A 57671-nucleotide genomic window follows, 5' to 3' on the forward strand; every position below is an offset into this window, starting at 1 on the left:
TTCCTATCAAAGTCCTTACGAGAAAGGATGGATAGTTTTATCCGATGATGGAGGGAAATCTCGACTCAATATGATACGCTTGAGGAATGACGAGTATGTCACAGACCAGAAATTGTACACGACGCTTTATGGTGAAGATTTGGGTACACAACCTTATCGCTTATTCTTGAATACAAAGGGAATGTCTTGGAATGAAAACAAGGAATTGCGTGTGCTACAATATGGTCCGGAGGGTTCGGTTTCCTTGAATCCGAAGAATTTGGAGAAAACAAAAACACTTGCATCGGAATTCGCTTCCGGCGAGGAACCCGATGGCTTGAAACCTGTTACTATGGGATTCTCGGCTAATGCTGCTGTTGTTGTAGGTGACAAAGGGGATATGTACACCCGAACTTATAATAATGATAAACTGAATTATAGTATGTTTGTGGATATACCAATGAAGTATAACAATCGGATATTGGATATTCAATATGTTTTGACTGATCATCCGATCCAGACTATGTATAATATTATTATATATGATCGGGCAACCCAACGTTTTATGACGATTTATGCGGCAGCTTATTATTACGCGGGTACGCCCAGTGTATTGAATCCTCCGGTTGTATTGCCTCCTAATATTCCTACACCGAACAAGCTGACAGGCTACGAGAATTTATATTCCCAGTTGTTCAACACCAGTTATTATGAAACGGGAGTGTTCGCTTTATTGAAAAACGAGGAGGGGAAAATTTTTGCTTACTCTTTTTCTTATGACACTGGCGATGATGTATGCACGGCTTTATCCATGAGTGAATTTACCGCAAGTGACAAGGTAAATGAAAATACAAAATTTCATCGTTTGAGATCCAGACCTTATTTATTTATTGCTACGGGTTCAGCCTTGTATTATTATGATTTGAACACGAATATAGCATATCCTTACAAAACTGATTTTTCCGGGAATATCACTTGTATCGAATCGGATTATATAAATAAAGACTCTGCGGTGGGTATAGGTTTGGATAATGGCGAGTTTTATTTGTTGGATGTGTCGGAAGATGTATTTATGAGCGGACAAATTCCGGAACCGATATATCATACGAAGGTGGCGGGGAAAGTCGTGGATTGTTTGTGTAAGTAGAATTTTATAAAAAATGAGATAGGTGTTATCAGGACAGGGAAGACAACCTGTCCTGATATTAGAGAACACGTGTTTTTTTACATATATGTAATTGTTTCAAGATCACTGCTATGAGATTTAAAATCATTTTTGTTTTGCTGGCAATGTTATGTATTGCCACTACAGTGGATGCTCGTAAAAAAGATAAGAAAAAAGCGAGTCAGGAGGTGAAGTTAGAGAAGAAAGACTCTAAATATGAAGAATTATTTAAAGATAAAGCTTGTGAATCGGTAAAAGGAATGCTTACGATTCATAAAATGGATGGAAAGGTATATTTCGAATTACCATTGAGTTTGTTGGGGCGTGAGATGCTGCTTGGCTCGACGGTAAGTGAGATTACGGATAATCGTTTTTCTATCGTGGGAGAAAAGCCGTATGACCCTCTACATGTAGTGTTCACGAAGGCAGATTCGATGGTTAGCCTGCGTTTGGTTACGTCTGATTTTGTTTCCCGGGATGAAAATATAATCGAGAGGATTCGGGAAAGCAAAGTTCCTGCTATTTTGAGAAATTTCGAAGTAAAAGCCTATACTCCGGATAGTACGGCAATTGTGATAGACGTTACAAGTTTTTTCTTGGATGATATCGATAATATGGGACCTTTTAATCCATATAGTCCTATCACCGGGTATGGTAGAGCTTGGATAGAGAAAGAATTTAAAGCCGGAGATTCTCGAATTGCAACAATCAAGGCTTTTTCTGATAATATTAGTGTGCAGTCTTCTATGGTGTATACCGTGAATGTCAGGGATGAGCGATATTATTATGTCTATAAGCAACCTTTCACGGCACTGATGAATCGTAGTTTGATTTTGTTGCCGGATGAACCGATGAAACCTAGACTGGCGGATCCTAGAATCAATATATTCGTGACAATGAAAACTTTATTCCGTAACGAGGGGAATGGGGTAAAAAGAATTTATTATGCCAATCGTTGGCGGTTGGAACCTAAAGACGAGGAAAAATTTCGTAATGGTGAATTAGTCGAGCCTCGTAAACCTATTATCTTCTACATAGATAATGCGTTTCCGGCAAGTTGGAAACCTTACATTAAAGAAGGAATTGAAAAATGGAATCTGGCTTTTGAAAAAATAGGTTTCAAGAATGCTATTGTTACGAGAGATTTTCCCACGGATGATCTGGAGTTTGATCCTGATAATCTGAAATATTCTTGTGTTCGTTATTCTCCTTCTCAAGTAGCGAACGCTATGGGACCTTCTTGGACAGATCCGAGGAGTGGAGAAATATTAAATGCTTCTGTCTATTTATATCATAACCTCATACAGTTGGTGCAAGACTGGCGTTTTTTACAAACTTCTCCGGCAGATCCGGAGGTGAGGAAGATGAAATTGGGGGATGATATGCTAGGAGAATGTATTCGTTACGTGGTGAGTCATGAAGTCGGTCATTGTTTGTCTTTAATGCATAATATGGCTGGTTCTTCAGCTATCCCGACAGATTCTTTACGTTCCCCGGCTTTCACCCAAAAGTATGGAACAACGTATTCTATTATGGATTATGCGCGCAATAATTATATCGCCCAACCGGGAGATAAAGAACGAGGGGTACGCTTGACTCCTCCGGAATTGGGAATCTATGATTATTTTTCAATTAAATGGCTGTATACTCCTTTTTTAGATATGCGGACTCCGGAAGAAGAAGTACCGGTCTTGTCGGCTTGGATCAGTGAAAAGTCCGGAGATCCTATTTATCGGTATGGAAAACAGCAGCTTGATGTGCACATTGATCCCAGTTCCATGGAAGAGGACTTGGGAGATAATGCCGTGAAATCGGCAGAATACGGGGTGAGAAATTTGAAATACGTGTTGGAGCATCTCAATGAATGGGTAGGAAAGAAAGACTTTGATTACTCTTTCCGGGCAAGAATGTATAATGAGGTTTTATACCAATACTTGCGGTACGTGAATCACGTGTTAAGTAATATCGGGGGTATCTATTTGAATGAACGCTATGCAAGTGACAAACGCCCGAGTTACCAGCCTGTACCCAAAGAGAGGCAAAAACAAGCATTGCACTTCTTGTTGCAGGAGATGAAAGATCTTTCATGGCTGAATGGCGAGCAGTTTAAAGAGGGGTTTGCGTTATCGGGGAATATGTCGAATTTAATTGAAAATGAATTGTTTGAATCATTGATGAACTGTCCTTTTGCTTTAAATCTATGTGCCGAAAAAACAAAAAGTAATCCTTACACGGAAGAAGAATTTATGGAAGATTTTTCTCGTTTCGTCTGGGAATCAACCCGAAAAGGAAAAACATTAACAGAAACCGAAAAATCGTGGCAGATTAAATTCTTGACTCATGTGTTTGGAAATGCAGGTGTACAGAAGGGACTGAACGAAGAATCAATGGGTGCTTTAGCTTTTACCGCGAATCAATGTCAGGTTGCTATACCGGAGGTAATCAAGGAAAGAAGTCGTTCGTATTTCGGAATATTGCCTCCCTCTATTCTAGGGCGTTTCACGAATCAAGTGGAGCAGGTTGTTCCGATTTGTACAGATAATATGACACCCCGGGAAAAAGCCGGATTCGGTTTCTTTGTAGCGGCGCAACAGAAAGGTAAGCCTATGGAGCATTTTTATTTCTCTTTATTGAAAGACATACAACGTTTATTGAAAGAAAAGGCGAACACTGGGTCTTCAGATACTCGTGAGCACTATCGTTTACTCTTGTATAAGATTGAAAAAGCGTTGAAATAGTAAGTCCTGAAAATGTGAAATGAGATATGAAAAAGATTCTATATTTTAATATACTTGTTTTCTTGTTGTGCGGATGGGGTATGCCTGTTGCCGCGAAACAAAAGAAAGAAGAAGACCGACAAAAAACGGAAATAAAGACCCCTTATCAGAAGTTTTTTGAAGGTAAGAAAAAAGTGACCAAAGAAGGATGGATGAAAGTACACCGGATAAATGGAAAAGTGTACGTGGAGTTCCCCTCTGTTTATTTAGGAAAAGATATGTTGTTTGCTTCTTCCATTGAAAATACCAGTGATAATGGAGAAGGTGTTGTCGGGCAATTTGCCGGTGCGGGAATTGTTTTCCGGTTTATCAAGCAGGATTCAGTGATACAGGCAAATATGATTAGAAATCTTCCCTTTGACACGGGTGATAATCGGGACTTGACAGATTTGCTGCAAAAATCAAATTGTGGTGGTGTGTACACAAGTTTTAAAATAGAAGCGATAAACCCGACAGATTCATCCTATTTAATAGATATGACACCTCTCTTTCTGGAAAGTTCTTACAATACCAATCCGTTTTCCGGTTTTTCTGGAAATTCATTGTTCGGTTTTGTATCCAGAATTCATAATTACAGGGCGGAACGTTCGTTTTTGAAAGATATTGATGCTAAGGCATGGAACATAAATGTAAAATGTGAATTGAGTTATAATGTCGACCGTTTAATATTCGGTGCGTTTTTGAAAGATAAAGATGTACCCGTAACGGTAACAGTGAACAAGATGCTGACCCTGTTGCCGGAAAATATGATGCGTCCTCGTTTGGCAGATCCCAGAATAGGTGTGTTACCCGAAAGGAAAATGAATTTTTCGGATTCGAAGGACGGGGCAAAGCAAATTTACCTTGCCAAGCGTTGGAGAATAGAACCAGTGAGTGAAAGCGATTATAAACAGGGGAAGATAGTGGAACCCCGTCAGCCGATTGTCTTTTACTTGGACTCTCTGATGCCTGAATTTTGGAAACCTTATGTCAGGGCTGGTGTTGAGGCTTGGAATCAGGCTTTTGAAAGAATCGGGTTTAAAAATGTTGTTCGAGTGAAGGATTTTCCCGTGAAGGATACGACTTTTGATGCTAATGACATTCGGTTTTCCACGATACGTTTTTCCCCGTCAGTATTATGGATGACGAATATACAGACTTCATTACATGAAGATCCGAGAAGCGGGGAAATTTTGAATGCGTCGATCTATATACACCAGAATTTGATTTATGCGATGATAAAAAATCGTATGGTGGCAACCATGACGGCGGATTCCTCCGTGAGGCATGTCTGTTTGCCTGATTCGGAAGTCGGTAATATGATGAAGATGCATGTGATGCAAGCTGTTGGAAAATGTTTGGGGTTGGCGGAGAACTTGGGTGCATCCTACGCGTATCCGGTGGATTCATTGCGTTCGGCTTCGTTTACAAAGGAATACGGGTTGAGTCCTTCGATAATGGATGATCTGGTTTATAATTATATCGCTCAGCCGGAAGATGTGCAAAAAGGCGTTCTTTTGGAGCCTAAAGGTTTAGGAGTATATGATTTTTTTGCCATAAAATGGCTGTATGAGCCTATCTACGGGGTACAAGATTTCCAAGAGGAACTCACGACACTTGACCGATGGATTAAAGAGAGCCAACAACAACCTTACTGTCGATTCGGTAGCAAGCAGATAGGATATCCTGTTTATGATCCTTCCGTGGCGCGAGGAGATTTGGGGGATGATCAAGTAAAAGCGTTGGGGTATTTGCTGAAGAATGCGAAAATAGCTGTTCAACACTTGAATGAATGGTATGCGGAAAATGACGAGAACTTACAGATGCGGGCAGAACTGTCCCAGTATCTGGACGGTCTGCTAACAGGTAGAATACAGGATGTGGCTAATATTATCGGTGGTATTTATCTCCGGGATGTGAGAAATGGTGATGATAAGCCTTCTTACGAAGTTATTCCTCGCGAGAAACAGCGTGCCGCGGTAAAATGTTTACTTCAATTGACAAATGAATTCTCTTGGCTTGACGATAATATATTGATGAATGAATTAGAAATTCAAGACAGTCGGGGAGATTTAATGCGACAGTTGGTCGTGTCCAGTTTGTTTGCTCGAATTAAACCGGTTGCCTTGTGTACGGAAAAATCTAAAGAGGCTTATTCGATTCGGGAATATATCTGTGATCTTTATCAATGGGTCTGGGGAAAAACTTTAAAGAACCAAAAACTGACTAGGAATGAAATGGATGTGCAAAGAGCTTTTTTGACAAGCGTTATACAAACTTCTGCGGTAGATGCTTCCGTATCATCTTTCGAACCAGTCGGTCAGGTTGCGTTAGTTACTCCTGAAAGAAATAATTTAGCCGCACGTTACTGTAAGACTGTTTTGGAACAAATGGTTCGTGACAGGGCAAAAATGCAGCAAAGTGGTTTCAGTCCGATACCCATGATTCAACAGAATAATTATCCTGTTGCCCATATTTATTACAAAATGTTGTTGGATATTCAACAGTTATTGAAAACGAGAATACAATCTAGTTCCGGGGCTACTCGTCAACACTATGATTATTTGTTGTTTAAGATAAGACGGGCTTTGGAATTGAAATAATCTATGTAAACTGTATCAGTGTTTATTCGATTTTAAATAAAAATCCCATTACTTCCCGAAAAAGTAATGGGATTTATTAAGTTGTATTTACTTATTCTATATCCTTAATAATATGTATCGCATTCAATGCCAGAGGAAAACCGATATATGGCAGGCATTGAATCATGGCAGCGATGAGGGTTTCCTTGTTGTTTCCCGCTTTAAGGTTGCCTTGCGCGTGCGATTCGATTTGCCGTTCTGCACCGAGGGTTGCCAAGATGCAGAGGGATAATAATTCACGAGTTTTAATATCCAGCCCGCTCCGGGTGTAAAAGTCGCCGAAACACATTTCCGTGAGGAGGCGGGGAAGAGTGTCATTCATTCCGGCGGGGAGAGTTTTCAACGCTTCTTTCATTTTTTCGCCGTAGAGCGCGTGTTGGATTTCTTTCCCTTTCTCGAATCGTTCTTCCTCTTTCACGGTTTCTTGGGATTCCAACGGTAGGGCGATACCACGTTCTTTGAATACCTCGTTGATCGTGCCAAGTGCGTTCAGTGTTTTCGGGAAACCGATAAACGGGGCGCACAAGTAAACTAATTCCCGCAATTCAACGGGAGTAACTCCCGCGTTCAAGGCTGCCCCGGCGTGGGCTTTCAGTTGTGGCAACGTCTGCATCGCGGTTAATGTAATGCAGGTGATCATCTCACGTGTTTTCATATCCAGATTACCGGTGCGGAAAATATCCCCGAAGATGAACTTCTGGAGAATATCCATCATTTCCGGATCCGAACCTTGTCCGGTTAATGCTTCTCCGCCGAACAAGGTGGTATAATTCTTTTTGCATAACTCGATTCTATCCGTATCTTTTCCATTTTTAGGCGTTTGTTGCGCGAAAGTAGAAACCGCTTCCGAGTATTCCTCGTCAGTCACTTCGCCCATCCATTCCGTGTTGTTCTCGCTGACTCTGGGCGTAATTCCGATATGCGTGAAGCGGCTGTCCGGGGCGGCTCCATGCCAGTGAATCGTGTTGGCGGGGATATTCACCACGTCGCCGGGTTGTAAGCGTCGTGCCGGTTTACCTTTTTCTTGGTAGTAACCGATGCCTTCCGTGCAAAGCAAAATCTGACCTATCGTGTGCGAGTGCCAGTAATTGCGTGTTCCCGGGGCAAAAGTGACATTGTACACGTTACACTCGTACTCCGGTTGACCGGATAGGTATTGCAACCAAGCTTCCCCGGTGAAATTTGCCGTAACGGGTGTGCCTAAACCCAGCACCGGCTCCGTTTTCTTTGTAGATGCTTCCATCGTTAATTTGTTTTGATTATTATTTTTACTGTAAGTGCCATTCTTGCATGAATTTGTAAATGTCATGACCATGCAAATCATTATTAAAACGAAATTCTTTCTCATGTGTATTTTGTTTTAGGTTAAGATTTCAGTTTAATTCTATCCGGTTTCTTTATTACAAAGATATTTCACCTCGTGCGACAGGATGGTATATGGATTACGGATGTTTGTACCCATTTTACAGGTCGGGAATAAATTCATGAAGAAAATTTTTAACTTTGTATCAGACATATAATAGTAGAACCCATGGACGAGATATTGAATATTGAAACAATAGACCAGTACAATAAGCTGTACAATCAGGAAACGTTGCACCCTCTCGTGAGTGTTGTCGATCTTTCGAAATCAAAAGAGAGAAGGTATTGCCGGATGAATTTTGGTCTTTACGCTCTCTTCTTGAAGGAAGTCAAGTGCGGGGATATGCGTTACGGGCGTAATTATTACGATTACCAAGAAGGGACGGTAGTTTGTATCGCCCCGGGACAGGTGGTCGGTTTCGAGGACACGGGCGAAGTCTATCAGCCGAAGGGGCGGGGATTGGTGTTTCATCCCGATTTGATTCGGGGTACGTCATTGGCGCGGGATATCAAGAATTACTCTTTTTTCTCTTACGAGTCGAACGAGGCTTTGCACCTTTCGGAGCGGGAGAGGGGAATCGTGCTCGACTGTCTGAATAAGATATTGATGGAATTGGAGCACTCGATTGATAAGCATAGTAAACGGCTTATTGTCACGAATATCGAGTTATTGCTTGATTACTGTACCCGTTTCTACGAGCGGCAGTTTATCACTCGCGAGAGCGTGAACAAGGATACGCTCACGAGGTTCGAGAATCTGATAAACGAGTATTTCCAAAATCAGGTACAGACGGAAGGATTGCCTTCCGTGAAATATTTTGCAGATAAAATATGCTTGTCACCCAATTACTTCGGGGATTTGATTAAAAAGGAAACGGGGAAATCGGCACAGGAATATATCCAGTTGAAATTGATAGGTGTCGCCAAAGAAAAAGTGCTTAACCCGGCTAAAACGATTAGCCAGATCGCTTACGAACTGGGATTCCAGTACCCGCAGCATTTCGTGCGTGTTTTCAAAAAGCGGGTGGGGTGTACCCCATCGGAGTATCGGTTGCAAGGTTCGTGATGTTTTTTTTCAATGTATTATGGAGAATAAAGGCTATCGAAAACAACCTTCGCGAAATTAACTTATCCAAAGGCGAAGGGAAGTTACCAGATTCCATAACACGTGTAGAGCGATAACATGACCGAATCCTAGCTGAATTCTTGTGTGCCCGAAGATTAAGGCTCCGGCGAAGATAGCCAAGAAGAACGTTATAGGCATGTTATAGATATGGTATATCGTGAAAAGAGTTGCCGATAGGTAGAAAATAACGGTAGGGTGGGTATTCCATTTGTAAAAGAAATGGAAGTTTGTGGTGATAGATATGCATAAATATCGATTACTGGGTGTGGTTTCCGGTAATTATAGTTTATTGTATAAAATAATATAAAAGACATACTTCAATAGGGTATATTACTGTAATATTATAGTTATTTTCTAGGTATTCGCTCCTATTCACTTCCCATTCCACTCCCATTTAAAGTCTATTTTAATAAAATATTTATTGTATTTTATTTGCATTTAGATGGATTTTATTATATATTTGTCCTATCGGATATTTGTTATAGATAACGGTGAATGATAGGATTTTCTTATGATTTGACCGATAAGTAGGTATGTATGGTGTAAGTAAAACAAGGAAGGTATGGCTACATTAAATGATTCTTTATTGAGTGGGGCGTCAGGGAAACTTGATGGCTACGTGATTTATCGGGTGGGGAAGAAGACGTATATGCGGAAATTGGCGGAGAATGTGTCTAACCCTCGTACGGACGGGCAGACGATGCAGCGGGCGAAGTTGCCGGGGGCACAGACGATGTATCGTGCGATGCGGGATGGTATGTTGAAAGATGTGCTTGATGTTGCCGCTCGCGAGGAAGAGCGGCGTTCCGGTTATCATTGGTTTTTGCACGCTAATATGAACGTGTTCGGGAAAGAGCATTATATTGATTACTCGAGATTGGAATTGACGGCAGGGAGTTTGCAATTGCCTTTCGAGATGAAAATGATCGAGGGGGACGAAACGTACGCTTTGTTTAGTTGGATAGATAATTCCGGTTCGGTGACGGCACAGGCGACAGATCGGTTGCTGGTAGCCGCGATCTTTGACGATGAACCGTATAGTCCGGTGGTGTTGGAGATGGATAGGTCGTGCAGGGGTGACGGTGCGGGAGTCGTGAATTTGCCCGAGGGTACGTGGAAAACGGTACATTTATATTGTTTTTTCGCTTCGGAAACGGAGAGGCGTTATTCCCCGTGCCGGTATTTTAGTATTAGTAAATCTTAAAAAGAAACGGTTATGGCTATATTCGATTCGACTATTTTTCGAGATTTGTCAGGGTCCGTGGGAAACGTGACCGCGTATAAATTGGGTGACAAGCAGGTGGCAAGGGCAAAGACTTTCGTCGTGCGGGATGCGAAGTCTTTGGCTCAGTTAAAGCAGCGTTTGCGGATGAAAGAGGTTGCCCGGCTTAGGCGGGGGATTGTGGGGGTGTTGCCCTTGGGGTTTTGTACTTCGTCAAGGAAGGTGTGTTTGAATGGTTTCTTGAAAGAGAATATCAAAAAAGTGGAGGTTGATGATGATTTGAATGTGACGTTCGATTTGTTGTCCCTTTCGCTTTCTGCCGGGGAGTTGGCGTTGCCGTCGATACAGGCGGAGGTTGACGGGGATATGCGGCGGGTGATGTTTCATTGGGAGAAGCAACCGTTGATGCCTTATATGTTCAAGGATGACCGTTTGTACGGGGTGGTATATGAAAGTGGCTTGCGGAGGTGTAGGAAGGTGGAGTTGGGGACGAGGGGTGTGAGTGGGGATATGGCGTGGGAGTTGCCGAGAGATTGGGACGCGGGGAAGTTGGTGGTGTACGGTTTTGCCGTGAGTGCCGACGGGAAGAAGGCGTCGGGGACGTTGGGCGTGTGCCGGAGTTGAACAGGATGTGGTGGCTCGTAAAGATGTCGTAAGATGGATGATTTTCAAGATAGTGATGTGTTGGTGAAGTCCTTGCGGAGTGGTGAGGAAAGGGCATTCGTGTATCTTTTTGATAATTATTATGACGGTTTGGTGAATTATGCCGGGCGTATCGTGAAGGAGGTGGAGTTGGCAAATGATTTGGTGCAGAGCACGTTTTGTAAACTTTACGAGGATAGGAAGGTGTTGGATGTGCGATTGTCGATTAAGTCGTATTTGTATAAGTCCGTGTATAATAGTTGTTTGAATGCGATTAAACATCAAAAGGTTGTCCGTAATTATATCGACCGTGAGATGTTGGATTTTTATTTCGAGGAGGTTGTTCAGCGACCGGAGGTAGAGCTGGAATTGCTGGAACAGGATATAAGAAAGGTGCTTGAAGAGGCTGTAGAACGGTTGCCTGAGCGTTGCCGGGAGGTATTTGTCTTGAGTAAAATGGAGGAATTGTCTAATAAGGAGATCGCGGAGAAGTTGAATGTTTCCGTGAAAACGGTTGAAGCACAGATGACTAAAGCTTTGTCCCGTTTGCGGAAGGATTTGGAATGGTTACTTTGTGTTATTTTTGTTACAAATTTTTGATTCGGGCGTAGGGGTTATCCTTTTCAGAGTTGTCATATAGGTATAAAGGAAAATACTATGGCAAACGAGATGGATGAATTGATATGGCGAGTGCTTGACGGGAAGGCTTCTCCCGGGGAGATTCACCGTGTGGCGGAGTGGGTGAAGGAGTCCGGCAATAGGGTGTATTTCCGACAGTTGCGGAAGGTCTGGAATCTGGTGAATGGTCCGAGTGTTACCCCGGAACGGAAACGGGTGGAGTTGGAGCGTTTTCGGAATTTCATGCGTCAACAGCCCGTGAGAAAAGAGAGGCGTTTGGTTTGGAAAGAGGGGTGGTACAAGTATGCTGCCGTTATAGTTATTCCTGTTTTGATAGCTGTTTATTTGTCGTGGTACGAGTTTGCGCGGGAGGATACGCGGGTGCTTTTGAACGAGGAACCGGTGTATCCGGGTACCCGTCAAGCGATATTGACTATCGCGGGCGGGGATACGATAGCCTTGCCTCCGAATCGGGATGTGGATATTCAATTGGCTGGTCAAGTGCGTGTTGTTGGTTCGGGAGAGAGTATCGCTTACGAGTTGGGCGAGGGGGAGTGCGCGAGTGAGGAGCGGTATAATACGTTGACGACTCCGGTCGGGGGTGAGTATCAAGTGGTGTTGTCCGACGGGTCCCGAGTGTGGTTGAACGCGTTGACACGACTGCGTTACCCGGAGATATTCAAGGAGGATTGTCGTGAGGTGCATTTGAGCGGGGAAGCTTATTTCGAGGTGGCGCATGATCCGGAGCGTCCGTTCGTGGTGGTGGCGAATGGGGTGGAGGTGACGGTTTACGGCACGCGGTTTAACGTGAATAATTACGGGACGGACGTGGTACGAACCGTGTTGGTTGACGGTAAGGTGGGAATACGGGTTATGGAGTCGGGCAAAGAGGTGGTGTTGAGCCCGAATGATATGGCGGAGTTTTTCGAGGTGTCGCGGTCTGTAAAAGTGAGGAAGGTTGACCCGTACGTGTACACGGCGTGGAAGGAGGGTAAATTCGTGTTTGAGGATGAGCCTATCGAGGAGATTATGAAGCGTTTGAGTAACTGGTATGGCGTAAAAGTTCTTTATGCTGACGAACGGGTGAAGAAGCAGACGTTCACGGGGGTGATTACCCGTTACACGGAGGTGAGTAACGTGTTGCATTTGATCGGGGAAACGGCTGTCGTGCGCTTTCAGTTGAATGGAAATGTCGTGACCGTGGGTACGTGATAAAAATAAAACCGGTAGTTATTGGGCTAACTACCGGTAGTAGATTGATGCGTTTGCATCAAAATGTCAAACTAATTGCAAAGTTATGAAAAAATTTGAAGAATCGGGAATTTATGTCGCGAGAGGGTGTGTATTGCTGTTATTTTTGTTGTTTACGACGGGAGTTATGGCGCAACACCAGAAGGTGACGATCGACGTGAGAGATGTCGGCGTACAGGAAGTGTTTAAATCCATTAACAAGCAGACGGGGTTGGATTTCGTGTACGGGGCGTTGCAGTTGAAGGAGCTTGGTACGGTGACACTTCAGATGAGGGATGTGACGGTGGAGGAGTTGATGGCGAAGTTGTTTGCCGGGACACAGTTCGAGTACAAGTTTGAAATGAAGTCGATTGTTATCAAGAAAAAGGAGAAGAGGGATGAGGTGAGGAACCGGAGTTTGAGCGGAAGCGTGAAGGACGAGAATGGAAAACCGTTGCCGGGCGTGACGGTGGCGGTGAAGGGGATTAGTTTGGGTACTGCCACGGATAAGGATGGGAAGTATAAGTTGTTTTTCCCGTGGGTGGAGAAGCCGGTTATCGTGTTTTCTTTTATCGGTATGGAAACTTTGGAGGTCAAGTACGCGGGCAATGACACGATCAATGTGGTGATGAAGGAGTGTGTCGCTGAGTTGGAGGAGGTGTTGGTGCAAACGGGTTACCAGTCGATTGACCCGAGAAAGAACACCAGCGCTGTTACCACGATTAAGGCCGCAGATATTATTACTCCGGGGTTGCAGACGATAGACCAGATGCTGGAGGGGTACGTGCCGGGGATGGTTTTTATGCAGAACACGGGACAGATTGGTGCCGCACCGCGTTTGCGCGTCAGGGGGACTTCCACCGTGTTGGGGTCGCAGGAGCCGTTGTGGGTGATTGACGGGATCGTGCAAGAGAATCCGGTGAACGTGGATCCCTCGCAGATTAATGATTTGGATTTCGTGAATCTGTTGGGGAATGCCATATCCGGCTTGAATCCGGAGGACATCGAGCAAATCGACGTGCTGAAGGATGCTTCGGCAACGGCTATATACGGTGCCCGCGCGGGGAATGGCGTGATCGTGATCACGACGAAGAAGGGGAAGGCGGGTCCGCCCTCGGTGTCTTATTCGTTTTCCGGCACGTATACCCGTCGCCCTTATTACACGGACCGTGCTGTGAACGTGATGAATAGCGAGGAACGGATTGATTTCTCGCGTGAGTTGATTGCCAAGCAGACGGTTTACCCGACAATTAAGACTTGGATCGGGTACGAGGAAGCGATCAGGAAGTATTACAGGGGGGAGATTTCTTTCGAGAAGTTCCAGCAAGACGTGGGGTATTACGAGCGAGTGAACACGGATTGGTTCGATCTGTTGATGCAGAATTCATTCTCGCATAAGCACACGCTGAGTTTGTCGGGCGGAACGGACAAGACGAAGTATTACGCTTCCGTGGGGTATAGCGATATGAAGGGTGCCGAGCGGAGGGAGAAGAATAAGTTGTACTCGGTCAGCTTGAAGGTGGATGTGAATTACAATCGTTTCGATTTGCATTTTGATATGAAAGGGAACGTGGGAGAGAAGAGATACACGCCTTCGGATGTGGGTGTCACGGAATACGCTTATAATACCACGAGGGCTCTTCCTGCCTACACGGAATCGGGAGATTACTGGTATTACGTGCGGGAGGGAAGCGATAATACGGGGTATTATCAATTGTTTAATATCTTGAAGGAGGTGGAAAACAGCACGCAGGATATTGATTCTCACGGGATGACTTTTACCGGAACGTTGGGGTACCGTATCATGGACCCGTTGAAGTTTGCCTTGACGCTTTCTTATTCGGTGAATAACACGGAACAGGATATTTGGCACGGGGAGGATACTTATTATTGCAGGAAGTTGAGGTCGAATATGCCGGATGGCTCGGAGAATCTTAATTATAATAGATTGCCCGTGGGTGGGGAATTGCAGGAGAAGAACACGAGAAGGAATGCCTATACTTTGAGGGGACAGTTGAATTTTAACAAGTATTTGGATGTTGCCCGGAATCACATGATCGTGGCGGCTGTAGGTGGGGAAATGTCTTCTAACAAGTACAAGGGGCTGGAGCAGACTTATCGCGGTTTTTTGAAGGAACGCGGGTTGCAGATGGCGGAGATTGATTTGAAAAAGTACGTGAAGTACGCGGAGTGGTTGCAAACGGCAGAGGCGAAGGGGATTCGTACGGATCAGTTGACGAATATGATTTCGGGGTATTTCACATTATCGTATAGTTACAAGGATTACTATACGTTGAATTTTAATACCCGCGTGGATGCCTCGAACAAGTTTGGTTCCCGCGCGAATGATAAGTTTTTGCCGATATGGTCGGTTTCCGGGAGGCTTAATTTGAAGGAGGCGTTTATGGAGCGTGCCAATTGGGTGAACACGTTGGCTTTGAGGGCTTCGTTCGGTTATCAGGGAAATATGCTGGATTCGGAAACGGTGGAAACTGTAATAAAGCGGGGAACGCATGACAAGTATTTTAACGAGTACGCTTCTACGATTTACAAGTATCCCAATCCTTTGTTGAAGTGGGAGAAAATTTCCAGCGTGAATACGACTTTGGATTTTGCTTTTTTGAAAAATAAGATCCGGGGTTCTGTTTCTTATTATTACAAGAAGACGAGGGATGCTTTTTTGAGCAAGAAGGTTTCGGAGGTTAACGGAATAGATGCTTACGTGGTGAACAAGGGTACGTTGACGAATCGGGGGATGGAGCTCGCGTTGAATTTTATCCCGGTGAACACGTTTGGCGGTGGTTCGAAAAACGGTTTTCGCTGGAGTTTTGATCCTCAGTTCGGTCAGGTGATTAATAAGTTGCTTAACAAAGCTATAAATAACGGCAAGAAGCAGAGTTTGCGCGACGAGGATAATATTACTTACACGGATTATTTGAATGGAAGGGTAGAAGTTGCCGGTCGACCGTTGAATAGTTTCTTCTCTTACCGTTTCGCGGGTTTGGACCCGGCGGATGGCCGCCCGATGTTCAGTGGCACAGAGGTTAATTACACGGTGAATGGAGAGGAAGTGCTGGGAGAAGATGGCGAGGTGATCACGAACAAGAGTCGTTACGCTGAGATGACGAAGGAGCAGGTGTTCCTGGAAGTGATGGATTATTCCGGTTGCCGTGTGCCGAAGTTGCAGGGAGGTGTACGTAATACATTTTCTTATAGAGGGTTTGCGTTGGCGTTGAATTTGAGTTATAGTATAGGTTCTAAGGTGCGTTTGTTGAGAATGTATCCGAATATTGCCAAGGAGAACGGAACGTTGGCTCCACAGCCGATGGAGAACGTTCGCCGGGAGTTTTTAAGGCGTTGGAAGAGCCCGGGGGATGAGGCGTACACGAATGTGCCGGGGATTATATCGGATGATGAGTTCGTGAAGTCTTTGTCTAACGGTTGGTGGCGTAAAGAAACGTATTCGTTCGGGACGAATATCTGGCAAATGTATGATTACTCGGATATTCGTGTCGTGAGCGGGAATTATCTTAAAATACAATCGGTGTCGTTGCGTTATAATGTGCCGACGAGATGGTGTAACCGGTTGTTTTTGAAAAGTGCTTACGTGAGTTTGTCGGGTACAAACCTGTACACTTGGGGGGCTAAGGCGTTGAAAGGGCAGGATCCTTCCACGCAAACGGGTAGTTCGACGAAAATTGCGCAGTCCGTGCGTCCCACGTATTCGTTTAGTTTGAATGTAACTTTTTAATCGAGTATGGTTATGAGAAAGATGATTTATGTTTTGTGGCTGTGTTGCTTGGGTGGTCTTTTTTCCGCTTGTAGCGGTTTTTTGGAAGAGTACTCGCAGGATTTGACTTATATACAGACCGTGGATGATTTGAACGAGCTTTTGGTGGGAAGCGGTTATATTTCAAACACGTCGGATTTTTTGCCTATGTTGCACGTGATGGATGATGACACGGAGTACGTGAGAAAACCCACGACGCCGGGATATTGGGGGTTCCATTATTGGTTGGCTAATCCTTTCGTGTCGGGTGCCGGGGTGGAGCAGAAGGACGGGGTGTGGTCGACGTTTTATAAATATCTGGCGGCGATTAACGTGGTGATGACTAAAGCGGAGGATTTCGCGTCGGAAGGCGAGGCGTATAGAAAAGTGAAGGGTGAAGCTTATTTCTTGAGGGGGATGGATTATTTTTATCTGGTGAATTTGTACGCGAAGCCGTATTCCGCCAAGACGGCGGCGAGTGAACCCGGAGTACCGTTGAAGTTGACGGAGTATGTCGAGGATAAGCATTACGTGCGGGCTTCGCTGGCTGAGGTGTACGCTTCGATTGTTTCCGATTTGAAGAGTGCTGCCGTTTATCTGGAGGGAACGACGCAAACGACGAAGAGAAGGGCAAATGTGGACGCGGCACGTGCTATGTTGAGCCGGGTGTACCTGTACATGGCGGGAGAGGAGAATTGGGAGAATTGTGTGGCGATGTGCGATTCCGTTTTGAAGAGTAAACGGTACGATTTGTATGATATTAACGAGCATGAGCTCAAGAAGGATTTTATTTTTCTGGATTCCCCGGAAACGATATTCACGCAGGGAAAGTGTAGTGCCCGAAACCCGATATTCATGGGACAATCTCAAGTAGCTACTTATATGCTGACACAGGATTTGCTGGGGAGGTATGATGCGGATGTCGATTTGAGGTATTCTCATTGGTTTAATAACGTGAGGAATATCGGGTGGATTTGGATGAAGTATTCGCCTTTAACGCCGGTTGTTTCGACGATGGTTTCGAGCGAGTTTTTGCTTCGGTTGCCGGAGGTGTATTTGAATAAAGCGGAGGCATTGATTATGTTGGGACGCACGGAGGAGGCGGTAGAGGTGTTGAGGGCGTTGAGAGAAAAACGTTTGGTGGAGGGGACAATGGATGTTATTCCCTCGAATCAGAAGGATTTGGTGGATTTCGTGCGGCTGGAACGCCGTTTGGAGTTGTGTGGGGAGGGGCACCGTTGGTTTGATTTGCGGCGTTACGCTGTTCACCCGACTTTCCCGGAAGAGAAGGAGATTATACACGAGTATGTGAATCAATCGGCACGTATCGGTTATTACAGGTTGGCTCCTTATTCCGAGAATAGCGGGAATTGGGTATGGCCGATACCGGAGTACGCAATTACTTTTAATGACGGTACGTTGGTCGCTAACGAGAGGGATGGTGCGCCTTTGGTTGAATATTAAAAAAGAGAGAGATGAAAAAGATTTTATTTGTATGGATGCTGTGTTGCGGGCTGATGGCTTGTAACCGGGATGATAAGGATACTCATGTTTCTTATAAGGATATGGAGTGGTACGTGGTGGAGGATAGCGACGACGAGTTAGACCATTTGATTTACGAGGTTTATAAATCTACGGGGATTCCTCTTTTTTACAAGGACACGATTCGGAGCCGTACGGAGGTGAATGAATGGGGGGGAGAGTACACGCTTTACCAGATATTGAACCCGAATTACATGATAGAGGGTATGTCTAAATTGTGGACATTCACGAAGTCGACGGACCGGGAAAAATTGAAGAAGGGGGTGGAGTTGTTTCGGGATGAGGTGTATCCCAAGCTCCCGAAAGGATATCGCTCGGCGTGTTATCTTTTGGTGGATCAGTTGCGTCAAAAGGAGTTTTATACGGATGTCGTGGGGGCTCGTAAGGGGATGAATACGACGGTTATCGGTCGGGTGGCAGAAGTGGACGAAATGTCCGAGGAGGAGCGGGAGCGTTTGGCTTGGGAGGTTGTCGCGGAGGAAGTGTATGATAGTATCCAGTTGAATTATTCCAAGGAGGTGGATGCGTTTTTTCAAGTGAGTTTCGTGCTGTGCAAGAAAAAAGACGTGTATTCGGATATTATCACGAAGTTCAAGAGTAATATTCCGAATTATAATGCCGGATCGAATGGGGCGGCGACAGACCCGAGGGAGGCCGGTTTCTTGCGCTGGTGGCAGAGTAAAAGGTATACACCGGAGTATAAGGATGATGTGTGCAGTTATCTGATAGAGGTGTTGATGGGTGATGACGAGGGGTTTGCAGAAAGGAACGCGGGGTTTAAAGGATGTCTCGAGAAATATGATATTATAAAAAATATCGCCGTGGAGATGGGGCTTAGGAGGTAAGTTTAGTCTATAAAGTCTGTAAGGTCCATAAGGTCAAAAGTCCATGGACCCCTGCGGGGCGCTTTGCTTACGGCAGTGTTGCTGCCGATAAACTCTGTCCGAAAGACTCCAGTGACTTTACAGACTTTATGGACCTTATGGACTTTACGGACTAAAGGTGTGTTTTGACACACTGTATAATAATATGTTGTATGTAAATGAATTGTATGAAAAATCCAATTGTAAGAGTGGAACATTTATCTCATCGTTACACGGTGCAGTGGGCGATAGAAGATATTAATTTTGAGATTGAAGCGGGAGGAATCGTGGGATTGTTGGGATCTAACGGTGCGGGTAAGTCAACGACCATGAATATTATTTGCGGGGTGTTGAATCAGACTCGCGGGGAGGTGTTTATTGATGGGGTTAATTTGAGAGAACATCCCGTGGAAGCAAAAAGGAATATCGGTTTTTTACCCCAAAAGCCGCCGATTTATCCGGATTTGAATGTCGAGGAGTATTTACGGTTTTGTGCGGACTTGAGGTTTGTCGCTAAAAAAGATATTCAGTCGGCGGTGAACCGGGCAATGGCACGTTGCGGTATCACGCATTTTAAGGATCGTTTGATACGGAATTTATCCGGGGGATACCAGCAACGCGTGGGAATAGCCCAAGCTATCGTGCATGACCCTAAGTTCGTGATATTGGATGAACCGACTAATGGTTTGGACCCGAATCAGATCGTGGAGGTTCGTAATTTGATTCGAGAGATAGCCTCGGATCGTACGGTTTTGCTTTCCACTCATATTTTGTCGGAAGTGCAGGCTACATGTCGGGATATAAAGATGATCGAGTGCGGGCGTGTTGTTTTCTCCGGTACGGTGGATGATTTTGACAATTATATCAAACCTAACACGTTGTTGGCATGTTTTGAACGCCCTCCGCTGGAAGATGAATTGTTGGCCGTGGAGGGAATCACCAAGGTGAAAAAAGTGAACGAGAAGAATTATCGCCTGTGGTTTGACGGTGGACGGGATGTGTCAAAGGATGTGGTGAAGTGCAGTGTGAAGAATGGTTGGGAGTTGGAAGAGATTCGTTTCGAGAAGAGTTCTTTGGATGCCGTGTTCGCAAAATTGTCAAATAAAGAGATTCGTGAATTATAAAACGTGGAATGATGAAAACAATATATAAGATAGCGAAATTAGAGTTAGCTAACCTTTTTTATTCTCCGATCGCGTGGTTTATATTGATAATATTCATGTTGCAGATGGGTATTAATTTCGGGGAGATGATGGGGTCGTTGGGACGGTTCCAAGAGTTGGGACGGAATTTAATGAATTTGACGGCGAGGGTGTATTACGGGGGAATGGGTGGTTTGTTGCGCGGGGTGTCAAGTTCTTTGTATCTTTATATTCCTTTGTTGACGATGGGGTTGTTGAGTCAGGAGTTTAGCCGGGGATCGGTGAAATTACTTTTCTCTGCCCCGATTACCAGTTGGCAGATTGTGCTTGGAAAGTATGTCGGTATTATGATATACGGGTTCTGTTTGATGCTCGTTATCGGGGTGTATGTTGCTATCGGTTGGGTGACGATTGAAAATTTTGACTGGCGACCGGTGCTGATCGGGATGTTGGGGTTGTATTTTTTGCTGGGAGCTTATGCGGCTATCGGGCTTTTCATGTCTTCGTTGACTTCGTACCAGATTGTTGCCGCTTTGGGGACTTTTGTCGTGTTCGCGTTGTTGAATTTGGTCGGAAGGGTCGGGCAAGATATTGAATTCGTGCGGGATATCACGTACTGGCTTTCTTTGGGAGGGAGAGTGAACACGTTTTTGCAGGGCATGGTTTGTAGCGAGGACGTGTTGTATTTTGTTATCGTGATCGCGATGTTTCTTTCATTCTGTTTTTTGAAGATCCAGCTGGGGCGTGCCCGTTATTCCGGTTTGTCCAAGATGATGCGTTACGGGGGAGTGTTCGCGGTGGCGATGCTTGCCGGTTACGTGACTTCTCGTCCGGTGTTGAAAGTGTATTATGACGGGACTTACACGAAGGCGAATACTATTTCCGAGGCTAGTCAGGATATCGTGAAACGACTGGACGGGGGAATGACGATCACGACTTACGTGAATCTCTTGGATAATGTTTATTCTTTTTCCCGAAAGGGTGTTTTGAGTGATATGGCTTTCTTCGAGAAATACGTGCGCTTTAAGCCGGATATTAAGATGAAGTATGTTTTTTATTATGATGAGGTGGATAATCCGAAATTGGAGCAGATGTATCCCGGTTTGAGTGCCGAGGAGAAAGCGAAAAAGGTGGTGAAGGCTGCCAATTTGAATTTGGATGATTATTTGTCCCCGGAGCAGATCCGTGAGCGTGTGGATCTCTCGGGGGAAGGGAATCATTTTGTTCGTATATTGGAAAGGGATAACGGTCAGACCGCCCGCTTGAGGATATTTACCGATATGCAGAAGCATCCTTCGGAAACGGAGGTTTCTGCAACGTTGAAACGTATGGTTATGAAGTTGCCTAAGGTCGGTTTTTTGAAAGGGCATGGGGAACGTTCTATCACGAGAAATAAGAATCGGGATTATTCTTTGTTCGCTTATGGCAGATATTTCAGGCATTCGTTGTTAAATCAAGGGTTTGATGTGGTGGAGTCCGAATTGGAACCGGAAAAGGATAATTTGCAGGATATTGATATTCTGGTGATAGCAGATCCGTTGGAAGCGTTTGAGGATTGGGAACTAGGGCAGTTGTCTGATTATATTGACTGGGGAAATAATTTGATTATAGCCGGAGAACCGAAGAACGATGAGTATTTAGCTCCTGTGTTGGAAAAGTTCGGGATTCGGTATGTTCCGGGGACATTGGTGCAACCGATGGAAGAGTTTCCTGCCGATTTGCTGGTGGTTCGTTCGACGTTGGCGGGAGCGAGATTAAGCAGGGTGAGTGCCGGTTGGCGGCGTTCGATTTTTACCATGCCGGGGGCTATGGGAATTGATTCGGTGGCAGACAAGGGATTCAGGATGATTCCTTTGTTGGTATCTCGGGATTCCGGTTGTTGGAATGAGGTGGAAACGACGGATTTCGTGAATGGAACCGTGAAGTTGAATCCCGCGGCAGGAGAGAGGGAAGCCCGGATGGTAACGGCGATGGCTCTTGAAAGGGAATGTAACGGGCGAAATCAACGGGTGTTGGTGCTGGGGGATGCCGATTGCATTAGTATGGGCGAGCTTTCTGCAGTCCGGAGAGGTATACGGGCTTCGAATTTTTCGTTGATTCAAGGGGCATTTTGTTGGTTGTCCGATGAGGAATTGCCGGTAGATATACGACACCCGAACCCGATTGACAATAAAATCTTTTTGGGAATATCTTCGGGAACATGGGTGAAAGTGTTCGTGAAATGGATTCTTCCTTCTGTTTTGTTGTTGTTAGGGATGATTTTGCTTTTGCGCAGGCAAAGGAAATAGAAAGAGTGTTATTTATAGGAAGAGCACGTCAATTTTTTTTGACGTGCTCTTTTTGAGCTTTTCTTATGTTTTCTATTGGCAAAAATGGAGTAGGAGATTATGTCCGATCCGTTGTAGTTTGAGCATTTGTTTTTTCCGGGGAGTTTGTAGCGGGTGTTGTCGCCGCTTCGGCTTGGGCTTGTTCGTCACCCGGGAGGACAAGGTTGATCTTGTACTGGTTTTTACCGTTGTAGATTTTTAAGGCTTCCGGCTTTATCGTTTCCACCCGGAGGTTTGCCTCGGGTATTCCTTGGGTGATAAGGTAAGTGGCGGCTTTTTGATTCCTTAGGCGGATGAAGCGGTCTACTTGGTCTTGCAGGGTTTGTTCGGGAACGAGGGACAGGGCTTTGTCGGTCACGGAATTATTTTGGTGTTCCGGGGCGACTATACCGGACAGGTAGGTATTCAAGTTTTGATCTTTGGTTTCTATTTCGCCGATTTTGGCGTAGTCGATTGCCAGAAGGGTGGAATCGCTTTTTTCCGGGTGTTGTGACAGGTAATATTTCTTTTTGGCGTTGAATAGAGCCAGTTCTTCCCGTGCTTGCGGGAGGTTGATTTGCTGTTCCAATACCAGCGTCATGGCGGGTTTGTCCTTGATGATTTTTGCCAGATCGTTGAACGTGGTGAATTGTTCCGATGTAAATTCCCATTGACTGGGGTCGAGAGGGATGGATTGCAATTTATCCGGGGATAATCCTAATGAATTTGCCATGAAGGTGACCGGGGAGACGGCTATTTTCACGAGCAGGTTGGTAAGCGTCTTGAAAATCAGTTTCCGGTAGGAGAATTCCGGGGAGGTGATGTTGCCTTTTACCGGGAGTTCCATGTTGATTTTGTCGTTTTTATCCTTGATTAGATAAAGGGCAGTCTTCATCGGGATGTTGTATTCCGCTTTCAGGTCTTTGCGTTTGTTTTCCAGCTCGAACCGGAAAGCATCCAGTGTATTTCTTCCTTCAAGCATATTGTCGGTAATCACGTTCACGCTGGTGAAAGCGAGATTTCCCTTCCGTATCGGGTAGGCGAAGTAGGCGAGACAATAGGGAGCAAAGCCGCGCAGGTCTACGTTTTTGATGCTTAATGTCAGCATGAGGTTACTGATGTCGTCGAGTTTCCCTTTCCAGTTGAGGAACGCGCTTCCGCCTTGCCCCATGTTCATCTTCATTAGAATATGGTTCGTGCCGGAAAGAGTCACGGAGTCTGCCTGCACAGAGATGTGTGTCATGGGAAAAGAGAACGGTTGTGCCAGCGTGTGGTCGTTAAACGTGAAGGAACATTCGGCGATGTCGAGTTTGTTTAATTTCAACCGCATGGGTGTTTCCGCCACGGAATCCGTCGTGACCGTGCTTCGTGTCGTGTCGGCGGGGGAGGCTTTCATGAGGTCGGAGAGGTTGTTGTGATCTTTGTACAAGTCAAATGAGGTGGTGAGGCCTCTCATGGTGAGGGTGTTGAAATAGAATGTGTTTGTCGAGGGATTGATTTCCTGTATGTCTATCCCGATGGTGTCAAGAGTGAGCACGTTCTTCTGGTGCATGTCCGCGAGAGATAGTTTCTTTAATCCGGTTTGTCCCTTGACCGAGAGATCGAGCACGTGATTCACGTTGCCCGTTATATCCATGTCGGCAGATAGTAACCCGCCGAGCTTACTGATATTCAAGTAATCGGTCAAGTAGGCTTGCAGGTTGTCTATGGCAAGGTCTTGGAGATTCAAATGGATGAGGTAATCGCCGTTTGTCAAGTTGTATTCGGTTTGAGTTTGCAGGCTACCGCCGTTGCTGAAATTCAGGTTGATGCCCACGTTCGTGTTCTCCCCGCTGAAGTAAACCCCGGGAATGTGGAGGTTCATATCTTCCATGTCCCAGACGGATTGGCGTATTTTGTCCTCGTAGTATACGCGACCTTGCCGGAGATTGATGTTGCTTATGGCTATTGTCATGGGGGAGGAGTTTGTTGTATCCTTGGAGGATGCCGTTTCCGTGGTGTCGGATGAGGCTAGTGCCAGCAGGTCGTTGAAGTTGAATACGTCCCCTTTTTGCCATACCATGACCCGCGGGTGCACGAGCGTGATTTCGTTTACCCGTAATTCGTTAGCGAGTAACCTGTATAAAGACAGGTCTACCACGAGGGTGTCGAATGACACGAACGCCGTGGTGTCGTCCGGTTCGTAAAGGGTGAAATCGGAGATCCGGTTGTACCCCGTGAAAAGATTTGAATAGAGCTCGTTGATTTGGATTTTCCTGCCGACGAGTTCTTTCCCGTGTTTGTTAATGTAGTTTTTGGCTATCGGCGGTGCGATAATTGCACAGATTATAACTAAAAATATAATAACTATCAATGTGATACCTAGTATTTTAATAAACTTCTTCATGATTTTTTCTAAAATAAAACAGTCAATATATATAAGAACAAAATTAGTGTAAAAAGGCGGAACTTCGCTGTTTTAATTTACGTATTTAACAGTGTTTACGTTACCATTTTCTCTAAATAAATGAAAATTGGTCTGAAAGTTATAGATTTTTATTTAAGAGGGGTGTTTGGTTTCGTTTTGTAAGTAAAATAATTAATTCATGTTAAATATTAAGTTAAAATCGAGTTTTGAGTCACCCTTTTTGCCCTTTTAGGTGTTATAAGGGTGTAAGTTGAAATTAATGTATCAAGCAGTATGTTGAAAATTGTATTAATCGTAGGAGTATTATTATTCAATCTTGTTGGAGTGGAAGCTCACGAGAAGGAGATGGATTCATTGGATAATTTAGTGAAGAGGTTCGAAGCGAATCCTGCGGACCCACAGACCACCATCAAGTTGTTGAAGGAGTTGAAGAGTCAAGGCAAACCGAGTGGTGATGTCGTGAACAAGTATTTTCAGACGCAGCAGGAAGCTGATTATCTGAAAGATTACAACTGGTCGATTATCCGTGATTTTGTGGATGACGTGAATGCACCACAAATTAAATACGTGTTTAACAATCAATCCAAGTTTATACAGCGTTTTTCTAAAGACGATGTGTTCCAGAAATTGGATAATGTGTTCGTGGGACACTTGGAGCGGTATTATAACTCGAACCGGACGGAGTATAACAAGTACTTGGATTTCTTGAGAAATACGGGGTACGAGCATTACGACGTGGTTTCGGATTATTTTTACATCAAGCAGTTGCGTGCGGAACGGAAGTCTGAGGACTATTTCTACAAGGCTCGTAAGTTGTTCCGTTATTTCCCGGAAAACCGGAAAATGATCAAGGAGATCACCGATGGTGCGTTGGAGATCATGAATGATGTTTCCCGTTTGAAGGTAATCCAATTGTGGGCAGGCAAGACCGTGGAATCCAAAAAAGATTTTGATGCGCTTTATAATTATGTGCTGATTTCTAACAAATGTGGTTTCGGTGACGTGGCCAAGAAATATGCCCAGATCGCGACTTCTGTTGCAGAGCAGTCATCTAACCAGATGTTGTTGGAGAAAGCAAAGAAATTGAATCAGTTGATTAACTAGGTATAAATTGAATCGAATAGTAGGCGGGGGGTGTTTTGACACCCCCCGCCTGCTATTTCAGAAAAAAATGTTATCTTTGTATGAAATCAAAAAGGGATGCTTATGAAAAAAATACTACTATTAGCAGTTTACTTGCTGACGTTGGGGAGTTTGACGGGATTGAAAGCACAAGCAAAAGAGACGTTGGTGAAAGTAGGGGATGATGTTCCGGAGTTCGTGGTTGAGATGTTTGACGGGAAGAAAATCGATATCAAGGATTTGAAAGGGAAGATCGTGTTGATTAATTTTTGGGCGACTTGGTGTCCGCCTTGTCAGGAAGAGTTGAAGCGGGTTCAGAAAGAAATTATAGACAAGTTTAAAGGGAAGGATTTCGTGTTTTTAGCGATTTCACGGGAGGAAACGAAGGAACAGGTAGCTAAATTCCGGGAGAAGAACGGGTATACTTTTCCCATGGGATTAGATCCGGAACGTAAGATTTTCGAGAAGTTTGCCACGGCATCAATCCCGCGCAGTTTTCTTGTTGACAAGAAGGGAAAGATTGTGGCTATCGAGATCGGTTACTCGGAGAAGTCTTTTAATGAGTTAATCAAGAAGATCGAAAAGTTACTGGAAAAGGAATAACGAACAAGAAAGAGGATTTTTGAGGGTGTGTTTCAACACACCCTCTCGTCTATAAAGTCTGAAAGTTCACAAGGTCGTAAGGTCAAATGTGTAGAAATTGATAATCACGAGAGTAATAGGTATTCGGAAAAATATAATATCTTTGTGTTGCAAGATATGAATAAAGGATCGTTTATTAATTGTGTTGCCCCTAAGATGGGAGGAATGTGTATAATTCTTATATCTAAGTAATTACATTTTTTGAAATATAATAATGCATTCATAATACACTAATTTTATGGGTGTTTTTAAACGATCGTTTATTTATATATAATGTTGGGTGATAAGAAAATAAATATACGTCAAAAAGAGGTGTTTGATAAATGCTTTCGTGTTTATTATCAAACACTTTGTTATTTTGCGTATAATTATTTAAAGGGGCAAGAAGAGGCGGAAGATGTTGTACAAGAAGTTTTTATTAAATTGCTTGATGCAACAGAAAGCTTTGATAATGAGGAACACTTGAAACATTACCTTTATAAAGCGGTTCGGAATGCCTGTTTGAATCAAATAAAACTCTCGGGAATTCGGTCTGAAATCTTGAATAATATACAAAAAAATACTCCTCAAGATGAAAATGATTTTTTTGTCCATGTCGTTCGAGCAGAGGTCTATGGGGAAATTATGGCTGCTGTTAATGAATTACCGAACGAGTGTGGACGTGTTTTCAAGTTGGCATACGTGGATGGTTTTAGTAACGAGGAAGTCGCCGAGCAATTGTCTATCAGCGTGAACACGGTAAAATCCCAGAAGAATAAGGCAAAGATTCAATTGCGGGAGAAATTGAAAGGGTTGTATCCGGTATTGTTGTTTTTTTTTGAATATATAGATTTTTTTTTTTCTTGGGTTATTTTCTTGAAAAATAGTTGTTTATAAAAAAAGATTACTTTTTCAAGAAAAAAAATGAGTTTTGCGTAATCCTTTTTTTCGAGTTATTTGTATTAGGGCAAATTTGAAGAAAGAGATGAAGAATCCATTTAAGTTTGCAAAGGAATTATTACGGTATAGCCGGGGAGAACTTTCAGGGCGAGAGAAGGAAGAGGTGGGGAATGTGTTGAAGGAAACGGAGAGATTGGATGAATTGGTGCGGGAGTTGGGGGATAAGGAACGTATCGGGGAGGAGTTGAGAGTAATTCGGACTTTTGACACGGAAAAAGCGTTGCGAGAAATAAATCGGAAGCGTGGAAAAGGACGGCGTTTATTTATACCGTGGGTGGCAGCGGCTTCTGTCGTGGTTGTTGCCGGAATGACAGCCTTGTTTTTGTTGAATCGTGTTCCGGAGAAGGCAGCGAGCGTACCTGTTGTGGCAAGAGTGGAACCCGGGAAAGCGAAGGTTACTTTTGAAATGGCTTCCGGGGCTAGATTTGTGTTGGATACATTGACCTCGACGATTCGTAATGATAGGGCTAACGTGGCTTTTGAAAACAGTGACGGTACTCTTCGGGTTGAAGAGCAGGTCGATACCGTGGGTGATAATCTTCTCGAGGTTGGAAGGAATAAGATATTAGTTCCTTATGGTGGTACTTATTCATTAATTCTGGCAGATGGAACGAAGGTATATTTGAATTCGGGGACGGAGTTGGAGTTCCCCTCTCGTTTTAGTAAAGAAAAACGGCAGGTAATTTTGAAAGGTGAGGCTTATTTTGAAGTGGCCAGAAATGAGAATAAACCTTTCATAGTGCAGGTAAACGAGATGGCGGTAAAGGTGTTGGGCACATCTTTTAACGTGAAGTCTTACGTTGACGAGCCGGGTGTATACACGACGTTGGTAGAGGGTAGTGTTGCTATTGTTCGCGATGGGCAACCGGACAAAGTGATCGTTCCGGGCGAACAGGCTTACTATAACAAGGGCGTTGGAACATTGAGTGTTAACCCGGTAGACGTGGCTGAATTTATTGCTTGGAAGGATGGTTTCTTCTTGTTTAAGGATCTGCCTTTAGAGGAAATCCTGCGTATCGTGTCTAGGTGGTATGACGTGGAGGTGTTTTACGTGAATCAGGGAGCGAGAAGCGTGGTGTACAGTGGTAAATTGCCGATGTATTCTTCTATCGAAGACGTGCTGAGGAAGTTCGAAATCTCGGGAGAGGTTCGGTTTGACTTAAAAGGAAGAGTTTTAATGGTTTATGACAAATAACAAACGGGATTGGGCAATCCCGTTTGCGATTACTCACTCGTTGGGCAACGAGTAGAATAAATGTTTAATTTAAATGTGATACAAATCTATGAAAAAAAATTGGGACTTGTTGCCAATAATATGGCAATACAGGAAAACTAAATTCTTTTTGTGTATGAGAATCTTGATGATTTTATTGCTGATCGGGTCTTTGCACCTCTCGGCAAACAGCTTTTCGCAGACAAGGGTGTCTTTAAACATGAAAGACGCTACGGTGCAGGAGGTCTTTTCCAACTTGGAGAAGATGACGGATTACACGTTCCTGTACAAGTTGGATTTGGTAGGCAAGTGTGGAAAAGTGAACGTGGAAGCCACGAATAAAGATTTCAGTCAATTACTGGAGGATTTATTGAGTCCGCTTGGTTTATCTTTCAAGATTGATGATCGAGTGGTGGTGATTACTGCTGCTAGGGTGAAGGATGAGAAGAAAGATGAAAAGAAAATGATCACAATCAAGGGACGTTTGTTCATGGCGGATAGTACCACGGTGCCGGGGGCGACGGTTATCTTGAAAGGTACGTCTACTGGTGTAATCACGGATATGGCGGGTGAATTTACTATTACCATCCCGGAAATGGAGGCTCCCGTGTTGGTGTTCTCGTTTATGGGGTTAAAAACGAAAGAGGTGAAGTACACCGGACAGAAGATTATGATGGTGTTGATGGAAGAGGACTCGAAGGCGATGGATGAGGTGGTGGTTATGGGATACCAAAGTGTGAATCGCCGGGATATGGTGGGTGCGTATACGACGGTGAGGGCATCGGATATTATGATGCCTTCCTATAATACGATTGACCAGATGTTACAAGGACGGGTTGCCGGTATGGTGGTTATGAATACCAGTTCCCGTGTAGGAACAAGCCCCAAAATCAAGATTCGGGGAACGACTACGTTGGTCGGGAATCAATCGCCGTTGTGGGTAGTAGATGGGATTATTCAAGAGGATCCGTTGGAAATAAATACAACAGATTTGTTTACGCAGGATTTTAAGGATATTATTGGTAACCAAATTTCTTGGTTGAATCCAATGGATATAGAAACGATTACCGTGCTGAAAGATGCTTCGGCTACAGCTGTTTATGGTTCAAAGGCTTCCAATGGTGTTATTGTTATCACAACAAAGAAAGGTAAGGTTGACCGAATGACTATAAACTATGCGGGAAATATGTCGATAAACACGAAACCGAATTACGGAATGTTTAATTACATGAACTCCAAAGAGCGTATTATTTTTGCTCAAGAGGTGTTTAATGCCGGTACTTCTTATGTTCAAGAGCCTATAAAGCAGCCTTATACTTATGAAGGTACCATGAGAATGTACTTGGATGGTGACATCAGTTATGATGATTTCATGCAGAAGAAACATTATTTTGAAACGGTAAATACGGATTGGTTCGATTTGTTGACACAAACAGCTGTGAGTCATAATCATAACTTGAGTGTTTCAGGGGGGACAGAAAAAATGACGTATAATATTTCTTTAGGATATAATGATTCTGAAGGACAAGAAATTGGTAACTCAAGCGAAAGAATGACAGGACGTGTTGGAGTGGGTGTGAATTTACGTAAGAATATACGTATAGACGCAAGTATCAATGGAAGTACTACTACAAATAAGGGATTTGGAAAAGATGTAAATCCAATGTCGTATGCGACAACTATGAATAGGGCTATTCCGGCGTACGATGAAAATGGAGAACCTGTTTTTTATCAAGTTGCTGGAGGGTATGAATATAATAGTAGAGTAAAATCTTTAGCTTATAATTTTATAAACGAACGGGATAATAGTGGTTCGCGTATTGAGGAAACGCATTTGTCTGCTAGTTTAAATTTTAGTTGGGATATTCTTGATTGGTTGAAGTATGAATTTACAGGAGGATATACTCGTGCGCAAAATAATAATGAAACATGGAGTTTAGAAAAAACTTATTATATCGCATCGAAATTTAGAGGATATGATTACGGTACAGTAGAGCCCGGGAGTGCGGAATTTAAGGCTGCAATGCTACCTTTTGGTGGTGTGTTAGCTACTATAGACGGTTTATCTTCTTCGTATAATATACAAAATAAACTATTGGTATCTAAAACTTTTAATGAAGATCATAGATTGAATGTAATGTTAGGAATGGAACTTCGTTCGTCCTCGGTTAAAAGTAATGCCAATAGAGTGTTTGGTTATGTACCGGATCGTGGTGAAAAATTAGTAAAACCGACACCGCCCGATGTTTTTGAGGGAATAGGCAAATCTTACGAAGATTGGGGTATATTGAAGGATTTGTTTTCGGGAGATTGGAATAGAGTGAAAAATACGGATAATTTCCTTTCTTATTTTGCAACAATTGCTTATTCTTTGAAGAATAGATATGTTTTTAATTTTTCTATTCGTAATGATGAGTCTAATCGATTTGGACAAGATGCGAACAAACGTTTTGATCCGACTTATTCGTTTGGTGCCTCTTGGAGAGTTGTGGATGAACCTTGGATGGAAAGTATTGTAGGTTTTGTAAATTCACTGAATTTGCGAGTGACTTACGGTATTCAAGGAAATGCGGCGACTCGGTTAGGACCGGATTTGGTGCTTTACCAAAAAGGTGTTGCTGATGTATATAATCAATATTATTCTACAATCAGTAGATTGCCGAATCCCAATTTATCATGGGAAAGAACGAAATCTTGGAATTTTGGATTGGATATGCAATTGATTGATATGTTTAATGTTGCATTGGATTATTACACGAGAAGTTCGAACGCAATTGTTTCTCAAGATATTCCGTTTGAATACGGTAGAACTTCGATGGATATAAATGGAGGAAAGATTCGTAATAGCGGGGTGGAGTTTACAGTTAGTTTTAGTCCGATACAAACGAAAGATTGGGCTTTAAGTATTTCCTTGAATTCCTCAAAGAATTGGAATAAGGCTGGTAATCAACAATATACATCTGCAAGAGGAGAGTATCTGAGTGGAGCTTCTGGTAAAATTTTGAAAAAAGGATATTCTGTTACCGGTTTTTGGTCTTATTCTTTTGCAGGTTTAAGTGCTGAAGATGGGCATCCGTTATTTAATTATCTGGATGTTCCGGAAGAGGAGCGGAATTCTAAAGTGGATCCAACGACATTCTTGGTATATTCCGGGGATAAAGAGCCTTCATTTACCGGAGGGTTGAGTCTAGGATTACGTTGGAAAGATTTTTCTTTGTCGACGAACTTTTCTCTATTACTTGGGGCTAAAAAACGTTTACCTTCACCTTATACAGGTTTCCCTAATGGAGGATTGAATGTACCGAAAGAATTGGATAATCTGAGTAAAGATTTGAATGATAGGTGGAAAAAGCCGGGTGACGAGAAAAAAACAATTATTCCAGGAGTTGTTATTCCCGGACAGAATTATTCGCAAGTTTTGCCGGATAATGGTTCAGATTATTGGATTTCCATGTGGGAGCAATCGGATGTAATGGTGGTGGATGCTTCATTCTTGCGTTGTAATCAATTGTCTTTATCTTGGAATGTGAATCGGGAATGGTGTAAAAAAATGGGGTTGAAAACTCTTAGTGTGAATGCCGGAGTATCTAATTTGTTTGTTATTGCCAGCAAGAAGTTTAATGGTTTTGATCCGGAATTAGGTAATAGTGTACAACCGAAGAATTATTCATTGGGGGTTAATATTGGATTTTAATTAGAAAGAAGATGAAAAAGATATTAATAGTATTATTTGCAGGCGTATTGGCGGCATGTTCAGATTTCTTGGAACCGAAGTCGCAAAGTGAGTATATCCCCAAGGAGGCAACGGCTTTAAATGAAATGTTATTGGGAGAAGCGTATCCCATGTCATCTGGTAATGGAAAGGAACTTTTGGATATTATTTCCATATTGGATGATGATGTGATGTGTACGAATACTCCGGGAGTTATTGATGCTACTGTGACAGAATCGAACTCGAATGATTTTCTTGTTGTACGTGCTTTCTTTTCCTGGCAATCGAATATACATGATGTATTGAGGGATTATAGTGCGAGCAAAACGAATCACTGGGCGAATTATTACTCGTATATTTTGGGTGCGAATGCAGCATTGGATTATGTGGACGGGGTGTCCGGCACGGAAGATGAGAAAAATCTAGTGAAAGCACAAGCGTTAGCTTTGCGTGGTTTTTATTATTTTTATTTGGTAAATATTTGGGGGGAGTCTTATAATCAAAATAAAACTGGTTTAGGTGTTCCTTTGAAATTAACGAGTGGAATGGAGGAGCGGGATATTCCGAGAAATTCAGTGGAAGAGGTGTATGAACAAATATTGAAGGATTTGAATGAAGCAGAAAGGTTGTATGGTGAATTGCCAGAAAATTTACGATTTAAAAAAGATTATAGAACTAACCTTCCCATGGTTCAATTATTGAAGTCTCGGGTATATTTGTACATGGAGGATTGGAAAAACGCTGCGCTCTATGCTAAAAAAGTAATAGAAGATTGGAATTTTGCATTGACAGATTTGAATGGTTTGTCAGAAGGTTCGTATTATAACTTTATATCAATGGATTGTCCCGAAGCAGTATGGGTGTTTGGATCAATAAGTAAATATATGACTTATTTAAATACTAGTGTATACATAGAAGATCCAATGGATGAAGAGGAACATATTTCCATCGATTTTTTCAATGCATCTGATAAATTATTAAGTTTGTATGTAGAGGGTGATTTGAGAAAAACAAATTATGTATTGCGAGAGAGATATAAGGATTCGTATGGTAATCAATACGAAGGTAATTATTTGGCAGTAGGGAAGTTTGCAATTAATCCGGATCATAATGTAGCTAGTACTCTTGGATTTGGCCACGCATTTAGATTGCCGGAGGCTTATTTGAATTTGGCGGAGGCTGCGGCAATGGATAAAGATGATGAAACGGCATTGTGGGCATTGAACGAGTTACGGAGAAAGCGTTTTACAGAAGAAAAATATGTTCCAATTTTTGGAGTTAGTGGAGAAGCATTAGTTGAAAAAATTCGGTTGGAAAGACGTTTGGAATTATGTTTCGAGGGACATCGTTGGTTTGATTTGAAACGTTATGGTACGACTCCTATTGAACACCAATGGAAAATGGAGGGAGAATTAGTTCAGACATATTTGTTGCCGGTGAATGATCCATTTTATGCATTTCCTATCTCGCAGGATGTGTTAGAGCAGAATAAGAACTTGGAACAAAATAAATTGTCTAATCCTAGATAGTTGTTAAATATAAAAAGATAGATTATGAAATGGATATATACATTGTGTAGTATCATGATTATGGGGTTATTTACCTCTTGTTATGATGAAAAAAGTTTAACACCTACAGAAGATGGGGAAGGGATGAGTCGATATGAATTTCCACAGGGGACAAATGCTTGGGATGACGATATCGTAGAAATTTGGGAAAAATTTAACGTGTATTTGATATACAAGGATTTCACGCATGCTGATTTTAATCGTTCTTGGACAGGAGGTGGTTTAGGAATTGAATATTATGGGGAGGATTTGACGGATGAACAAGCAGAACGGGCAACTCGTTTTATGAAAGAGCATGTATTTGCATATTTGAACGAGAAGGTTATATCTAGGGTATTGCCCATGTATTGGTATATGGCTTATGATGTCCATGTTCTTAATATTATCCTTCCGGGAATTTTGGAATTTAAAAATCCTCAACCAGAATATAACGATGGTTTGGATTTTTGGGTAATTTGTCTGGAAGGTGAAGATCCGGAAGATTCAGGTATGATGGCGGGTGGTGATAAAATAGATTTTCCTGTAACCAAAAGGGATTTTTATCTAAGAAGAGGAGGAGTACTAGAGCATATATTATTGACTTCTTTTGATAAAGGTAATATTGAAATTCCTGCAAGTTTTGAAACGGGTTTTGATTATAAAATGGAAGTTAAAAGTGCTGATTGGGAAGTGGATGATGAAAATTATTATTTAACTCGAGGATTTCCCGGATATCCGGGATCTGGTACTATTGGAGATGGTTTTAAACCTTTAGTATATATAAAAGACATGAGTAATATCACCAATTTTCAGACGTATATTCGGTTCTGTTTGTATTATTCTGTCGCAGAATTGGATGAAAAATATCCTCGTTCTAAATATCCGCTTTTGAGAGAGAAGCGAGATTTCGTGGCTAATTACTTTAAGACAACATACGGAGTTGATTTTGATGCCATCATAGAGGGACCTGAAATTGGGGAATAATTTGAAAAATAAATCGGGAGGAATTTTCCTCCCGATAAAAAACGAATGGTATGTTTAAAATCGGATATATACTTGTTATTTCGTTATTGTTGAGTGTTACAACTTTTGCCCAATCAGGATTGAAGATTTCCGGAAAGGTGAGGTTGTTGAAATCGACAGAAATAGAATTGAGGACGATTGAGGGAGAAAGGTTGTTGGCGGTTTCGGCAAAGAATGGGGAGGAGTTTGTTATGGGACATTTGGAGATAGTGCCGGATGTTTACCTGATTTGTTTCGGGGAAACAAGTCAGCCGATTTATTTGACGAATACCGAGGTGACGATAAAAGGATTTTACGATTGTCAGAATGTGGGGAATAGTTCGTTGGATTTCACGGGGATTGACAAGTATTATGAATTGTTGAAGTGGTTGCCGAAGGAGCAGTTCGCGCAAGATAAGACGATAGATGTGGGTGTGAAAGGGAAGTTGGAGGGGAATATGTATAGTGCCTTGGCGTATATTGCGAATATGTCGACTTATGAGCCGAATAAGTTGTTGTTGGACTGTATGGCGGGGAGGGCGCTGGAAACGGCTTCCGGGAAGTGGTTGAAGCATCGGGCGGATAGTTTGTATCATTATTCGATAGGTGCCCCGGCGTACGATTTCACATTTCAGGATGCTAACGGAAAAAAGGTGAGGTTGAGTGATTTTCGCGGAAAGTTTGTTCTCGTGGATTTTTGGGCTTCATGGTGCGGACCGTGTCGTGGGGAGATGAAGAAATTGGTACCGATATACAACGAGTTGAAGGGGGATGATTTGGAATTTATCAGTATATCGTTGGACTCGAAAGAGAAGAATTGGAGAAAGGCATTGGAAGAGGAGAAATTGCCTTGGGTGACGTTGTGGGATGAAGAAGGTTTTGTTATAGGTAACAAGCCGAACATGATTCAACGGGCGTATGGTTTTTATAGTATTCCGTTCATTGTTTTGATTGACAAGGAAGGACGTTTGCTGGCAAAGGATTTGAGGGGAGAGCGGGTGAAAGAGGAGATTCTGAAGGCCAGAAGGGGGTGGTAATTTTAGATTTATGATTAGAGGTTTTGATTTTGGATTAACGATTGGTGAGAACGAGTCGTATTGATATTGTATTGTAAAAAAGTAAAACTGTAAGAGATGAAAAAGTATTTTCTGTTATTAATGGCAAGTGCATGTATCAGTGTTGCTGATGCACAGTTGGTGAAACAGAATGATCAGGGTGAAAAGAAGCAGGCTGATCTGGATTGGTATAATTGTTCGTTTGAAAAGGACGGGGTGTACGGTGCGGAAATAAACAAGGCGTACGATTTTTTGAAAGGGAAAAAGATTAAAAAAAGACCGGTGGTTGCTTTGATTGGGACGGGAATGGATGTGGAACATGAAGATTTGAAGCAGGCGATTTGGTTTAACCCGAAAGAAAAGGCTAATGGAAAGGATAACGATAAAAACGGTTTGGTTGGGGATATCAACGGTTGGAATTTCTTGGGCGGTAAAGACGGTCAAGTGATGGAGAGTACGATGCGGGAAGGTGATCGGGAGTTTTTACGGTTGAAAGATAAGTATGCTGATTATATATTCGACGGGAAGGATTATTACAAGGTTATTAATGAGAAGATGACGAAGGTGGCTGCCCCGGAAAATATAGAAGAATATAATTATTTCCGTAATAAGGTGTTACCGGAATCTCCGATGGCGGGTAGTTATGCCGGGTGGCAATTGACTTATTTGATAAGGGATTATGCCGCTAAGTTTGACCGGATGATGAAAGAGCGTTTTCCGGGAAAAGAGTTGACCCAAGAAGAATTCGGGATTTGTTATGACCCGAAAGCACCTCGCGATTCTTTGTCTGAAGTGGCGTTTATGATGTGTGCTTATGCTTTTAGTGTTTATCAGTCAGATAAATGGGAAGATGTTTATAAAGGGATAAAAAGTGGTGCCCAAATAGAATTGTCTGGAAAAGAATACAGGGAGAAAGTAGAACGTTTCGGGTCGGATGGGCGTGCTGAAATCATAGGAGATAATTATCTGGATATAAATGATAATAAATACGGGAATAATGTATTGTTGACGACAGATGCAGCGCTCGGTACTATGGTTGCCGGTATTGTTGCTGGGAAGAGAGATAATGGTTTGGGGGGAAACGGTATTATGGATAAGGCTGAGATTATGGCGTTGCGAGTTATGGCAGAGGGAGAACCTTATTTGAAAGATATCGCATTGGCCATTCGTTATGCCGTGGACCACAACGCTGATGTTATCATGTTGCCGGTTCAGAACACGCTTTACCCGGAGGAACAGAAAAAATGGGTTTGTGATGCTTTGGAATACGCGGAGAGTAAAGGTGTTTTCGTTGTTTCTCAAGTGTGGGATGCGGCGCAGGATTTGGCAGAGGAAACTTATTTCCCGAATCGTTGGATGACGGGTAAAAAGGAATTGACGAATTTGATGATAGTTGCTTCTTCTGATAAAGCGGGGAATCCGTCCATGAATTCGAATTATGGAGCCAAAGAGGTGGATTTGTTTGCCCCGGGTAGAGATATTTATTCTACCTACACGGGAGATACTTATCAAACTGGAAACGCTATCGGGTTTGCTGCCGCAACCACGGTGGGGGTCGCTGCTTTGATGAAAGCGTATTACCCGGAGTTGACCGGAACGCAGATTCGAAATATCTTGTTAGAGTCCGTAACATCCAGAAAAGACGCAGAGGTTGAAAAGGCTATTGTCGTGAATGGGCAACATACACAAGATTTATTCTTGTTTGGAGATTTGTGCCTTTCCGGTGGGATTATTAATGCTTATCAGGCAGTAGTGGCTGCTGATAAGGTGTCTAAATAATGAGTTATGAGAATAGGAATTAAGATTATTCTCGGATTGTTGTTGTGTTTGATTGTTGTGCCGCTTTCGGCACAACAAGTCAAAAGCGTGATACCGTACCGGATGGTGGGGGGAAAGATGATTGTGGATATGAGTGTGAATGGCAAGGTGCGTTCGTTTATATTCGATACGGGGGGACAGATGGCTTTGACCGGGGAGCTTTGTGAAGAGTTGAATATTCCGGTGGTGGATTCGGTGAAGGTGACGGATGTAAACGGAAAAGAGGTGGGACTTCCCCGGGTGCTAGTGTCTAGCCTGTTGACCCCGGATGAGCGAATTAATTTCTCCGGAGTTCCGGCAATGAAGTTATCAACACCTTCTCCTTTCGAATGCTTCCATGCGGACGGATTGATTGGGAGTGATTTGCTTAAGAATCTGATTGTCGAGATTGATGGTAAAACTAAAACGATAACGGTAACTTCTGCCGAGAAAGCATCGACCGTTTCTTTGCGTAAAATGCTTCCGTTTTCGGGGAAAGGATATATGCCGATTATCACGTTGCAAGCCGGGGCGGGAAATAGTTTGGTTGCCTTATTTGACACGGGGTGTCCTAGTTTTTTGTCCTTGAAGGACACGGACTACGAGGAGCTGAGTGCTAAAAGTGCTTTTGAGGTGAAGAGTAAAGGAGTCGGGGGAGGCTCTATAGGTGTCGGGGGGATGACAGAGTCAAAGGTTGCGTATCGAGTGGAGTTGCCGCTTTTGTCGGTGGGAGCGACTAAATTCAAGAATGTGACGGCGGAGACTTCAACGCCGCCTTACACGTTGTTGGGGGTGAAGTTGTTGGAATACGGTAAGGTGACGATTGATTATTCTCGTAAACGCTGGTATTTTGAGCCTTACGAGCAAGAGTTTGACATGGCAAGTAAGCATTATAACGTGAATTTGCAAGTGAAGGATGGAGATTTAGTGGTTGCTACGGTATGGACGGCTATGAAAGGTGTAGTAGAACCCGGTGATAAAGTGCTAAAGATAAATGGCAAACCCACGGGGAAATATGATTTTTGCGAGAGTATTATCATGGGAATACCGGAATTGAAAGCGAAGAAAAAGACGAAATTGACAATTCTCACGAAGGAGGGGGAGAAGGTGATAGTGTATCAAAAAGAATGAGGGGATTGGCTATTTATGATTTACGATTTATGATTTTGGATTTATGATTATGAGGAAATTGGCGATGATAGCCGGGATGTGTCTGTTGGGGATGACTACATGGGCACAATCGACGAAACGGGTGTGTGACACGATACATTACGAGTTTGTGCAGGATAAGATTATTATTCCGGTGACGGTGAACGGGGTGACAGTGAAATATATCGTGGACACGGGAGGGCAGACCGGGACGGATTGGGAGAACGTGCAGAAGATGGAAGGTGTTGCCACGGGAGCCTCGAATCCTATTTCTGATTTGAACGGGATGAAACAATTGTATCAGGTGGCGGAAGTGAAAGACGTGCAGTTGAGCCCGAATTATAAGTTGTCAAAGATGAAAACCATGGTTTTCCCCGTGGGCGGATTGTTTCAGGCGTTGGGGGTAGCCGGAATCCTTGGAGGAGATGCGTTTGCCCAATCGGTGGTGACGTTTGATGCGAGGGAGCAAATTATGGTGATTAATTACCCGTATCGTCCCGAGCGTTTGAAGATTACAGACGGGGTGGAGATGTTCGGGGGGACGACTCACCACTCTATCGTGAAAATGGAGTTGGGGGGAGTAGAAAAAGAAGTGTTGTTTGACACGGGTGCGGGAGGCTTTTTGTTGTTGAATGATGCTGTTTTTAAAGAGATTGAGGAGAATGGAAATGGGGAAAGAGTGGCACGAGGTTGCGGAATTAATGGAATAGGATTGGAAGGATTGTGCGACCCGGTGGAGATAGAGAAAGTCAACGTGAAAGAAATGGTTGTTTTAGGGAAGAAATTCACGAATGTCGGGAGCGTGATTTCAGGGCGTAACTCTATCCTTGTTGGGGTTGATTTGTTGAAATACGGGAAAGTGGTGATTGATTATATGCGGAATCGCTTGTATTTTTTCCCTTTTGATTCAGGAGCTTCGGATATGGGCGGTGCGCCTAAAACATGGAACGTGGGTATTTTGCCCGCTAATGAGCGTTTCGAGATTACCACGATATGGGATAGCATGAAAGACGTGGTGGCTTTGGGTGAGCAAGTGATTGATATTAACGGTACGGATATCACGGGATTCCCGATGAGTCAGGCGGTGATTGATGATTTGATGAATGCTATCGTGGAGGATACAGCCTATATTATTGTGTTGCGGGACGGAAAGAAGGAAAAGATAGAGATTAGGAGGGAGTGATTTTATTTATGATTTTGGATTTACGATTTATGATTATGAGAAAGTTAATGATGATATTGGGGTTGAGTTTGTTGAGTATAATGACATGGGCTCAATCGAAGAATACGTCCGTGGAGGTAAAGGATTACCGGGAGGTGGACGGAAAGATTATTTTGGAAATGGTGGTGAACGGGGTGATGGCTGATTTCGTTTTGGATTTGGCGGGGCATAATGCAATATTGCCGGAATACGTGGAAAAGTTGAATATTGATGCGAACGTGAAGGGAGATTTCCGTTACGATACATTTCAATACAAACGGGTTCCGGTGGAGAAATCGGTAAATATAGAAACAATTTCCTTTGGGAATAGCGTGTTCGGTAACGGGGTTGCGGCATTTGTGTTGAAAGATGAACCATATTTGCGAAAATTAGGTGTCGCTGGTATTGTCGGGGGAACGTTATTTCGGAATGTCGTGTTGACGATAGATTCGAGAAGAAAGAAAATTACGATGAGTAATCCTTATCGTCCTGCTTATATGAAATTGGACCATCGTTCTAATATAGAAGTGGTCACGGGTTCAGGGATAGTTTGTCCCGTGGAATTGGATGGGGTATCTTACTCTTTGTTGCTGGATACGTGGAATGATGGAATGATTGTTTTGAACTCGGCTGACTTTGCCGGATTCAGCGGGAAGGACGGGAATGGAATGAAGAAAAGCGTCGGGTATGCCGGTATTGACGTGGCAGCCTCGAGTAAGATTGCCGGGAAATGTCGTTTCGTGAAAAGCGATTTCACGGATGTGGCTGTTGTCGAGAACGAGTCTTTGCCTCGGTCGGTACTGGGAAACGGTATCTTGAAGCGAGGGTTGGTTTCCATTGATTACGGGAAACAGAAAGTGTATTTCCAACCGTTTGATTTGGCAGAGGTGAAAGATGAAGTGACGGGAAGCAATGAAGTAAAGGTGGAAGCCGGTAAATTGAACCCGATAACACGGGAGTATTTTTTGGAGCATGTTTACGATTACCGGAAGAGCAAGGAGTTTGTGTTCAAGGGGGATAAACCTGTCGTGATTGATTTCTGGGCAACTTGGTGCGGACCGTGTATGCGCTTGATTCCGGAGTTGGAAAAAATGGCGGAAAAGTATAAAGACCAAGTGATATTCCTGAAGGTGAATGCCGATAAAGAGAAGGAGTTGTGCGGTATGTTTAATGTTGTGGCGTTGCCTACTTTGTTCTTTATTCCTGTCGGGGGAAAACCGATTATAGACGTAGGGGCGACTCCGGAAAAGTACGTGGAGATTATTGAGAACCAGTTGTTGAAGAAGTAGAATTAATTGATAGATTATGAGATTAATAGGAATTGTATTCTTGTTGTTCGTGTCTTTGAGCGGGATGGCACAGCAGGCCGAAACGTTGAAAGAATACGTGACGAAGAGATGGGAAGATTTCAAGGTGCCGGAAAAAGAGGTTGCTAAAGCGATTCTGGCTGAACGGGAACAAATAGCAAGATATATAAAAGCGAATGGCGCTTCGAGGGAGGCAGTACAGGAGAACGGGGCTCAAGCTATTCGTCGGGTGGCTGATTTGTATGACGAGGGGAAAGATGCCCGGTTAAAGGCTTCTGTGATTAAAAAAGTATTGAAAGGCGTTGACTTGTCATCCAAGGAATTCGTGAAATGTTCCGGTTTAGAGTTTGTCGTCGAGGATTATTACGGCTTGAAGGCAGTCATGGAAGGTGCCCCGGCAGAAGAGGCTTGGGGAAGTATGTGGTTTAATACCACGGTGGAAACGATAGGGAATGACTATGATTACCGGAGGTATCGTCAGATACTTGAATTGAATAACCCGGAGTTGTCATTGGCTTATTTGTCTTGTCTGAGGTCTGTTTTCAGGTATAACGGGTACACGAAGGGATTGGACGAGCTCCGTCCGTTGTTCGAGAAGAATATGCCGGAAGGGGATTTGAAGGATGAAATCAATAAATTGTACGAGGGGTACGAGCATCTGAAAGAGGGAAACGTTGCTCCGGCATTTACGCTGAAGGACTTTAAAGGGAAAGAGCATTCTTTATCGGATTATAAAGGGAAGGTGTTAGTCATTGACGTGTGGGCTACGTGGTGCGGGGGATGTATTGCCAAGTTGCCGACATATATGGCTATGAGTCAGAAGTATAAAGAACGGGATGATATTGAATTTATCACGATATCGATAGATGACAAAGGGGCTTTCAATAGTTGGAAGTATGCCTTACCTCGTTTGAAGTTAATGGGAGTAACTAATTTATTGGCATCCAAGGGTGAGTGTACTTTCCAGAAAGATTATAACATAACAGGTATTCCCCGTTATTTTCTGATTGATAAGGAAGGGAAAATCGTATCGGTTTATGCCCCGACACCCGGAAAGGCTTTTGAAGCATTGATTGATAAGACATTGGAAAAATACGTAAGAGAGTAGTGTATGAAAATAACTGTTTGGTGCGTGCTTTTGTGTATGCTGGCAACCGGGCAACGGGTAAATGCCCAGAGTAAGGTGACGGAACAACAAAAAAGTGAATACGCGAAAGGAAATCAGGACCCGAAGTTTTTAAAGGGGTATATTGATGCCTTGAAGGCTGACGGGCGGACAGACGAGTTGAATGATGCTGTCGACCGTTATCTGATGGTGCTCCCGTTGAATGAACGTTATTCGGGGGAAAACTTGCATTATTTTATAGAGGATATAAATAGTTTGAACGCGAAGTCTTTCACGGGTATTATTGAACATTGGAAAGATATTCCTCTGGCAGCGAATCAGGTGGAAGAGGTCGTGAAGAAGATTAATGACGTGTGTAAGACGACATTTTTTCAGACCTTTTTTCAAGAAGGGGACGCCAAGGGAATGCCGACCGTGGATTGTTCCTCGTTGCTGGCAGCTTTGAAAGGGTCGAAAATCCCGGTGCCGGAAACCCGTCGCCGATTGATAGAGATGTGGCAGAATTGGCGGGAGAAAAAGGTTGATAGTATGATTCGTGCTTTTGAACAATTTGTTACCGCATATGCGAACGAGGATAAGGAGGGGGCTTTGCAACTTGACCTGATGTTGGACGGTGTTGTTTTAGGGAATATGTTGAATTATATTTTGGAAGAATGTAATTTTGAGCAATGTTCGAGGATGTTTGAAGTTATGGAGCATGCCATCGAGAAAAACGGGCGTACCGGACTCTGGGATTTGATAGGAAAGTCAAGAGATAATTTTGAGGGGAAGAAGATGATGTTGGAACTGGGAGAGGAATGATTACGAGGATATATTAAATGAACAAGATATGAGATACTTCATTGCTTTTTTAGTGGTTTGTTGTGTAGGATGTACACGAGCATCACGTTACGCTTTTACCCTGAAAGGTGATCTGGACGGGATGAAATACGGGAAGGCTTTTTTGATAGCCCCCGGGGATAGTGCAAAGATTCTGTATACGGCAGAGATTGACGGCGGGAAGTTTGAAATCAAGGGTGAGTTGGACGAACCGGGGGCGTATATATTGAAGGTGAATCGTAGGCAGTTCTATTTTTTCATGGATGGAAAGAATATGGAGGTGACAGGCGATTATTCAAAGTTGGGGAATCGTAGCGTGAAAGGCTCTCCTGCCAATGACTTGAACGAGGAATACGATAAGATTGCTCAAGAACAATTCTATACCGTGAGAAACGCACTGATAAGCGAGTACAAGGAGGCTTTGGACGCGGGGGAACAAAAGTTGGCGGACGAGAAGATGACGGAAGCGTTGAAAGCGGAAGAAATTCAATATCGTTTGACGAAAGAGTTTGTCAAGAAATACCCGGACAATATGTTTTCCGCTTATATTGCGGATAATGTAAAAGGGGAGAGCCATGAGAAGGGGAAGGCGTTGTACGACTTGCTTTCGGAAAGGAATAAATCGTCCTATTACGGGCGTTTGTTGAAGAAACACACGGATGAATTGGCGGTTTCGGCTTTGGGGGTTCCTTGTCCTAACTTCACGGCAACGGATGAGTCCGGAAATAAGGTATCTTTGGATTCCCAGAAAGGGAATATTCTGATATTGGATTTTTGGGCATCTTGGTGCGGACCGTGTCGGCAGGAGATGAAAAACCTGCGGGAGCAGTACGCTGAATTTAAAGACCAAGGGGTGCGTATCATGAGTATTTCTTTGGATGATTCCGTGGAGAAATGGAAGAAAGCTTGTGATGAGGAGCAGATACCGTGGATTAGCGTGAGGGATGACAACGGGTGGTCGAAGTCGGAGATACGGAAATTGTTCGGGATACAGGCCATTCCTTTTATCGTGTTGTTGGATAAAGACGGGAATATCGTGGCAAAGAATATCCGTCGGAACAGTTTACGGGAGAAGATTGTCGAATTGTTGCAAAAATAGTAGGTTATGAAGGCAAGAAATATTTTACTGGTTTGTATCATCTTGTGTAGTGCTTTTGGCAGTTATGCCCAACAACAGAAATCGAAGGATGAGGTTTTGCTTGAAAAGATATACGCTATTTATAATCGTATCCCTAGGGGATTGGGTAAAGATGAACTTGTCCGGAAGGTGAATGATGCGGAAAGGGAGGTGCGGCAGGCTATGGATTCTCTTTCCGGCAAGGATGCCAAGCAGAAGGCGGAGTTACTTTGTTATAACGGGATATTGTGGAGTCTGGGTGCGCAAGCTGTTGAGATGAAAGATAAGGCATTACAAAATGAAGTCGCGGAACGAGTGAAAGGGCTGGATTTGGATTCTCCGGTATTGGAGGTGTTGACAGACGTGGAGAGAACCAATTTGTTGAACGGGTATTTCCGTGTTTTTATGCCGGAATTGTCGGAATTGGCACGTGCTACTTATGTTTTGTATAATATCAAGAGTGAAGAGGTGCGCAATCCTTACGTGTTGTCCGTTTTGGTCTCCGAGTTGAAGCGACACGGCTACACGGATGAGGTAAAAGGTCTGATGGAGGATATAGAAATTTGTTCCAAGACCGAGTCAACCCGTCAGGCGGCGTTGGAATTGAAGGAGAGGTATTATCCCGTGCGCGTGGGGGCTATGGCTCCGGATTTCGAAATGGAAGACGAGAACGGGAAAATGATAAAACTTTCGGATTTCAAGGGAAAAGTTGTGTTTATTGATGTCTGGGCGACTTGGTGCGGGGGATGCGTGGCAGGATTGCCCGCGTTTATAGAACTCAAAAAGCAATATAAGAATCGGGATGATATTGTATTTCTGACTATTTCCGACGATGGGGTGGAAGCAAAAGCCCGTTGGAAGAACTTTCTGCAAGAGAAAAAGTATTCCGGGATTATGCCGCATCTGATTATTAATAAAGAAAAGGATAATTTCACGGGGGATTATTGTATCACGGGTATTCCCCGGTATATTCTGATTGATAAAAGTGGAAAAATCGTGAATGCATGGCATGTCGGGGCGAATCACGAGTATTTCCCGTTCTTTTTCTCCATGGAACTGGAGGGGATGAATAGGGAATAAAGGATGTTTTTCGGGTAATTTCGGTGTAATTCTAAAGTAATCCTGTTTCAGCTTCTTTATCGTATAAGTGTATTATATGTGGTTTATAATTGGAACGAGGTTGTATTACTTTAGAATTCCTTTGGGATTACCCGAAAAATATCTTGTATTAAAAAAAGATGAATGATATGTGAATTTTGTTTGTTTTCTAATTTTTAATACATATTTTTGTTTTTACTTTATAGGTCATTTGTATTATGGAGAAGGCAAACAATAATAATGGCTCATTGTTAGAACGTCTACAACGGGGAGATGAGCAGGCTTTTCAAGTATTATTTGAAGAGTTTTATGCTTCCTTATGTTTGTTTGCAACTCATTACTTGGGGGATCGGGAGGAGGCGGCTGATGTTGTACAAGAAGCATTCTTGAAGTATTGGTATCGGCATGCTGATTTCGATGATTTTCGAAGAATTAAGTCTTTTCTGTACGTGGTGGTGCGCCATGCTTGTTTTAATTTACTTCGGAACAGAAATTTGCGTTTTCGTCTTTCGGATGAGTTGATTCGGGATTCGGAACAAGACTTTCAGAACCGGGTGATGGAGGAAGAGGTACATCGTGTTTTTAATCGGGCAATAGATGCTCTACCAATGCAAATGCGGACGGTTATTAATTATTCCTTGGACGGCTTGAAAAATGCGGAGATTGCTGAGAAGATGCAAATATCCGAAGGTACTGTGCATGCTTATAAAAAAGAAGCTTACAAGAAGTTGAGAGTCAGTTTAAAAGAGTATTATTATCTATTGCCTGTTATTTTATTTCTCTCGAGTGAGTGTTAATAAAAATTAAATATTTAAAGTCCAACACTCCCTAAAATAGGCTTTTTGTGTTCTAGTTGAAAATTACAGAAAAACGTATAACTGGAATACAATATGAATGACGATTTCTTTGATATAGCCGAGTTGGTTAGTAAATATCTGACGGGAGATTTGACTGTTACCGAACAGGTATATTTGGATGAATGGTTGAGTCTTGCAGAAGAGAATCGAGAGTGGTTCCGTTTGGTAACCAGTGACGAATTTGTCGTTCGTAAACGACAGGAATTGAAATCGATAGATGTTCAAGCCGGGTGGAGGGCTCTTTCTCGGAAACGAGCTCGGGAGCGTAAGCGATATTTGTGGATTGATTTCTTGAGATATGCTTGTATTTTTATCCTTGTAGTATCTCCGGTGATTTACTTTTTTATGCAACATACAAGGGAGTGCGTGGATATTAATGCTATGCGGGTGGAAATCCAGCCGGGTACTCCTAAAGCCATGTTGCATATGGCAGACGGTACTATCGTGGATTTAGCCACTCGTTCACGTGATACCTTGAAAGAGTTGGATGGTACGTTGATTGGTTTACACGGGGAGAGTATTGTTTATAAAAATACGGGTATGGCTGAAAATATAGATACGGTTGGCAAGGCAAATTTGTACAATGAGCTTGTCGTACCCCACGGAGGTGAGTTCGTGCTGACTCTTTCGGATGGAACTTTAGTATGCTTGAATGCGGGTTCCAAGTTAAAGTTTCCGGTAAGGTTTAATGGGGATACAAGACATGTTGAATTGGAAGGTGAGGGATATTTTCAGGTAGTCCGGAACGAGAAAATGCCTTTTGTTGTAAGGGCTTCCGGTATGGATGTAGCCGTGTTGGGTACGGAATTTAATATATCTAATTATCCGGAAAATGCAGAGGTCCAAGCAACTTTGATTAAAGGAGCTGTGAAAGTAATTAATTTGAAGGATGAAAATAGTTTTGTGTTGAAGCCGGGTGAACAAGCGGTGCTTGACAAGCAAAACGGAAAGATGACAGTGGCAGAAGTAGATGTCTCTTATGCCATAGCCTGGAAGGAAGGATGTCTTCGATTCCGGGATCGTCCATTGAAGGAGATCATGGATTTTATTGCCCGTTGGTATGATGTTGACGTGGTGTATGAAGATGAAGAGGTGAAAGACTATCTTTTCGGGTGTAATTTTGATCGGCATGAAACGATTGAACCTTTGTTGGGATTCTTTGAACGTACCGGGACGGTACATTTCAGAATCAAAGGTAGGAAAATTGTAGTAAGTAAATAAGTTGAATTACATAAAAATAGCGAAGAATATGCGACTATCCTTCGCTAGTTGATAAGAGCCTCTTGCCGGAGGCATAACTTAAACTTAAATCAATTTCAAAAGTATGAAAAAAAAACGTAGGTGTACTCATTTATGGGTGACAAAAGTGAAAAATTTGTTGCTTGGTGTGCAAGTAGCAGTTTGCTTATTCCTATCAGGAGGTCGAGTTGCACAAGCAATGACGGATGAGCCGTTGATTAATCTTTCGATGAAAGATGTGTCGGTAAAGGATGTCATTTGGGCAATCGAGAAACAGTCGAAGCTGGTGTTCGTGTATAACACGAGAGATTTGGATCAAGCGGGTAAAATTGATGTAGAAATCAAGGACAAAACGGTGCGAGAGGCTCTTGATATTTGTTTGAAAGGCACGGGACTGGAGTATGAAATACAACAGAATACAGTGATCGTTAAACGTAAACAGGAGAAAGCCCCGGAGATAGAGAAACTTGTGGTCAAAGGAAAGGTGGTTGACCGGGATAGCGTTCCTTTGCCGGGGGTAACAATTGTTTTGAAAGGAACTGCTTTGGGCGTTGTTTCCGATAAGGATGGAAAATTTAACTTCGAGATCCCGAAGATGGAACATCCGGTACTTGTTTTTTCGTTTGTCGGGATGCAGACACAGGAACATCAATATACGGGTAAGTCGGAGATTCGGATCGTGATGGTCGAGGATGTAAAAAGTATGGAAGAGGTAGTGGTGACCGGAATCTTTACCCGGAAAGCAGAAAGTTTTACCGGGGCGGCAAAAACATTCCGAAAAGATGAGTTGAAACGGGTAGGGAATACCAATATATTTCAAAGTTTGAAAAACTTGGACCCCTCTCTTAAAATTCTGGACAATAGAACAATGGGGTCAGACCCGAATACTTTGCCGGATATGAGGTTGCGAGGAACTTCATCTTTTCCGGCAGAAGGGAGTGATATTAATCTGAAGGGGAATTATCAGTCGCAGCCCAATCAGCCTTTGTTTATTTTGGATAGTTTTGAAACAACCGTGGAAACTGTGTTTGACTTGGATATGAACCGTGTCGAGAGTATTACGATATTGAAAGATGCTGCTTCTAAAGCAATTTACGGTTCAAAAGCCGCTAATGGAGTGGTGGTTATTGAAACGGTAGGGCTCGGAGTGGAAGGTGTGCGGGTAACTTACACGGGGAATCTGGATTTGGAAATGCCCGATCTGACCAGTTATAATTTGTGTAATGCGGCAGAGAAACTGGAAGCCGAGAGACTTGAGGGGAGTGTATATCAGGATTCGTATAACGGGATGAGCAAGTATTACGAACGATTGAAGCTCGTTAAGGACGGTTTGGACGAGTATTGGCTGTCTAAGCCTTTGCGTGTTGGGGTTGGACAGAAACATGCGCTTACGTTCGAAATGGGGAATAAGGAGATGAAAACGCTTTTTAACGTGGCGTATAGTAACGTGGAAGGTGTCATGAAAGAATCCTATCGTAATACTTTTTCGGGAACGGCACAAATATCTTATCGTAAATCGAATTTTTTGTTTCGGGATATAGCCACAATTACCCGAAATAAAACACAGGATTCTCCTTACGGTACTTTCAGTGAATACGCGAAGGCTAATCCTTATTCCCCGGCATATGATGAAAAGGGTAAACCGATGGAATATTATGCCCGGGGTACTTATTCGGAAAAGTCTCCTTTGTATAATGCTAACACGAATACTAAAGATCAGACTTCTTATTTGAATTTCACGAATAATTTCTATATCGAGTGGACAATTATTGAAGGGCTTAAAGCGACGGGACGTGTGAGTTTTACGACAAAACGGAGTGATGCTGACGAGTATTATCCTTATAATCATACCAGTCAAAGCAATTACAGTCGGGACGTGTATTACAAAAGAGGTGCTTATACTCTGAACACGGGGAAAAGTAACTCGGTATCAAGTGATATTTACTTGAATTTTTCTAGAACATGGGGAAAACATACTTTGTTTGCCAATGTGGGATGGAATATTTCGGAGAATGAATATATGGAGATTGTAAATCAGGCTCAGGGATACAAGACTGACAGTATGGACGAGTATATCTTCGGAATGATGTATAAAGAAGACGGTAAACCTTCCGGTAGCAGTTCTAAAAACAGGAATGTCGGGGTGTTGGGTGTATTTGCCTATACTTATGACGATCGATTTTTATTGGATGCAACTTTGCGTGGAAGTGCGGCGTCTGTGTTTGGGACTGATAATCCTTGGGCTACATTCTGGAGTGTCGGGTTAGGCTGGAACTTGCATAACGAGAAGTTTATTCGGGATTGGGGTTTTTTGGAACAATTTAAAGTAAGAGGTTCTATCGGTTACACGGGTAACCAGAATTTTCAATCCAATAAAGCGGTGGCAACTTATAAATATTATATGAAGGAAAATTACAATTACTATTGGAGTGGTGCTTATTTGAGTAATATGGAGAATCCGGCGCTTCAATGGGAGTTGAAAAAAGATTATAACGTGGGGCTTGATTTGAGAATAAAGGGTGTTACGCTGACTTTTGATTGGTATACTTCCAACACGGAAAATCTCGTGTCACAGATCACGATACCTGCCTCAACCGGATTTACTTCTGTCAGCGAGAACCTTGGGCTGGTGCAGAACCGGGGTGTGGAGGTTTCGTTAGGGGTAAATATATTCAATCGTAGGAATTTCTTTTTGAATGTGAATGGTAATATAACAACGAATAATAATAAATTGAAGAAATTGTCAGATGCGATGAATACTTTCAACGAGAATCAGAGGGCTTTGGCTGCAAAGGAGAATCGAGTTACACCGGTGGTGATGTATTATGACGGGATGCACATGAATACGATTTGGGCTGTACCTTCTTTAGGTATTGATCCGTCTGACGGTTACGAAATTTATTTGAACCGGGACGGACAGATGACAAAGCAATGGAAAGCTGAAGATATGGTTGCCGCCGGAGTTGCGGATTCTAAATATAACGGTAATTTTGGTTTGAATGGCGAGTATAAAGGGATTGGTTTGAGTGTCGTGTTCACTTTTCTCGGAGGTGGAGAACTTTACAATCAAACGCTGGTAGATAGAGTTGAAAATGTCAATATTACTTATAATGTGGATAAACGGGTTTTATCGGGGAGATGGAAACAACGGGGGGATCAAACACAATTCCGGAGGATTAAGAATTTAGGTGATACATATATCATGGGAAATATGCAGGAATCGGATTATACGCGGGCAACGACTCGTTTTGTGCAGAAGGATAACGAGTTGAATTTGTCAGCCTTGAGCGTGTATTATGATTTTCCGCGTGCATGGATGAAGCATATCGGATTCGAGAGAGTGAGATTACAAGCAAACATGAATGATGTTTACAAGTGGTCGTCTATCAAGATCGAACGGGGAACATCCTATCCGTTTGCTCGGACGTTGAGTTTTTCTTTAACAGCAACTTTTTAACGGGTAACCTTTATGAAAACGAGATTATTAATTTTATTGACAGTGTTCAGCCTTGTCTTTATTTCTTGCGAGGACTGGTTGAAAGTAGATTCCTCAACAGAAGTATCACAGGATGATATATTTTCTTCGGATGAAGGTTTCCATGCGGCATTAACAGGGGTGTATATCGGAATGACTTCGACGGATTTGTACGGTATGCATTTAAGCTGGCATATGTTGGATTATTTAGCACATTATTATTGTATGATTTCGGGAAGTAATGATATATATCTGCATAGTCACCAATACAAGAATGCCAGGGTGTACCCGTACGTTAAGAATGCGTGGAACGGTTTGTATAATTTGATAGCGAATTGTAATAATATTTTAGCCAAATTAGAAGAGCATAAATCAGAGTTAGACCCGGTTAATTACCAGTTGGTAAAAGGTGAAGCCTTGACACTGAGAGCCTTCTTCCACTTCGATTTGATGCGGATGTTCGGGTACGGCAATTTGAGAAATCGGGATGTGTCCTCTAAGAAGGCAATCCCGTATGTGACTACGTTTAGTAAAAATGTTACGCCTCAATTGTCTTATGCCGAAACGTTTAAGTTGCTCAAAAATGATTTGTTGGAAGCTATTGAGTTACTTTATGGGGAAGATGGGAAAAATTGTTACCGGATTACAGGGGATGATGATTTTTTTGATAACGGTCCGAATGGAGATGACTACGGTTTCTTTAGTTATTTTAGTTACCAAAACTCTCCTCGGGTGGATTATTATGTGGCAAAAGCTCTTTTAGCTCGTGTTTATATGTGGGAAGGAACAGACGAGGGATATGCCAAAGCTGTGGAGATTGCTGAAGAGTGGTTCCTGACAGAGGACGATTCGGGACAGGATGCTTGGGATTGGGTTTCCCGTTCTCGGGTGACGAATTCAAATGTGCTTTATCGGGACAGAACGTTTTCACAGGAACATATTTGGCATCTTGCCGTGAGAAAGTTGAATGATATTATGGGTAAATGGTTGGATGCATCTAACCCGAATGCGACATATGAACGAGTGTTTTTAACTGAGAATGTAGCATTTACTATTTTTGAAGTGGGGCAAGGGAATGATGTCGGTGTGGATGATTATCGTTATTCTTATTTATTGCAACCCCAGGGAAGCGGTTTGAATAATTACGCTACGTTGAAGTTGGATCAATGTGACGGAGAAACGCAGTACGGGGAAATAATACCTCTGATTAGCACTCCGGAAATGTATTATATATGTGCTGAGGTATATGCAGAACAAGGCAACTTGAAAAAAGCTATTGGTTATTTAAATACGGTACGGCAGGCTCGAGGAATTACGCAGGATCTGGATGAAAATTTGGGTTATCTGGAGGTGAAAGATGAAATACTGAAAGAGTACCGAAAAGAATTCGTGAGTTTGGGACAGCTTTTCTATTTCTATAAACGTTGGGGCATGGAGAATATTGTTGGGTATGCTGGTTCGATGGGAGATGCCGAGTATATTTTGCCCTATCCGGATGAAGAAGTGATATCGGGAAATAGAGTACAGTTTTAACATTAAAAACGTATGGTTATGAGATATTCGATAAAACAATATTTAGCCTTATTCGTTATTGCGTGCATAGGAATCTATGGATGCTCCGATAGTGACATTATGTATTACGAGGGAGGGAATGCATTGCATTTTATGAAACTTCGGCAAGGATTGTCGTTCATGACAAATATGGAAGCTGAGAAAGATACGATGTTTATTAAAGTGTTGCTTGTGGGGGATCCTGTGGAGGTCGAACGGGAGTTTGCCGTGGAGGTAGTTAATGATTCTAACACGACGGCTACATCAGATCAGTATCGTATCGTGAAAGCGACGGTGCCGGCAAATGATACCATTGGGATTCTCGCTTTGGAAGTGCGTAATCCGGAATTTCTGGATATTGAAGAGTCTACTTTGATGTTGAAATTGGCTGTGAAAGATAACGAGTATTTTAAAGCTGGGGGATGGTTGAATTATGTCACGATCCAATTGACATGGACCACAGATTTAGTACAACCTGAAACATGGAATGCGATGCGTTTTTTCTTTACATCGAAATACTCTTCGAATGTTTATCGGGCGATTATAGCGTCTACGGGTTTGACGGAATTCTGGTATTACGATCCGGATCCGGAAACAGGTTACAGGTTAGATCAATACGAAGGATGGGTATATGGGAAAAAATTTGCCGATTGGGTTCGGGAATATAATAGAACTCATGATGACGTGTATCGGCATGATGATGGTGCATATAAAGGTGAGGAAATTATACCTATATATTAATCTAAAAAATAGATGGATATGAAAAGATATTTATTATATATGCTGTTGACTCTTTGGAATGTGAGTTTCTTTACAGCGTGCTTTGATGATAAAAGTACGGATGCAGATCATCCGATTCCGGATATTGTGATAGATACTACTGGAATACCGGAAACATTAAAAGTCGTGCAAAATGGTCGTTTGAGTATTCCACCGAAAGTTACACGGGATAATGGGGATAATTCAGATTTGTCATATAAATGGATGTTGAACACTATCGCGGATGATAATCCGAATTCGGGTGCAAAATCTCATTATATATGTATAGGGGAGAAGCAAGCACTGGATACTACCATATTTTTGCCTCCTAACGAAACGTCTTATTTTTTATGGTACCAAGTTACGGATAACAAAACACAATATCGGCGGGATATATTGTGGAATGTACTCGTGCAATCTGCTTATAATGAGGGAATATTAATTGTGGAAACGAAAGACGGGAGAAATACTGATTTCTCTTTGATCGAGGGAAAACAATTTACCGAGGGGTGGACTGTAGCGGATAGAATCAGCTATGGTTTATACAGTTCCGTAAATGGTAGTGCTATGGAAGGTTTGGTTAAACAAGTGTGCCATTCGTATAATTCAAATTCTCAAGTGAAATCAAAACGGTTTTATTGTATCGGGGATGATTTTTATACTTTGGTGGATGGTTTGGAATATGAACTTGTGGGACGGAATTTTGAAGTGATTTATGATAATACGCTCACTATGAAACCGGAGCAGGTATTTTATAGTGGCTCTAATGTGGTTTGGGTAAATGATGGAAATATTTATCCTTTTTCGGTTAGTTTAGCTCGGGATTATCCGAATATTCAGATTCCGATGAAGTACGCGGTGCAAGAAGGGGAGGTGCAAGTGACGAAAACTTCCAAGGTGGATAAATGTGTGGCATTTACACACCAATCTACTAATTCCAGTTCGGCTTGGGGTGTGTGGTATGATAAAGAGGGAGGGCGTTTCTTGTGCCAAAAGAGTGGTCCTTATGTAAAAAGTAATATAGAGACTTTAATATCTGATGCAGAAAGACCTTTTGATCCGAATAATGTACCGGGATTGGAAACCGTGTATGCTGCCATTGGAATGGATGATAATTTCTTTATGGTGATGAGAAATACGACCACTGGTGCTTATCAGATTTACGTGATTGAGCGAACTACTTCCAAGGCAAAATATCTCTATGATATTCCGGGAAAGGAGATGGATGATGCTGTGGGCTATGTGGTGAGTGAAGATGGAAACGTGGTATATTTTGCCACATCAACACAGATTTACGCTATTGTGTTGGGTGGAGTGTCACCCAAAGTAAATCCGCTTCATGCGATAACTTCCGGGCAAATTACTCATTTTTCAATGTTCCGGCAGGCATGGTACTTGATGAATCCTCAATTATATGTTTCCGGAGTCGGGTATAAGACGCCGATTAATACGCACGAGCATTTGTTGTTGGTGGGTGTGTGGGACGGTAACGAAGGGACTCTTTATTCGATTCCGATCGTGAGTCCTAGTGGTGGAACGATAGATGTGAATGGTATTAAACCTTATACTGGGTTTGGAAAAATTTTAACGGTCGTTTCTCAACAGTAGAATTTGTAGTGTGTTTGATTTAGAATGAATTCCCGTCGGTGTTGACGGAAGGTGTTTTTGGGACTTTCCCGAAAGACCGACGGGGTTCTTTATTTATACTCGTATCGGTTTTGACCGGTATGATATGGATGTATTGTGTTTGTGAATTACTAAAAAAATTATGGAAAAAGCAATTGTAAAAGTAGAACATTTATCCCATCGCTATAGTGCGCAGTGGGCAATTCGGGACATTAATTTCGAAATTAATCAAAAGGGTGTAGTCGGGCTGTTAGGCTCTAACGGTGCAGGAAAATCGACCACGATGAATATTATTTGTGGCGTGTTGAATCAGACGGAAGGAGAGGTGTATATTAACGGAATCAGCTTGAGTGAACATCCGGTAGAGGCGAAACAAAATATTGGTTTCTTGCCGCAAAAGCCGCCTTTGTACGGGGATCTGAATGTTGATGAATATTTGACGTATTGTGCTAATTTGAGGTTAATGGACGAAAAGCAGGTAAAGACAGCCGTGGAAGAAGCGAAACGAAGATGCGGGATCGCTCATTTTAGTCATCGTTTGATACGTAATTTATCCGGAGGGTATCAGCAACGCGTGGGAATAGCACAGGCTATCGTGCATAATCCTGCCTTTGTTGTGTTGGATGAGCCCACGAATGGATTGGACCCGAATCAGATTGTCGAGATCCGTGAGTTGGTTAAAGAGATAGCTAAAGACCGTTCTGTTTTATTGTCCACGCATATTCTTTCTGAAGTACAGGCGACTTGTGATTATATCCGCATGATTGAGAACGGGCAAGTCGTGTTCAGCGGAACAATAGATGAATTTGATAATTATATCGAACCCGATACGTTTGTGGCAGAGTTTGAAAATAAGCCTATTGCGGAAGAATTAGCTAGAGTGCGGGGAATAATTCAGGTAATTCCATTGACAGAGAGCAGATTCCGGTTCCGCTTTGAAGGGGGGCGTGATGTGATGCAGCGGGTAATTGAAACAAGCGTGGCTAATGGATGGGGATTGAGTGAGATTACCTTGGAGAAGATTTCTTTAGACGAGATTTTTGCCCAGCTTTCCGGGAAAAGAGAAAATAAATAATTTAGAAAGGAAGCGTATGAAAGTAATATTTAAAATAGCCAAGTCGGAATTGAGTATGTTGTTTTATTCTCCCGTGGCTTGGTTGATTCTGGTGATTTTTACTTTTCAGGCCAGTATGGCTTTTTCCAATTTGTTTAGTGATCTGGTGGTAGATCAGGCTATCGGGAATCGCCTTTGGGATGTGACGGAAAAAGTGTTTTCCAGTTATCGTGGGCTTTTGTCCCAAGTGCAACAATACTTGTATCTTTATATTCCTTTGTTGACGATGGGGTTGATGAGTAAGGAACGTAATAACGGGTCTATTAAACTTTTGTTTTCTTCCCCGATCACGAACACCCAGATTATACTCGGGAAGTATTTTGCCATGATGATTTATGCCTTGGTATTGATTGTAATTTTGTTCATGTACGCCATTTTCGGGATGTGTACGATAAAGGATATGGATGTGCCTTACGTTTTATCCGGTTTATTTGGGCTTTATTTGTTGACTTGTGCTTATGCTGCTATCGGGCTTTTTATGTCGAATCTGACTTCTTATCAGGTTGTGGCGGCAATGTGTACATTAGGGTTATTAGCCGTGTTGAATTTTATCGGAGGGGTAGGACAGGATATTCCTTTCTTGCGGGATGTAACGTATTGGTTGTCTATCCGGGGACGTTCCAATGAATTGATCGGTGGTTTGATTTGTAGTGAAGACGTGCTGTACTTTATTATAGTAGTGGTTCTTTTCTTGATGCTTTCTATATTGAAATTGATGGGGGAGCGGAAAAAGACTTCCCGGAAGATTGCCATCAGCCGTTATGTCGGGGTGGTTGTGTTTGCCATGTTTTTAGGATATTTATCTTCACTTCCGGCATTGATGGGCTTTTATGATGCGACGGTTACAAAACAGAGAACGTTGACGCCTAATAGTCAGGATGTGATGAGGCAATTGAAAGGGGGATTGAAAATAACGACTTATGTCAATTTGCTGGAACCCAATTATGCAACAGGGTTGCCGCAGAATATAAACAAGGATAAACGGCTTTTCCGACAATATCTTCGTTTTAAACCTGAGATGAAGATGAAGTATGTTTATTATTACGATAAAACGGAAAATGAATCTCTGGATCAACGTTATCCTTTATTGAATGACCGGGAAAGAGCCCAAGAGATCGCGAGTGGGTTGGAGTTGAATTTTAAAATGTTTCTATCCCCGGAAGAAATAAAGAAACAGGTTGATTTGTCCGAAGAGAGGAATCGTTTTGTTCGTCTTATAGAACATGAAAACGGGCAGAAATCTTTTTTACGGATATTTGACGATATGTCTCGCCAACCGAATGAGAAGGAGATAACTGCCGCCATGAAACGTATGGTGGTTCCGGCGATGCAGGTGGCATTTCTCAGCGGTCACGGGGAAAGGGATATCGACCGGAAAGGCGACCGGGGGTATTATGTGATTTCACAGGATATTACTTATCGGGAAGCGTTGA

At 42.8% G+C, this 57671-nt stretch carries 40 protein-coding genes (2 of these 40 only partly in view); 37 read left to right on the forward strand and 3 right to left on the reverse strand.

Features of this window, described 5'->3' with window-relative positions; all coding sequences use genetic code 11:
- From L0M98_RS07505 to L0M98_RS07515, 3 genes are all read left to right on the forward strand, one after another.
- On the forward strand, positions 1 to 1126 hold the 3' portion of the coding sequence (locus L0M98_RS07505) for a PKD-like family lipoprotein (protein ID WP_227215348.1). The gene continues 365 nt to the left of window position 1, outside the view; only the last 1126 of its 1491 coding nucleotides appear in the window; the start codon falls outside the window, past its left edge; the stop codon is at positions 1124 to 1126.
- A 110-nt stretch (positions 1127 to 1236) separates the two neighbouring features.
- Complete coding sequence (locus tag L0M98_RS07510; RefSeq protein ID WP_227215347.1) at positions 1237 to 3882, forward strand: zinc-dependent metalloprotease; 2646 nt, start codon at positions 1237 to 1239, stop codon at positions 3880 to 3882.
- Positions 3883 to 3908: 26 nt separating this feature from the next.
- Positions 3909 to 6503, forward strand: a complete 2595-nt coding sequence (locus L0M98_RS07515) for a zinc-dependent metalloprotease (RefSeq protein WP_227215346.1) — start codon at positions 3909 to 3911, stop codon at positions 6501 to 6503.
- Positions 6504 to 6594: 91 nt separating this feature from the next.
- Here L0M98_RS07515 and L0M98_RS07520 read toward each other — a convergent pair whose 3' ends face one another.
- The gene (locus L0M98_RS07520) at positions 6595 to 7890 is read right to left on the reverse strand and encodes a cupin domain-containing carboxymuconolactone decarboxylase family protein (protein ID WP_227215345.1); all 1296 of its coding nucleotides are present in this window, start codon (positions 7888 to 7890) and stop codon (positions 6595 to 6597) included.
- A gap of 183 nt (positions 7891 to 8073) precedes the next feature.
- On the opposite strand from L0M98_RS07520, the gene L0M98_RS07525 reads away from it, so the two are divergent.
- On the forward strand, positions 8074 to 8970 hold the full coding sequence (locus L0M98_RS07525) for a helix-turn-helix domain-containing protein (protein WP_227215344.1): 897 nt from the start codon (positions 8074 to 8076) through the stop codon (positions 8968 to 8970).
- A 57-nt stretch (positions 8971 to 9027) separates the two neighbouring features.
- On the opposite strand, the gene L0M98_RS22670 is transcribed toward L0M98_RS07525, so the two are convergent.
- Positions 9028 to 9273: a CPBP family glutamic-type intramembrane protease gene (locus L0M98_RS22670; RefSeq protein ID WP_370645619.1), complete on the reverse strand. Its 246-nt coding sequence runs from the start codon at positions 9271 to 9273 to the stop codon at positions 9028 to 9030.
- 319 nt (positions 9274 to 9592) lie between these two features.
- Here L0M98_RS22670 and L0M98_RS07530 point away from each other — a divergent pair, with 319 nt between their 5' ends.
- The 9 genes from L0M98_RS07530 (at position 9593) to L0M98_RS07570 (ending at position 22346) form a co-directional block, all read left to right on the forward strand.
- A complete protein-coding gene (locus tag L0M98_RS07530) occupies positions 9593 to 10234 on the forward strand; it encodes a DUF6266 family protein (RefSeq protein ID WP_186977707.1) in 642 nt (213 codons plus the stop codon).
- Between the two features lie 12 nt (positions 10235 to 10246).
- Complete coding sequence (locus tag L0M98_RS07535; RefSeq protein WP_227215343.1) at positions 10247 to 10876, forward strand: hypothetical protein; 630 nt, start codon at positions 10247 to 10249, stop codon at positions 10874 to 10876.
- Between the two features lie 33 nt (positions 10877 to 10909).
- The gene (locus tag L0M98_RS07540; protein ID WP_227215342.1) at positions 10910 to 11494 is read left to right on the forward strand and encodes an RNA polymerase sigma-70 factor; all 585 of its coding nucleotides are present in this window, start codon (positions 10910 to 10912) and stop codon (positions 11492 to 11494) included.
- A gap of 57 nt (positions 11495 to 11551) precedes the next feature.
- On the forward strand, positions 11552 to 12724 hold the full coding sequence (locus L0M98_RS07545; RefSeq protein WP_227215341.1) for a FecR family protein: 1173 nt from the start codon (positions 11552 to 11554) through the stop codon (positions 12722 to 12724).
- A gap of 85 nt (positions 12725 to 12809) precedes the next feature.
- Complete coding sequence (locus L0M98_RS07550) at positions 12810 to 16493, forward strand: SusC/RagA family TonB-linked outer membrane protein (protein WP_227215340.1); 3684 nt, start codon at positions 12810 to 12812, stop codon at positions 16491 to 16493.
- Positions 16494 to 16505: 12 nt separating this feature from the next.
- The gene (locus L0M98_RS07555) at positions 16506 to 17975 is read left to right on the forward strand and encodes a RagB/SusD family nutrient uptake outer membrane protein (protein WP_227215339.1); all 1470 of its coding nucleotides are present in this window, start codon (positions 16506 to 16508) and stop codon (positions 17973 to 17975) included.
- An 11-nt stretch (positions 17976 to 17986) separates the two neighbouring features.
- On the forward strand, positions 17987 to 18898 hold the full coding sequence (locus L0M98_RS07560; RefSeq protein WP_227215338.1) for a hypothetical protein: 912 nt from the start codon (positions 17987 to 17989) through the stop codon (positions 18896 to 18898).
- 206 nt (positions 18899 to 19104) lie between these two features.
- Positions 19105 to 20040, forward strand: a complete 936-nt coding sequence (locus L0M98_RS07565; protein ID WP_176554891.1) for an ABC transporter ATP-binding protein — start codon at positions 19105 to 19107, stop codon at positions 20038 to 20040.
- 8 nt (positions 20041 to 20048) lie between these two features.
- Complete coding sequence (locus tag L0M98_RS07570; RefSeq protein WP_227215337.1) at positions 20049 to 22346, forward strand: Gldg family protein; 2298 nt, start codon at positions 20049 to 20051, stop codon at positions 22344 to 22346.
- A gap of 97 nt (positions 22347 to 22443) precedes the next feature.
- Here L0M98_RS07570 and L0M98_RS07575 read toward each other — a convergent pair whose 3' ends face one another.
- Positions 22444 to 24750, reverse strand: coding sequence for a DUF748 domain-containing protein (locus L0M98_RS07575; RefSeq protein ID WP_227215336.1), 2307 nt, complete (start codon positions 24748 to 24750; stop codon positions 22444 to 22446).
- Between the two features lie 294 nt (positions 24751 to 25044).
- On the opposite strand from L0M98_RS07575, the gene L0M98_RS07580 reads away from it, so the two are divergent.
- The 24 genes from L0M98_RS07580 to L0M98_RS07695 all read left to right on the forward strand — a co-directional run.
- The gene (locus tag L0M98_RS07580) at positions 25045 to 25875 is read left to right on the forward strand and encodes a hypothetical protein (RefSeq protein ID WP_099290318.1); all 831 of its coding nucleotides are present in this window, start codon (positions 25045 to 25047) and stop codon (positions 25873 to 25875) included.
- Positions 25876 to 25971: 96 nt separating this feature from the next.
- Complete coding sequence (locus tag L0M98_RS07585; protein WP_227215335.1) at positions 25972 to 26496, forward strand: TlpA family protein disulfide reductase; 525 nt, start codon at positions 25972 to 25974, stop codon at positions 26494 to 26496.
- A 312-nt stretch (positions 26497 to 26808) separates the two neighbouring features.
- Entirely contained in the window at positions 26809 to 27411 is a 603-nt protein-coding gene (locus L0M98_RS07590; RefSeq protein ID WP_227215334.1) for an RNA polymerase sigma factor, read from the forward strand.
- 88 nt (positions 27412 to 27499) lie between these two features.
- Positions 27500 to 28669, forward strand: coding sequence for a FecR family protein (locus tag L0M98_RS07595; protein ID WP_227215333.1), 1170 nt, complete (start codon positions 27500 to 27502; stop codon positions 28667 to 28669).
- 166 nt (positions 28670 to 28835) lie between these two features.
- Positions 28836 to 32381 (forward strand): SusC/RagA family TonB-linked outer membrane protein, encoded by a 3546-nt coding sequence (locus L0M98_RS07600; protein WP_370645620.1) that lies wholly within the window; start codon positions 28836 to 28838, stop codon positions 32379 to 32381.
- Between the two features lie 11 nt (positions 32382 to 32392).
- Positions 32393 to 33928, forward strand: a complete 1536-nt coding sequence (locus L0M98_RS07605) for a RagB/SusD family nutrient uptake outer membrane protein (RefSeq protein WP_227215331.1) — start codon at positions 32393 to 32395, stop codon at positions 33926 to 33928.
- A gap of 24 nt (positions 33929 to 33952) precedes the next feature.
- On the forward strand, positions 33953 to 34930 hold the full coding sequence (locus tag L0M98_RS07610; protein WP_227215330.1) for a putative zinc-binding metallopeptidase: 978 nt from the start codon (positions 33953 to 33955) through the stop codon (positions 34928 to 34930).
- Between the two features lie 50 nt (positions 34931 to 34980).
- Positions 34981 to 35985, forward strand: a complete 1005-nt coding sequence (locus tag L0M98_RS07615; RefSeq protein WP_227215329.1) for a TlpA family protein disulfide reductase — start codon at positions 34981 to 34983, stop codon at positions 35983 to 35985.
- A 96-nt stretch (positions 35986 to 36081) separates the two neighbouring features.
- Positions 36082 to 37782 (forward strand): S8 family serine peptidase, encoded by a 1701-nt coding sequence (locus L0M98_RS07620; RefSeq protein ID WP_227215328.1) that lies wholly within the window; start codon positions 36082 to 36084, stop codon positions 37780 to 37782.
- A 6-nt stretch (positions 37783 to 37788) separates the two neighbouring features.
- Positions 37789 to 38931, forward strand: a complete 1143-nt coding sequence (locus L0M98_RS07625) for a hypothetical protein (protein ID WP_227215327.1) — start codon at positions 37789 to 37791, stop codon at positions 38929 to 38931.
- 49 nt (positions 38932 to 38980) lie between these two features.
- The gene (locus L0M98_RS07630; protein WP_227215464.1) at positions 38981 to 40132 is read left to right on the forward strand and encodes a hypothetical protein; all 1152 of its coding nucleotides are present in this window, start codon (positions 38981 to 38983) and stop codon (positions 40130 to 40132) included.
- Between the two features lie 35 nt (positions 40133 to 40167).
- A complete protein-coding gene (locus L0M98_RS07635; RefSeq protein WP_227215326.1) occupies positions 40168 to 41439 on the forward strand; it encodes a thioredoxin domain-containing protein in 1272 nt (423 codons plus the stop codon).
- A 16-nt stretch (positions 41440 to 41455) separates the two neighbouring features.
- Positions 41456 to 42565: a TlpA disulfide reductase family protein gene (locus tag L0M98_RS07640; RefSeq protein WP_227215325.1), complete on the forward strand. Its 1110-nt coding sequence runs from the start codon at positions 41456 to 41458 to the stop codon at positions 42563 to 42565.
- Between the two features lie 3 nt (positions 42566 to 42568).
- Positions 42569 to 43384: a hypothetical protein gene (locus L0M98_RS07645; RefSeq protein ID WP_227215324.1), complete on the forward strand. Its 816-nt coding sequence runs from the start codon at positions 42569 to 42571 to the stop codon at positions 43382 to 43384.
- Between the two features lie 28 nt (positions 43385 to 43412).
- Positions 43413 to 44501 carry a TlpA disulfide reductase family protein gene (locus L0M98_RS07650; RefSeq protein WP_227215323.1) on the forward strand — a complete coding sequence of 363 codons (1089 nt, stop codon included), beginning with the start codon at positions 43413 to 43415 and terminating at the stop codon, positions 44499 to 44501.
- A gap of 6 nt (positions 44502 to 44507) precedes the next feature.
- Entirely contained in the window at positions 44508 to 45599 is a 1092-nt protein-coding gene (locus tag L0M98_RS07655) for a TlpA family protein disulfide reductase (protein ID WP_227215322.1), read from the forward strand.
- A 236-nt stretch (positions 45600 to 45835) separates the two neighbouring features.
- Positions 45836 to 46414 (forward strand): RNA polymerase sigma factor, encoded by a 579-nt coding sequence (locus tag L0M98_RS07660; RefSeq protein WP_227215321.1) that lies wholly within the window; start codon positions 45836 to 45838, stop codon positions 46412 to 46414.
- A gap of 93 nt (positions 46415 to 46507) precedes the next feature.
- Positions 46508 to 47695, forward strand: a complete 1188-nt coding sequence (locus L0M98_RS07665) for a FecR family protein (RefSeq protein WP_099290335.1) — start codon at positions 46508 to 46510, stop codon at positions 47693 to 47695.
- A gap of 103 nt (positions 47696 to 47798) precedes the next feature.
- Complete coding sequence (locus L0M98_RS07670) at positions 47799 to 51170, forward strand: SusC/RagA family TonB-linked outer membrane protein (protein WP_227215320.1); 3372 nt, start codon at positions 47799 to 47801, stop codon at positions 51168 to 51170.
- Positions 51171 to 51182: 12 nt separating this feature from the next.
- Entirely contained in the window at positions 51183 to 52721 is a 1539-nt protein-coding gene (locus L0M98_RS07675) for a RagB/SusD family nutrient uptake outer membrane protein (RefSeq protein WP_227215319.1), read from the forward strand.
- Positions 52722 to 52739: 18 nt separating this feature from the next.
- Complete coding sequence (locus L0M98_RS07680) at positions 52740 to 53480, forward strand: DUF4843 domain-containing protein (RefSeq protein WP_227215318.1); 741 nt, start codon at positions 52740 to 52742, stop codon at positions 53478 to 53480.
- Positions 53481 to 53498: 18 nt separating this feature from the next.
- Entirely contained in the window at positions 53499 to 55106 is a 1608-nt protein-coding gene (locus tag L0M98_RS07685) for a PKD-like family lipoprotein (RefSeq protein WP_227215317.1), read from the forward strand.
- A 160-nt stretch (positions 55107 to 55266) separates the two neighbouring features.
- Complete coding sequence (locus L0M98_RS07690) at positions 55267 to 56199, forward strand: ABC transporter ATP-binding protein (protein ID WP_099290340.1); 933 nt, start codon at positions 55267 to 55269, stop codon at positions 56197 to 56199.
- Positions 56200 to 56215: 16 nt separating this feature from the next.
- Positions 56216 to 57671, forward strand: the 5' portion of a protein-coding gene (locus L0M98_RS07695) for a Gldg family protein (RefSeq protein WP_227215316.1). Its footprint extends 845 nt past the window's final position; only the first 1456 of its 2301 coding nucleotides appear in the window; the start codon lies at positions 56216 to 56218; its stop codon lies off the right edge, out of view.

The organism is Butyricimonas sp. DFI.6.44 (genome assembly GCF_022132345.1).
Lineage (GTDB): Bacteria > Bacteroidota > Bacteroidia > Bacteroidales > Marinifilaceae > Butyricimonas > Butyricimonas muris.

Bases quoted from the DNA above. Each gene is read 5' to 3' on its own strand.
- L0M98_RS07510 (WP_227215347.1), top strand. From the start codon at position 1,237: ATGAGATTTAAAATCATTTTTGTTTTGCTGGCAATGTTATGTATTGCC.
- L0M98_RS07515 (WP_227215346.1), top strand. From the start codon at position 3,909: ATGAAAAAGATTCTATATTTTAATATACTTGTTTTCTTGTTGTGCGGA.
- L0M98_RS07520 (WP_227215345.1), bottom strand. From the start codon at position 7,890: ATGAGAAAGAATTTCGTTTTAATAATGATTTGCATGGTCATGACATTT.
- L0M98_RS07525 (WP_227215344.1), top strand. From the start codon at position 8,074: ATGGACGAGATATTGAATATTGAAACAATAGACCAGTACAATAAGCTG.
- L0M98_RS07530 (WP_186977707.1), top strand. From the start codon at position 9,593: ATGGCTACATTAAATGATTCTTTATTGAGTGGGGCGTCAGGGAAACTT.
- L0M98_RS07535 (WP_227215343.1), top strand. From the start codon at position 10,247: ATGGCTATATTCGATTCGACTATTTTTCGAGATTTGTCAGGGTCCGTG.
- L0M98_RS07540 (WP_227215342.1), top strand. From the start codon at position 10,910: ATGGATGATTTTCAAGATAGTGATGTGTTGGTGAAGTCCTTGCGGAGT.
- L0M98_RS07545 (WP_227215341.1), top strand. From the start codon at position 11,552: ATGGCAAACGAGATGGATGAATTGATATGGCGAGTGCTTGACGGGAAG.
- L0M98_RS07550 (WP_227215340.1), top strand. From the start codon at position 12,810: ATGAAAAAATTTGAAGAATCGGGAATTTATGTCGCGAGAGGGTGTGTA.
- L0M98_RS07555 (WP_227215339.1), top strand. From the start codon at position 16,506: ATGAGAAAGATGATTTATGTTTTGTGGCTGTGTTGCTTGGGTGGTCTT.
- L0M98_RS07560 (WP_227215338.1), top strand. From the start codon at position 17,987: ATGAAAAAGATTTTATTTGTATGGATGCTGTGTTGCGGGCTGATGGCT.
- L0M98_RS07565 (WP_176554891.1), top strand. From the start codon at position 19,105: ATGAAAAATCCAATTGTAAGAGTGGAACATTTATCTCATCGTTACACG.
- L0M98_RS07570 (WP_227215337.1), top strand. From the start codon at position 20,049: ATGATGAAAACAATATATAAGATAGCGAAATTAGAGTTAGCTAACCTT.
- L0M98_RS07575 (WP_227215336.1), bottom strand. From the start codon at position 24,750: ATGAAGAAGTTTATTAAAATACTAGGTATCACATTGATAGTTATTATA.
- L0M98_RS07580 (WP_099290318.1), top strand. From the start codon at position 25,045: ATGTTGAAAATTGTATTAATCGTAGGAGTATTATTATTCAATCTTGTT.
- L0M98_RS07585 (WP_227215335.1), top strand. From the start codon at position 25,972: ATGCTTATGAAAAAAATACTACTATTAGCAGTTTACTTGCTGACGTTG.
- L0M98_RS07590 (WP_227215334.1), top strand. From the start codon at position 26,809: ATGTTGGGTGATAAGAAAATAAATATACGTCAAAAAGAGGTGTTTGAT.
- L0M98_RS07595 (WP_227215333.1), top strand. From the start codon at position 27,500: ATGAAGAATCCATTTAAGTTTGCAAAGGAATTATTACGGTATAGCCGG.
- L0M98_RS07600 (WP_370645620.1), top strand. From the start codon at position 28,836: ATGATTTTATTGCTGATCGGGTCTTTGCACCTCTCGGCAAACAGCTTT.
- L0M98_RS07605 (WP_227215331.1), top strand. From the start codon at position 32,393: ATGAAAAAGATATTAATAGTATTATTTGCAGGCGTATTGGCGGCATGT.
- L0M98_RS07610 (WP_227215330.1), top strand. From the start codon at position 33,953: ATGAAATGGATATATACATTGTGTAGTATCATGATTATGGGGTTATTT.
- L0M98_RS07615 (WP_227215329.1), top strand. From the start codon at position 34,981: ATGTTTAAAATCGGATATATACTTGTTATTTCGTTATTGTTGAGTGTT.
- L0M98_RS07620 (WP_227215328.1), top strand. From the start codon at position 36,082: ATGAAAAAGTATTTTCTGTTATTAATGGCAAGTGCATGTATCAGTGTT.
- L0M98_RS07625 (WP_227215327.1), top strand. From the start codon at position 37,789: ATGAGAATAGGAATTAAGATTATTCTCGGATTGTTGTTGTGTTTGATT.
- L0M98_RS07630 (WP_227215464.1), top strand. From the start codon at position 38,981: ATGAGGAAATTGGCGATGATAGCCGGGATGTGTCTGTTGGGGATGACT.
- L0M98_RS07635 (WP_227215326.1), top strand. From the start codon at position 40,168: ATGAGAAAGTTAATGATGATATTGGGGTTGAGTTTGTTGAGTATAATG.
- L0M98_RS07640 (WP_227215325.1), top strand. From the start codon at position 41,456: ATGAGATTAATAGGAATTGTATTCTTGTTGTTCGTGTCTTTGAGCGGG.
- L0M98_RS07645 (WP_227215324.1), top strand. From the start codon at position 42,569: ATGAAAATAACTGTTTGGTGCGTGCTTTTGTGTATGCTGGCAACCGGG.
- L0M98_RS07650 (WP_227215323.1), top strand. From the start codon at position 43,413: ATGAGATACTTCATTGCTTTTTTAGTGGTTTGTTGTGTAGGATGTACA.
- L0M98_RS07655 (WP_227215322.1), top strand. From the start codon at position 44,508: ATGAAGGCAAGAAATATTTTACTGGTTTGTATCATCTTGTGTAGTGCT.
- L0M98_RS07660 (WP_227215321.1), top strand. From the start codon at position 45,836: ATGGAGAAGGCAAACAATAATAATGGCTCATTGTTAGAACGTCTACAA.
- L0M98_RS07665 (WP_099290335.1), top strand. From the start codon at position 46,508: ATGAATGACGATTTCTTTGATATAGCCGAGTTGGTTAGTAAATATCTG.
- L0M98_RS07670 (WP_227215320.1), top strand. From the start codon at position 47,799: ATGAAAAAAAAACGTAGGTGTACTCATTTATGGGTGACAAAAGTGAAA.
- L0M98_RS07675 (WP_227215319.1), top strand. From the start codon at position 51,183: ATGAAAACGAGATTATTAATTTTATTGACAGTGTTCAGCCTTGTCTTT.
- L0M98_RS07680 (WP_227215318.1), top strand. From the start codon at position 52,740: ATGAGATATTCGATAAAACAATATTTAGCCTTATTCGTTATTGCGTGC.
- L0M98_RS07685 (WP_227215317.1), top strand. From the start codon at position 53,499: ATGAAAAGATATTTATTATATATGCTGTTGACTCTTTGGAATGTGAGT.
- L0M98_RS07690 (WP_099290340.1), top strand. From the start codon at position 55,267: ATGGAAAAAGCAATTGTAAAAGTAGAACATTTATCCCATCGCTATAGT.